This is a genomic window from Bradyrhizobium sp. LMG 9283 (assembly GCF_045571415.1).
Taxonomy (GTDB): Bacteria; Pseudomonadota; Alphaproteobacteria; order Rhizobiales; family Xanthobacteraceae; genus Bradyrhizobium.
In genome coordinates this window covers 8748964-8805423 of record NZ_CP120691.1, presented here as the reverse complement: position 1 = coordinate 8805423, position 56460 = coordinate 8748964, and the positions used below count along the sequence as shown (strand labels likewise).

The window sequence follows — 56460 nt, the reverse complement described above, 5'->3', positions numbered from 1 at the left end:
CGGCACCTTGATGTCGGGCAATAGCTCCATCACGCGCGCATCGCGCTGGGTCAGCATGCCGCGCGCCGCAAGCGCCAGCCCGCTGGCGTTGCGATGGCTCGCCGTCGCGCGCTCGCGTGTCGCCGCTTTCAACACGTCGAGGCCTTCGCGGTCGAGCCGGTCGGCGGTGGCCAGCGCCCGCGCGTTCCAGGCCTCGCGCGCGTCGTCTTTCTTGAAGCCGGGACCGGTGTCGATGATCAGCAGGGCGCGGGCCCGCTCCGGGTGCGCGCGATAAAACGCCAGCGACATGTAGCCGCCGAGCGAGAGCCCGCCGATGATGGCGCGCGTTGCGCCGACCGCATCGAGGATCGCCGCCATGTCGCCGACCGTCAGCGCTTCGCTGTACGCGCCCGCATCGTCGGGATAGTCGGACTGGCCATGGCCGCGCATGTCCCACAAGATCAGCTTGTGATCCCGGGCGAGCGCATCGATCTGGCCGTGCCACATCGACGAGGTCGAGGAATAGCCATGGGTGAGCAGCAATGGCGGCCCCTCGCCATGAACCTCGTAGTAGATGTTGACGCCGTCGCGATCGATCTTCGGCATGTCTCCCACCCTTTGTTGTTTGTTCTAACGGCGCGCCGCTGCACTCTAGCCCGCCAAGTTACTTCGGAGAAACTGCCTGAATGCGATGGCACGCATGCCGGACGCACGCGCTGTTGTGTCCAGTGGCTGCGTCGTCGCCCTTGGCGCGGCGCACAACGAGCGGGTGTGACCATCGTTTTTTCGACTCGTTCCAAATTGCATTTGCCTCCGCGCCTGAACGCGATCATTCTTCCGGCCAAGGCGGGCCGCCAGCCCGGTGGGCGTCCGCCGCACAAGTTGCCGCCGTAAGCGGCTTCATGCACCGGCAGGGGAAGACGCCTATGCCAACACTCACCATCAACGGGCGGAGTCTGTCCGTGGATGCGGCGAACGACACGCCGCTCCTCTGGGCGATCCGCGAGCAATTGCAGATGACGGGTACCAAGTTCGGCTGCGGTGCCGGGCTGTGCGGTGCCTGCACCGTGCACGTCAACGGCGAAGCCGTGCGCTCGTGCCAGACCATGGTCGGCGACGTCGCCGGCAAGAAGATCACCACCATCGAAGGCCTCTCCGCCAAGGGCGATCATCCCTTGCAGAAGGCGTGGATCGCCGAGCAGGTGCCGCAATGCGGCTACTGCCAGTCCGGGCAGATCATGCAGGCGGCTTCGCTGCTCGCGAAGAATCCCAATCCGACCAAGGAAGAAGTGGTCGCGCATATGGACGGCAATCTCTGCCGTTGCATGACCTATTCGCGGATCCAGAAGGCGATCATGCGCGCTGCATCCGAGATGCGCACCGCATCTGCCACCTCCAGCGAGCGGAGGCCCACATGAACAAGCACGTCAAGAACGTCACCGCTGAGGCGACGGATCTCAGCCGCCGCTCCTTCCTCGTCGGCACCGCCGCGACCGGCCTCGTGCTCGGCTATGCCGGCGTGCCCGGCATCGAGTCTGCGGCCGCCGCGGCGCCCGCCACTTTCGAGCCGAGCGTCTGGTATGCGATCTCGCCGGATGGTCTCGTCACCGTGACCTGCGGCAAGGCCGACATGGGCCAGCACATCGCCTCCACCATGGCGCAGATCGTTTGCGAGGAGCTGGGCGCGAAATGGAGCGACATGCGCGTTGCACTCGCCTCCAACGATCCGAAGTTCAACGACCCCGTGCTGGGCGCGCAGATCACCGGCGGCAGCTGGTCGACCATGATGAACTTCGACGCCATGAGCCGCGCGGGCGCCGCTGGCCGCATCGCACTGACGGAAGGCGCGGCCGCCGCGATGGGCGTGCCGGCATCGGAGCTCGTGGTGCGCGATTCCGTGATCGTGCATCCGAAGTCGAAGAAGCAGATGTCGTTCGCCGAAATCGTCAAGAGCGGCAAGGCGACCAAGACCTTCACGCCCGACGAGCTCAAGGCGATCAAGCTGAAGACGCCGGATCAATACACCATGATCGGCGTCTCGGTGCCGCAGCTCGACATCCCCTCCAAGACCAACGGCACGGCGAAGTACGGCATCGACGTGATGCTGCCGGGCATGGTCTATGGCGCGGTGGTCACGCCGCCGGTGCGGTTCGGCGCCACGGTGCAATCGGTCGGCGACAGCGCGGCGAAGAAGGTGCCGGGCTTCATCAAGGCCGTCACCCTGGACGATAAGACCGGCACGACGTCGGGCTGGGTCGTCGCCGTCGCCAGCACCTACGCCAACGCCAAGAAGGCGGCGCAGGCGCTGAAGATCGCCTATGACAACGGCCCGAACGCCAAGCTGTCGAGCCAGTCGCTGCTCGATGAAGCCATGCGGCTTCAGAAGCTGGAGGATTCCGGCCAGTTCTTCGTCAAGGACGGCGATCCCATTGCTGCCTTCGGTTCGGCGGCCAAGGTGCTGGAGGCCGAGTACACCACCAGCATCAACATCCATGCGCCGCTGGAGCCGATGAATGCCACCGCGGAGTTCAAGGGCGACATCCTGCACATCTATTCCGGCAACCAGTTCGCAACGCGCTCCGGCGCGATCGCCGCGGGTGCCGCCGGGATCGATCCAAAATTCGTGGTCATGCACCAGATGTGGCTCGGCGGCGGCTTCGGCCGGCGTCTCGATGCCGACATGATGATCCCCGCGGTGCAGGCAGCGAAGGCGGTCGGTAAGCCGGTGAAGGTGATCTACACGCGCGAGAACGACATGACGATGGATTTCTCGCGTCCGCTCACTTATCAAAAGGTCAAGGCCGGCGTGGACGGCGATGGCAAGCTCATTGCGATCAGCCACGACGTGGTCTCGGCCTGGCCGACCGCGCGCTGGGGAATCCCCGACTTCCTGACGCCCTCGGTCGACAAGAAGGGCCCGCTCGACAGCTTCACGGTGAACGGGGCCGACTTCTTCTACACGGTGCCCAATCATTACGTGCGCGCGATCAAGAACGAGCTCGCGCACAACGCCACGCCGTCCGGCCAGCTCCGCTCGGTGGCGCCGGGCTGGACCTTCTGGGCGGTCGAAAGCATGATCGACGAGATCGCGGCGGCGACCGGCAAGGACCCGGCCCAGTTCCGCATCTCGCTGCTCGACGGCGCCGGCAAGAACGACGGCGGCGCGCAGCGGCTGCGCAACACGCTGCTCGCCGCGATGGGACTTTCCGGCTACGGCACCAAGCAATTGCCGAAAGGCGAGGGCATGGGCGTGGCCTGCGTCTCGTCGCAGGAGCGCGCGACCGCGAGCTGGACGGCGTGCGTGGCTCACGTCGCCGTGGCGCCGTCCGGGGCCGTGACCGTGAAGAAGCTCACGGTGGCAACCGACGTCGGCACCCAGGTGCATCCCGACAACATCCGCGCTCAGGTCGAGGGTGCGGCGCTGTGGGGCCTGTCGCTGGCGATGTACGAGAAGGCGACGCTCAAGGATGGTGGCATCGAGCAGACCAATTTCGACAGCTACACGCCCTTGCGCATGAGCCAGACCCCCGAGGTCGCGGTCGCCGTGATCGCCAATGGCGAGAAGGCCACCGGCGTCGGCGAGCCCGCGGTGACGGTGGTGGCGCCCGCCATCGGCAACGCCATCTTCAATGCCAGCGGCGCCCGTGTCCGCGCCCTGCCGATCACGGCGGAGGCCGTGAAGGCGAGCATGAAGGCGTAGGGGCGAGCGCGATTGCCCAATGAGATGATCCGCCGGAGGCAATCTCCGGCGGATTTGTTTTGGGGGCTGTTTCCACACTCTCACTGTCATGCCCCGGCTTGACCTGGGTACCCAGTACGCCGCGGCTTCTCGATTCCAGCCGCACCGTCTCGGCGTACTGGGTCAACTCGGGCGACGACAATGGAGGGCGAGGCGAAAGCGTTCAAAATTCCCTTTTTTTATCAATGGTCTTTCTACTGTGCATGGGGTTGTTTTCGCGGTTTTGTTTGGAGCGCAGGCGAAATCCGAATTCCGTAAAATTGCGTCCAACTCCCCAAGGTTCCATTGAGCACGCCTCTTAAGGCCCGGAGAACCTGATCCGGCTTAGGCTGACGCCAAATCCAGTCCCGTGCTTTGGGGAAGTCATGAACGCCTCAGCCAAACCCGCCGCCAAACGTCGGCTTCTGCTCGCCTCCGATCGCAGCGACGGGAGCAGCGAGCTCGCCAGCATCTTGAAAGCGGTCGGCGACGTCTCGATGGTGACGACGGAGGAGATCCCCGCCCAGCCGGCGCGCGATCTCTCCGGTCTCGTGGTCGACATCAACCTGCGCTCGCCCGAGAGCGTGCAGCGGGTGCGCAACAAGCTGCGCGGCGACGCCTACCGTTCGATGCCGCGGCTGTTCGTGCTCGCGGACGCCCTGCATCACGGCACCATGCAGGCCTGGGCGCTAGGGGCCACCGACACCATCTCACGGCCGCTCCAGGCGGATGCCATCCTTCAGCGTATTCGCGCCGCTTTCCCGGACACGGCCGCCTACGACGCGACCGATCGCGGCAAGACGCTCAACCGCGGCGTCGAGGCGGCGCACGCGGTGCTGACCCAGATGTTCGAGAAGCTGCCGCTCGGCGTGCCTCTGACCTTCGACGACGTCATCGCGGCCGAGAGCAAGATCCTAAAGGCGATCAAGCATTCCTCGCTGCGCGAATGGCTCACCACGGTCGGCTGCCATCATGTCGGCAGCTATCGCCATTGCCTGTTCGTCACCGGCTTCGCCGTCGCGTTCGCCCAACATCTCGGCATGCGCGAGGGCGACCAGCGCCGCCTGACCCGCGCCGCACTGCTGCACGACGTCGGCAAGGCCTACGTTCCTGCCGCGCTGCTCGACAAGCCGGGCAAGCTCACCGACGAGGAGATGGCGGAGGTTCGCCAGCATCCGCGCCGCGGCTATGACGCGCTCGCCGCCCAAGGCGGCTTCCCGCCGGAGATGCTCGACGTCGTGCTGCATCATCATGAATTCCTCGACGGCTCCGGCTATCCGAACGGTCTGTCGTCGAACCAGATCAGCGATATCGTGCGCCTGACGACGATCGTCGACATCTACGCCGCGCTGGTCGAGAAGCGCGCCTACCGCATGCCCTTCACCCACTCCCGCGCCTTCACGATGATGGAAGGCATGGGCGGCAAGCTCGACCAGCAGCTGTTACAGGCGTTCCGGCCCGTGGCGCTGGGGTCGTTCTAGGCGAGACATTGCAATTGCACAGGCGCGCGGCCTGCTTACCCTCCCCCTCCAGGGTAGGGTGAAGTCACCCCACCATCTTCCTCAGCTCCGCCTTCGCCACCTTCTCCAGAGTCGAGCGCGGCATGTCGTCGACCAATCTGATCTCGCGCGGCACCTTGAAGTCGGCGAGGCCCTTGCGGCAGGCTTCCATCACCCGATCATGCAGGTCGGGCGCGGCACCCGCGACGCCGCCTTGCGGGATGATGAAGACGACCGGCACCTCGTCCAGCATCGGATGCTTCTTCGCCACCACGGCGGCCTCGCGCACGCCCGGCACCACCGCGATCACCTGCTCGATCTCGGAGGCCGCGACGTTCTCGCCGCCGACCTTCAGCATGTCCTTGGCGCGGTCGCCGAACTTGATGTAGCCGTTCTGAAGCCGCTCGACGCGGTCTCCGGTGAGGAAGAAGCCGTGCTCGTCAAAGCTCTCGCGTGTCGCTTTCTCGTTGTGCAGGTACTCGGCGAACAGCGACAGGCCCGGGATGCCCTTGATCGCGAGATTGCCGGTGTCGCCGACCTCGGTCGGCCGTCCATCATCGTTCGTGATGCGGATTTCGTATTCCGGCGCGGCGCGGCCGATCGACATCGGGATGTTGGGCTGGTCGACCTCGCCGACGATGCCGTGGGTGATGGTCTCGGTCATGCCCCACCAGCCGATGATCTTGACGCCGAACGCGGCGAAGGCCGGCGGCTCGTTGATCGCGCTGCCCCACAGGCGGAATTTATGGTCGTTCGGGATCTCCTGCTCGAGCAGCGCTTTCATGCAGAACGGAATCGTCGAGGTCCAGGTCGAGCCGTGCTCGCGCGCGACGCCCCAGAACCGGCTCGCGGAGAAGCGCGGCTGGATCACGCAAGTCGCCCCGACCCACAGCGTCGCCAGCATGGAATAGGCCAGCGCATTGGTGTGGAACAGCGGCAGATAGGTCTGGTGCACGTCGCTCGCATGCAGGTCCTCATGCGCGGCGTTGATCTTGGCACCCCACAGCGCGTTGGCATGGGTCCACAGTACCGCCTTGGGCCGCGATGTCGTGCCCGACGTGTACTGCACGCTGCACGGCGCGAGCGGATCGGTCGCGCGCCGCGGACAGTCGGCGCTGTCGGCGAACAGCAATTCAAAACTGTCGCCGCGCGAGACCGCCTGCGCAGGTGCCGTGCCGGCGTCATGCGAGGTCACCGCCATCCAGCGAATATTGCGGCAATTCCGCGCGACCACTTCCGCATAGGCCGGCTGCGTGATCGCGGCGACCGCGCCGCAATGATCGGCGAAATATTCGATTTCAGCCGGCGCCGAGCGCGTGTTGGTGGTGACCGCGACGGCCCCTAACTCGACACAGGCAAACCAGGCCAGCAGCGCCTCGATGCAATTGTCCAGGTGAATGAGCACATATTCGCCGGGCTTGACGCCGCGCCTGGCGAGCCCCGCTGCGAGCGCGCCGACGCGCTCATGAAATTCGCCGTAGCTCCAGCGCCGCGCCGGCGCGTCGAACGGCGCCCAGATCAGGAACGGATGATCACGCCGGACCTCGGCCCGCATCCGCAGGAGCCAGGGCACGTCAAGCCCGTCGAACGGGCCCACGATTCCGGTGGCGGTTTGTTGAAGTGGCATGTGTCCTCCCGTGCCGCCTGCATCTTGCTGGCGGCCGCTTTTCGATTATTGCGTCTTCCTGCCACCGGCTGAGGCGGGAAGCAATTCGGAGGGGACGCTTGCTCTCTCTTCTCCGTCATTGCTTCGCTTCGCTCGCAATGACGGTATCTGGGGCGAGCAGCGAGCCCCTCGCGGCCTCAATCCTCGTACGACGAAATCTCGATCAAGCTGCCATCGGGATCCCGGCAATAGACCGAGCGCAGCGTGCCGCGGGCGCCCTGCCTCGGGCCCGGGCCTTCCTCGATCGCGACGCCATGTGCCCGCAAATGCGCCACCACCTCGTCCGGTGTGGCCGGGGTGAGAAAGCACAGATCCTCGCTGCCGGCCGTCGGGTGGTCGGCGGTGAACCACTCCACCTTGTCGGCATCGCGCTGCCGGACGTTGATCCTCTGGTTACCGAATTCAAGGAAAGTCCGCGGCGCTTTGCCGCCGCCCGGATCGAACACCTTGACTTCCATGCCGAGAATCCTGCGGTACCACTCCGCAGTCGCCGCGACATCGCTGACATTGATCACGAGATGATCCAGGGCATGAACCTTGACCGGCATGTCTCATCCTTTCGTCGTGATGCGCCCCGCGCACTTTCCGCCCGCGGCAAGCTTTGTTACAACCGCGCCGCCGCGACTTTCAAGCTATCCGACTTTCAAGAACAACACTGGGAGAACCCTTGAGATGATCACTCGCCGTACCGCGCTGGGCCTGCTCGCCGCCAGTCCGCTTGCAGCCACCCCGCTGTCGAAGGCCCTTGCCGCCGATTATCCGGCCCGTCCGGTGAAATGGGTGGTCGGCTATCCGCCGGGCGGGGCTACCGACATCCTGGCTCGGCTGATCGGACAGCGGCTCTCGGAAAAGCTCGGCCAGCAATTCGTGATCGAGAACAAGCCGGGCGCCGGGAACAATATCGCGACCGAATCGGTCATCAATGCCGAGCCCGACGGCTACACGCTGCAGCTGGTCAATCCGGCCAACTACATCAACGCCTCGCTCTACGCCAATCTGAAGTTCAACTTCGTGCGCGATATGGCGCCGGTCGCTTCGTTCCAGCGCGTGCCGAACGTGATGACCGTCAACAAGGACGTGCCGGCCAAGAACGTCGCCGAGTTCATCGAATATGTGAAGGCCAATCCCGGCAAGGTGAACATGGCCTCGTCCGGCAACGGCACCTCGGTGCATCTGTCCGGCGAGATGTTCATGGCCATGACCGGCTGCAAGATGCAGCACGTGCCCTATCGCGGCGCTGCGCCCGCGATCACGGACATGCTCGGCGGCCAGGTGCAGGTGATCTTCGACAACATGCCCTCGATCATCCAGCACATCCGCTCCGGCTCGCTGCGCGCGATCGGCGTCACCACGGCGGAGCGCTCGCCGCAATTGCCGGACGTGCAGGCGATCGCCGAGACCGTCAAGGGCTATGAGGCCAGCGCGCTGTTCGGCATGGGCGCGCCGAAGAACACGCCAAAGGAGATCATCGCCAAGCTCAACAGCGAGATCAACACGCTGATGAAGGAGCCCGACATGGCCAAGCGCCTGGTCGAGCTCGGCGGCGAGCCTCGGGTGCAGACGCCCGAGGCGTTCGGCGAGGAGATCAAGGCCGAGACCGAGAAGTGGAAGAAGGTCGTCGAGTTCGCCGGCCTGAAGGTCGAGTAGCGATCTTGTGATGCCTGGAAAGGAAGCCCTGCCGTTCGGCAGGGCTTTTTTCTTGCGCGCGCGATGCCATTGATCTCCAATAAAAGCGTGCGACGAAACTTGATGGTAGATGGCGCGTATCTCGCGTCGCGAGCAAAGGAGTTGCGGTCATGCGCAAGACGCAATTGGCACTGCTGACGCTGTGCGCGATGGTCCTTGCCGGCTTCGCCACTATCACGCCGGCGGCAGCGCGCGATTATCCCTGGTGCGCGCAGGGCGGCGAGTACGACTATCCCGGCGAATGCGCCTACCGCACCTATGAGCAGTGCCAGGCGAGCGTGTCCGGGCGGCTGCTCTACTGCGATCGCAATCCTCGCTTCGCCTATGGCCAGCAACAAATCCCGCAGCCGCGGCCGCACCGGCGCGCGCGGCCTGTCGCGCCCTACTGATCGCGCTTCGTACTGATCGCAGCCTGATCACGCAGTCGTGCGCACCCGCGCCCGCGGGTTCCGGCTTGACGCTGCCCCGCTCGCTTCTATACTAAACCACATGGTTAAGTATCAGGACGAGACGCTGGACCGAACTTTTGCGGCGCTATCCGATCCGACGCGGCGTGCATTGCTGGCGCGCCTCGGCGAGCAGCACAGCTTGTCGGTGAGCGAGCTAGCCGCGCCGTTTCCGGTCTCGCTTCCGGCGATCATGAAGCATCTCGATGTGCTCACGGATGCAGGCCTGATCGTGCGGGAGAAGACCGGGCGCACGGTGGTCTGCCGGCTCACCGCGCGGCCGATGGAGCAGGCGATGAACTGGCTCAATCGCTATGCGCAGTTCTGGTCCCACAACCTCGATCGCCTCGCCGCCTTCGTGGAGCAAGAGACATGGCCAACGCAGCCGCCACCGCCGCCGAACGCACAGCAGAGCGTCCAAGCCTTACGCTCACGCGCCGACTCCGCGCGCCGCCGGAAAAAGTCTACGCCGCCTGGACCCAAGCCGCGCAGCTAGCGCAATGGTTCGGCCCGCCGAACATGAAGCCGGCGACGCTTCAAGCCGAGCTCGACGTTCGCGTCGGCGGCAGCTTTCGCATCAGCTTCACCCGTGACGACGGTGAATATTTCGAGGCCGGCGGCACCTATCGCGAGGTGGTGCCGAACGAGCGTCTCGTCTTCACCTGGGCCTGGCACTCGACCCCGGAACGTGAATCGCTGGTGACGATCTCGCTGAAGCCGGACGGTGGCGGGACCTTGATGATGTTCCATCACGCCCAGTTCTTCGACGAGACCGCACGCGACAACCACCAGCGCGGCTGGAGCTCGTTCTTCGACAAGCTCGATGCCTTCGTCGCCTGAGCTCGAAAGGAGAGTATCATGCAGCAACATCAGATCGTTTCGCGCGAGCAGTGGATTGCGGCGCGCAAGGCCCTTCTGGTCCACGAGAAGGAGTTGACGCAGGCCCGCGAACGGGTTGCCGAGGAGCGCCGCCAGCTTCCCTGGGTGAAGGTCGACAAGACCTATGTCTTCACCGGGCCGAACGGCAAGGTCACGCTTGCCGATCTCTTCAAGGGCCGTGCGCAACTCATCGTCCAGCACGTGATGTTCGCACCCGACTGGGACGCGGCCTGCAAGAGCTGCTCGTTCTGGGCGGACGGGTTCGAGCGCATGGTGCCGCATCTCGCCGCGCGCGACACGTCCATGGCTGCGGTCTCGCTGGCGCCCAGCACAAAGCTCGAAGCCTTCAAGAAGCGGATGGGCTGGACTTTCGACTGGGTCTCCTCGGGCGACAATGATTTCAACCGGGATTACGGCGTGACGTTCTCGCCGGAAGAGATCGCAACCGGAAAGCCGATGTACAATTTCGGCACCACGCCAATCTACGGCCCCGAGCTGCCCGGCATCAGCGTGTTTTACCGCGGCGAGGCCGGTGAGATCTTCCACACCTATTCCTGCTTCGCCCGCGGCCTCGACATGATGAACGCCGCCTATCAATATCTCGATCTCACCCCGCTCGGCCGTCACGAGGAGGGGCTGCCCTATCCGATGGACTGGGTCCGCCTACGCGACCAGTACGAGCCGCAGGCGACGAAGGCGGAGTGCTGCCACGGGTGAGGGGAGCGCGCACGCCGGATCCCGATCAAAGGTAAAGGTGTCATCGCCCGGCTTGACCGGGCGATCGAGTACGCCGAGACGGCAGCGTTTGAACCGACAAGCCGCGGCGTACTGGATTCCCCGCCTGCCGCTTACGCTAAAGCTTCGGCGCCCCTAGACCTCAACCCCGGCGAAGCCTTGGCGTAGCCAGGTCGCGGGGAATGACAGCGGAGAGTGAAGCGCAGCTCACACTACCGCTTCGCGTCCGCCTGCTCCGTCGCGTTGCACGAGATCAGCATCGTATAGGGCCGGGCGTTGGCCGCGATGTCGGTGGTCTTGAGCTCGCTCTTCGGTTCGGTGGTCTGATAGGGCACCACGGAATTGTCGAGGAAGTCGCGCAGCACGCCGGTCTTGATGGCGAAGTTGATGTTCTCGGGAATGTTGCCGGTCGCCACCGCGATGCGCAAGGCCGGGATCTTTCCGGTGACCACGCCGACGACCTGACCTGTGCTATCGAACAGCGGCCCGCCGCTATTGCCGGGCTGCACGGGTGCGCTGATCTGCAGGAAACGCGAGTCGTTACGCATGCCGCTGAGCGAACTCACGATGCCGGTCGTCACGGTGAAGTCCGAGGTCAGGATCCCGTGATAGGGAAAGCCGATCGCGACCACGGAATCGCCGGAGCGGATCGAGCGGTCGCGGATCCGAGCAAAGTCCTTGAATGTCGTCGTCGATGGTGCCTGCAACAGGGCGAGATCGTTGTTGGCGTCGCTCGACACGACGCGCAGCACCATTGCGGCCTCGCCGGTGAGGTTGCCCTTGATGTCGCCGACGCAGCCGTCGATCACATGGTGGTTGGTGACGATGTGTCCGCCCGTGCTCACCACGAAGCCGGTACCGCTCTTGGCCCGGGCAGGTTTGCCGCCGGCCGGCGAGGCCGCCTGCTTCTCCGTCGTCGCTGCCGGCTTGGCCGCGCCCTTGGTAAAATCGCCCGCCTTGTCGAGTCCGTCGGCTTTCACCTTGCTCACACAATTGGCCAATGCCGAGATGACCGGCCCGGTCGATGTCAGATCGAAGTTCAGAACGGCGCGGCCGGCTGTTGCCACCATAAGGCTCGCCTTCTGAAACGTACGCACGACATTGAGCGGCATGATGGCCGTGAGCATGTTGGACTGATACGCCGTAGCGTACAGCCTGGCTTGTTCCTGCCCGTCAAAGGTCACGTCGATCGCGGCGCTCTCGCCCTTGTTAAAGCGGTAGCTGGGACTCGCAAAGGCGAGCGACCAGGTGCCGGCGGCATTTTGGCTCACGACGAGGATGACGCCGTTCGCGTAGGGCGTCGTCGCCGCACAATGGGAGAAGGCGCCCGTCTGATCATTGCTGAAGGCGCCGCCGATCCAGTTGCCGACATTGACGGTGCCGAACGGCCCCGCCGCGTTCGCCCCGACGACACCCATCTGCAACACGAACGCAACGACAAACGACTTCAACCACATACCTGCCCCCGGGAACGCCTTTTTGGTCATCTTATCCGGGAGGACAGGCGGCGCGCAACCGCCAGTTGTTCGCCTGCGTTCATGCGGCCGTCGCAACAATTCGAACTTGCATTTACTTTGCAGTGCCATATACTTTGCAATACAAAGTAACGGGACCTGTAGTCCCGGAATGCCCGGGTGGAACGAGGTTTTGGCGTTGCCGATACGCGATCTCGACAAGGCGCTGGCCGATATCGTGGCGATCCGCAGTCAGATCGCGGCGGGCACCGCCTTCCGCGGCTACGGCCCGGCGACGATGGCGGCGACCGGCGCCGTCGCGCTCATCACCGCGGTTCTGCAATTCTGGCTGCTTGGTGATCCCACCGGTGAGCCGCTCGGCTTCTTCATCGGCTGGTTCATTGCGGCCGCTCTCTCGGGGCTGATCATCGGCATCGAAATGCGTGCGCGCTCGCGACGCCATCATTCCGGCCTTGCCGATGCCATGATCCACCAGGCGGTCGAGCAGTTCCTGCCGGCGGGCGTTGCCGGCGTTCTGCTCGCGGTGGTGATGTGGAAGTTCGCGAGCGAGACGCTGTGGCTGTTGCCGGGCCTGTGGCAGATCCTTGTGTCGCTCGGCATCTTCGCCTCGGTCCGCTCGCTGCCGCGCACGGTCGCGCTCGCCGGCGCCTGGTATTTCGTGTCGGGCTTCGCGGTCGTGCTGCTCGCGAGCCGAACCCATACGCTATCGCCATGGACCATGGGGCTGCCCTTCGTGATCGGGCAATCGGTGATGGCCGCTATTCTGCATTTCGCGTCCGGAGACAACGATGTCGAAGATTGAAAGCGCGCCCTTCTCTTATGAAGGACTCGACCGCGTGATCCACGAGAAGGCGAGGCTCGGGCTTCTGACCTCGCTGATGGCGCATCCCAAGGGCCTGGCATTCGGTGACCTCAAGCAGCTCTGCGGCCTCACCGACGGCAATCTCAGCCGGCACCTTGCCGTGCTCCAGGAGGCCGGCCTCGTCGAGGTGACCAAGGGCTACGAGGGTAACCGCCCGCACACGACCTGCCGCCTGACCAAGGCCGGCCGCCGCCGTTTCCTCGACTATCTCGCCGTGCTCGAGCGGCTGGTGCGCGACGCGGCGAAAGCCGCCGGCCGCGAGGCGCCGCCGCTCGGCCGCCTCGGTATCGTCTCGACCTGATCTTCCTTCTTTTTTCGACCGGAGACTTTGCAATGCAAAGTGAAATCACGTCCTGCAACGAGAAGCTTCATGTCGGCATCATCATGGACGGCAACGGCAGATGGGCGACGCGGCGCGGCCTGTCGCGCGTGCGCGGTCACGAGGCTGGCGTCGAGACCATCCGCCGGATCGTCGAGGCCGCGCCCAAGCAGGGCGTCGGCACGCTGACGCTTTACGCCTTCTCCACCGACAATTGGCGGAGGCCGAAGGCTGAGGTCGCCGCACTGATGACCTTGCTCCGCTTCTATCTCAACAGCGAGGTACAGAGCCTGGTCAGGAACGGTGTGCGCCTGACCGTGATCGGCCGCCGCGATCGCCTGCCCGACGGCATCGCCACTGCGATCACCCGCGCCGAAGAGGCCACCGCCGATGGCAGCGCGCTGCATCTGCGCATCGCCGTCGATTACTCGGCGCGCGACGCCATCCTCAATGCCGCGGCGAAGGCGGCCGCGCTGACCAGCCTCACCCGCGAAGCCTTCTCGCAACTCGTTACCGGCGAGGCTGGCCTTCGCGACGTCGATCTCATCATCCGCACGTCCGGCGAGAAGCGGCTGTCGGACTTCCTGCTCTGGGAGGGCGCCTATGCCGAGCTGCACTTCACCGAGCGGATGTGGCCTGAATTCGACGCGGGCGATCTTGCCGAGGCGCTGGCTGCCTTCCATGGCCGCGAACGCCGTTTCGGTGGCCTTCAGGCGATCATGCCCGAGGAGGTGCCGTCACTCTCCCGTGTGTGATCTCGCGACAGCCGCGACCGCGTTGATTTGCCGCCGGGCACGGATCATGCTCTAGTCTCCTGCGATGGTGTCCGCAGCGATAGGAGCATTCTACGATGCGCGCGGTCCTGGATTATTGCACCGGCGGAACTGAGCGGCAGCTTGCTGCCGGCACGACCCTCGTCACCGAGGGTGGCACCACCGGCCATCTCTACGTGCTGATGCAAGGCAAGCTCGAGGTGCTCAAGGGCGAGATGGTGGTCGCCACCGTCACCGAGCCCGGCGCAGTGCTGGGTGAAATGTCCGTGCTGCTGGGCCAGCCGCACACCGCAACGGTGCGGGCCTGCTCCGACGCGGTCGTCTACGAATTCGAGGATGCCGCCTCGTTCCTTGAGAAGGAGCCCGGCGTTGCCCTGCTGATCGCAAAAATGCTGGCGCAGCGGCTCAATGTCGCCAACACCTACCTCGCCGATCTCAAACGGCAATATGCCGGCCATGGCACGCATCTGGCCATGGTCGGCGAAGTACTCCAGAGCATGATCAACCTGCCGCCGCTTGAGGTCTCGCCAGGCTCGGATCGGCAATCCGATCCAAGAATGTGAGCCAGTCGGGCGGCGTCTCGATCGGAGCGGCGGGGCGCTTCAGCGGCGCATTCAGCTCGATCCACTGGGCCTCGCCGGCCGCAAGCCAGAACGCCTTGTCCGCGTCGAGATCGAGCACGATGTAGGTCGGAGGACGGCCGGGTTGCAGGCCGGTGTTGAAGACCCAGCTCTGGCCCAGCCGGTCGAACCACGATCCATTGGTGATGAAGGGCGATTGATGCACATGGCCCGAGATCACCATCGATGGCTGGTACTGCGTGATCCACTGCACAAGCTCGACATCGCCGAAGAAGCGCTTGCCGCCCCAGCTCGTCGGTGAATCCGCCGGCGGCGCATGATGCGCCCAGATCCAGCGCTGCGGTCGGCTGGCCGCGGCATCGCGCAACTGGTCGACGAGGCGTTGCTTGACCAGCGGTCCGTCCCACCACGGGCACACCGTGAATAGGGTGTCGCCGAGGCTGAGGCTGTCGCCGTCGCAGGCAATGCCAAGCTCGCGCACTTCCGAGATCCAGCGCGAGATCTTCTCGCCCTCTGCATTGCGCTCGTCGAGATCGTGATTGCCGGAGCAGAGGATCACGCGGGTCGTCGCGGCAAGCAGCGCGAGGTACTTCTTCACCACCACGATCTGGGCACGAAAATCCACCATCGAGCCGATGTCGAGCGCATCGCCGGCGAAGATCACGAGGTCGAATTGCGGCGCGGCGCTGACCAGCCAGTCGAGCTGAGGCAGCGAATAGTGCAGGTCGGCCACGACCAGGCAGCGCATTGGAGAACCGTCCGCGGGAGATCAATAGTGTCCAGGAATTCCAGACGTCATGAAGCAAGAAGCGGACCAGCATGGTCGCTCCTTTGCGTCATCATCGCAGGGCTGGACCGGTTCATCGAATTCTGATGTCGTATCGCACCCTCAATGCGGATGTCCTTATGACGCCCTTCAAGACCATTCGCGTCCGTGCCGAGAAGCGCAAGGGCGGGCCCAAGGCGCTGGAGAAATTGATGCCGGCCAAGCCGGACCTCAAGCGGCTGGCCAAGCTCGGCGACGACCGAATCCTCGCCGAAATGACCAAGCGGGTGTTCTGCGCCGGCTTTGCCTGGAGCGTGATCGATTCGAAATGGGACGGCTTTGAAGATGCCTTCCTGCATTTCCAGCCCGCCAAGCTCACCTTTCAGCCCGAAGACTATTGGGAGGGCCTGCTGCGCGACGCGCGCATCGTGCGTAACGGCGCCAAGATCATGTCGGTGCGGGACAACGCCGCCTTCGTGCAGGAGATCGCGAAGGAGCACGGCAGCTTCGGCAAGTTTCTGGCGAAGTGGCCGTCGTCCGACGAGATCGGCCTGCTCGATCTCCTCAACAAGCGCGGCAGCCGGTTAGGGGGCAACACCGGCCAGATGCTGCTGCGCTTCGTCGGCTGGGACGGTTTCGTGACGTCCAAGGACGTGGTGGCTTGCCTGCGCGGTGCCGGTCTCGACATTGCCGAAGAGGTCAAGTCGAAGGGCGATCTCGCCAAGGTGCAGGCGCAGTTCAATGCCTGGGCCGAGGAGACTGGCCTGCCCTACACCCATCTGTCACGCATCTGCGCGCTCTCGGTCGGCGAGAACCGCGAATAGCGCGTGAGCGCGGCCCGCCGCCAGATCGTGTGCATCCTGTGGCGATCTTGTGCCGCGAGCGCGGCGGACGCCGCGCGTGATCACGAAATACATTCTGCAGGAACCTTTGTCCGCAGCGCCTGTTCGGGACATTGAGCCAGGCGGACAAGGGCGCAGGGAACGTATGCTCCCGCCTGGGTCAAGGAAACCGGATACAGAAACGGAGCAGCTCATGAAGCTCACATCTGAACAGGTGAAGCAGACCGTCAACCAGCTCGGCGCTCAGGTGCTGCCCGACGAACATCCCGCGATGCCGCAGCTCAACAGCATGTTCGGCGACCACACCTTCTTCGTCGACGAGATGGGCCTCAAGGTCCTCGAGCCCACGGGATCGCCTGGTACCGATCGCCAGAGCGGCGAAGTCGTCAGCCTCGCCGATTGGGGCGATTCCGACCTGACGCGCCTGATGGCGCATGAGCCCGAACCGACCGGCGTGATCGTGGTGTTCGAGCATATGAAGCATTGAGCGGCCCCGAGCGGGACGTTTCGAGATACGTGCGCCACGGTCGGCGAAGCGCGGATCGTGGCGCACCGCTTTAGCATGCCTGATCGCTCCGGCGTCTTCCAACGAGCGTCGTGCCAGTCGTGCTATCCGCCGCGGCTGCGAGCGTAGCGCCACATTTCTCCGCGACAGGCCGGAAACAGCGCGACGATCGTGAGCGAGACCGCATATGAAAGGCAGAAGCAGGCCGCCAAATCGGGGATCCCTCCGATCGAACGCGCCAGCAGCCAGCGATGCAGCAGACACACCGTCACGACGGAGGCGAAGGCCCCGGCGAGATGAGGCCCGATCACTTTCATCAGGTCGCGATGACGCACCGGGCCGCGTCGCCCAATCAGCCACCACAGGATGGGCGCGCGCACGCACTCGCTGATCGAATATGCGCTGGCAACGCCGACTGGTCCGAACGGCAGCCCGCATATGAAGGCGAGAATCGATGTCGAGACATTGAACAGGCCCCAGCGCATGTATTCCTTGGTGCGGCCCTGGCTGAGGAAAAGCCAGTTGGCGGGGCTGTTGCTGGTTTGCAGCAGACCGGCGATGCTGAGGGCGACGAAGATCGGCGCAGCCTCGCTCCATTGGCCGCCGAGCAGAGTTTCGACAAGCGTGTCGGCGGGCGCGATCATGAAGGCGACGCCAGGCAGCACGAGGAGGAGCGCCGGCAGCACCGCGCGACGGAACGAATCCCGATAGCGCTCCGGCTCCTTCAGCAGGCCCGACAGCGTCGGCAGCATGATTCGCACCATCGGATTGCTGACTTGCTGAAGCGGAAACAGCAGCAACCGGTAGGCGCGGTTGTACGCGCCAAGCGAGGCAGCCCCCCAGACTTTACCGATCAGCACCCCGTCGGTGTTGCGGGATAGGAATTCGGCAAGATTGTAGCCGGTCACGCCCAGCCCGAAGGTCAGCATGTCGCGCGCAGCCTTGATCGAGCCGGGCCTCGACGGCAACCATCCCGAACTCAGCCACGCGCCGCCCGCGAGCACCAAACCTGATGTCAGGCTGCCGGCGAGGATGGCCCAATAGCTATGATAGACGTACGCGACCACGATCGAGGTCAGTAATCCAGTCAGTGCGGCCGCGGATTCCAGGCCTGCCAGCGTCCAAATCTCATCTGGCGCGTCAGCAGCGACAGATGCTGGACGTCAGCGCCGCTCAGCAGCAACGTGACGCTCATACCGGATGTCAGTGGGGCGAGATTCGGCACGCTGTAGAACCTGGCGACAAGCGGCGATAGCGCCACCTGGGTGACCGCCAGCAGCGCGCCGACCGAGAGGTTCACTCAAAACAGCGCACTCAGTTCGTTGTGCGTCAACTCGTCCTTCTGCACCGTCGCGTGTCCAAGACCGAGGTCCTGGAATAGCACCGCGAAGGCGAGCACCGGCGAAGCCATCGCATAAGTACCAAAGTCGACTGGCGTCAGCAGGCGCGAGAGCAGGATCACAGATCCGGTCTGTGTCGCTACACGCACGACCTGAGTGACGATCGCAGCGAGCGCACGTTGCCGTACGTTCCGGGACTGTTCGTCCTCGGACAAGCGCATGTTGAGTTGAGTCACGATCAGCTCCTCGAGCGGCGAACAACGAAACTTTCAGGCGCAGTTCGAAAGCGAGACGGTGAATCCAATGACAATTGATCTCTTCGATTTCATACGTCGCGCGTGAGCAACGTCGCGAAACGCCGACGACTATCCGTCAGTACGTGTCATTTGAATGGCGCGAGCAAACTGCATGCGCAAAAAACTTTGCGTCGATCGCGCGCGAACGAAGAGCAATGAATCATCTTGCTCAAGACGGTGCGTCGAATTGAAATCGAGGTTGCTCTGTCAGGTTCATGTCAGGCACTGCCTCGAAGATCGACACAAAGAGAAAGGCAACCGGACTCTGACTGTCAAACAGTTAGTTAAGCAGATGCTGATCAGCCTTCGCGTCGGCCTCGACTTCGGATGTGCGCGCGCGTGCCCCAGGGATCTCGTGAGAGGCGACAAGGAGAAGCCGGGCTGGAGTAGCAGAGAGGCGGTCGCATCAAGAAGCCAGCCGGCCCACTCATCGGGAACCGCTCGCGATAGCGTCCAGACCTCAAGAAACTTCGCTGTTCTTTTGCAATATCTCTTCTGTGGGAATCTCGATCGCGATCTGAGTTCCCGGACCCGCTTTGCGCTCAAGTTGCAAGCGCCCGTTGAGCGATGAGGCAACCAGGTTGAACGCGATGTGGAGTCCCAGGCCGGCGTTGCCACGCTCCCGACTGGTCGTCACGAACGGATCGAAGATGTGAGCCTGCAATGGCTCGGGGATTCCGACACCTTCATCGGCGCAGACCAGGCGGACCGATTTCGGGTTCGGTTGGCTCACCGTGATGACAAACCTGCCGCCTCGCTTGTCAGGATAGGCGTGCACGGCAGTGTTGAGGGCGAGATTTCTGATCACCTGAGCAAGCGCTCCGGGGTAGCTGTTGAGCTTGACTCCCGCCGGGCATTGCACCTCGACCGTCAGGCCATGATGCGCCAGCAATGGCCCGAGCTTGGAGATCAACTCCGACAGCCAATCCCTGAGTTCGAAATTGCGCCGGTCCTCATCGGCTTGGTGAACGGCGACCTGCCTGAAGCTGTGCACCATCTCGGATGCGCGGTGCAGATTGTCGAAGGTCAGGCTGAGTCCCTGCTTCAGCCGGTCAATGCCCTTGGTCAGATCGGAGCGCCGGACCGATGCTCCGCCCAATGCGTCACTCATCGTTTGCAGGTTGGCCTGCATGGCCGTCGAGGTCGTCAAGGCGAGGCCGAGCGGGGTGCTGACCTCGTGAGCAACACCTGCCACCAATTGCCCGAGCGAGGCGAGCTTTTCCGCCTGCACGAGGTGCTCCTGGGTCGCGCGCAGATCGCGCAGCGATTTCTCCGAGCGTTCTTTCTCACGCTGCAGCGCCTCGGATGTCCGGAATTGCTTTCGCGCCCGGTACTCGCGCGCAGCCACGGCGTAGAGCGATAGCGCGTAAGCGTTGCCGACGAGCGAATGGTTGATGAAGCTCAAACCCGTCGGCATCGTCGGCGCGAACGACTCCGCGACCAGCAGCGCAACCCATGAGAGCAAACAGAAGATCGCCAGCGAGCCGATCCGCAAGGGCAGCATGGTTGAGACGAACAGGATGATCATCATCATGCCGGGCGCGGCAAACGTGAAGCCCGAGGGAAGCACGAGATAGATACTCGGCAGGATGCAGCCGGGGATAACGCAATAGACGAGGAAGATGGTCTCCGCCCATGGCTTCATCCAGCGCCGTGACAGCAATGCCGTCAGCGGCAGCAGGATGAACACGGCGGTGCCACCACGGATTGCGAGCGTGGTCGGCACGACTTCGGGGTAGAGCACCCAATCCCAGAGCGTGTAGCCGGCATAGGTGGCGGCGCCGAGCAGCATCGCGATCTGCGTCCATCCGAGACTGCCCCGGACATATTGGTCGACAAACCGGCGCTCCTCGATGCGGTCTTCGAAACGCAGTCCGAGGCGTATCAATAAGGCAAGCATTCCAGCATCAATCGCGAAAAACCGTGTCTTGGTGTCTCTACGACAGCTTTGGCGCCGCGTCGCGGATAAAGATTGCCGCGTCCGCCGAAGGGGGCCTCCAACCCCGTTCAAATGCCCAACGTCAGCTGCGGCTCCGCATCGTCTCCGACCTGGAGCGACGACAGCGAGACCCCCAACAGCCTGACGCGCTTGGGCAGCGGCATCTCGGCTTCGAGCAGGCCGCAGACCAGCCGCTCCAGATCGTCCCGGCCCGCAACGGCTGCTGCGACGGACCTGCTGCGCGTGATGATCTCGAAGTCGGCGAACTTGATCTTCAGGGTCACGGTGCGGCCGCGGTTGCCGGTCGCCTCGCAATGGCGCCAGACTTTGTCGACGAGAGGTCTGAGCTCGGCGACCAGCGCGTCGAATGCGTCGAGGTCGGTCGAGAACGTATTCTCCGCGCCGATCGACTTGCGGATCCGGTTGGCCCGCACCGGCCGCTCGTCGACACCGCGTGAGATCCAGTAATAGTACGCGCCCGACCTGCCGAAAGTCGCGTTCATGAACTCCAGCGTCTGGTTACGGATGTCGCGGCCGGTGAACAGGCCGAGCGCGTTCATCTTCGCAGCTGTCGCCGGACCGATGCCATGGAACTTGCCGACGGGCAGCGTCTCGACGAAGGCCGGTCCCATCTCCGGCGAGATCACGAACTGACCATTGGGCTTGCGGTGATCGGAAGCGAGCTTGGCCAGAAACTTGTTATAGGAGATGCCCGCCGAAGCGTTGAGGCCGGTCTCGGCCTTGATCTTCTCGCGGATCTTCAGCGCGATGTCCCGCGCCAGCGGAATGCCTTGCAGGTTCTCCGTCACGTCGAGATAGGCTTCATCCAGCGACAACGGCTCGACGATGGGCGTGTGCTCCGCGAAGATGTCGCGGATCTGCCTGGAGATCGCCTTGTAGACCTCGAAGCGTGGCTTGACGAAGATCAGATCTGGACACTGCCGCTTCGCCGTCACGGACGGCATGGCGGAGCGAACGCCGAACTTGCGGGCCTCGTAGCTCGCGGCCGCGACGACACCGCGTTCCGCGGAGCCTCCGACCGCGACAGGCTTGCCGCGCAGCTCCGGATTGTCGCGCTGTTCCACGGACGCATAGAAGGCATCCATGTCGATATGGATGATCTTGCGCACCGGTGAGGTCTTGCCGGTTACCGTGTCGGATTCGCTCATGGAAAGATGATACAATCGAGCGAAGCGGAGCGCGAGGTGATGGATAGGTCGCAATCTCAGGCTTGTGAGTGGCAAGCCGGAGCATGCGGCCTAATATGAGCCGGCGGAGGACAGCCCATGCAATACAGCTCCGAGCTCATTCAGACGATGCGTCAAGCGCTGGAGAACGTGATGGCGAATGTGCCGGCCGATCAGTCGGTGTTCGGCCTGAAAGCGGCCGTAGCCGAATGCATCCTGAAGGCTGCCGCGCACGGCCAGACGTCATATGACGGATTGGTGGCGTCCGCCTCTGATCAGATTCAGGCGATCATTTCGATGCTGACGTGAATGCGGCTGCAAGCTGGCGCGCCACGGCCGATGAAGACGGGCACTACTCATTCGCCGTGGCACTATGATGCTATAATCGATTACACGCTCCAACCGACTAACCTGCGATGGCCTGCAATCTTGCGCTACGCCTCATGGGCCGCAGTCTTCCAAGTTTCGCAGGTTGGTCCGGTTACCCTTCGATAGCAGCCCTCTCGATCAATCCCGGGATCGACGTGATGGGCCATGAGCTGAAGTGCTGGTCTGACAGGTCCGCCGCTGCGGACGTGCTGCGGAAGCTATTGGATGCTCAGCGAAGTCACTCCGCCGAGCTTGCATGATGGCGCGTGGTTCCTCACCCAAAGCTCTGATAGAGCAACGCCTGATCTTGGAAGCGAAACGATTGCTTGCACACACCGGCCTCACGGTTGAAGCAATTGCCACAGAGGTAGGGTTCAGTGAGCCAACAAACTTCGTGAAGTTTTTCAGACGGCACGGAGGGATGCGACCGCTTGACTTTCGAGCAAAGTTCCCGGGCGCCCGTTCAGGCTGACACCGTCTTTACTGCTCAACGGCTTAGAGAGCCGTTCTGAACCAAAAGCCGCCCTCAGCGCGCTCTGCGACCTCGCACCGAACTGACAATTTCCGCTGCAGCGTCCTGAAGTTCTTCGAGATGCCGGGCGGCGAAGACCTCCACCGAAAAGGCGGTCCTGAGCCAGACAATGTTGATCGAGCCCAGAACGCGCGCGCCATCGCGCAGGGGAACAGCAATTGAGATCAAGCCGTCCGCATGCGGCGGCTTGCCATACCAGCCGCCGACATGGGTAGGGTCGCGCGTTGCGTAGCCGCGTGCTCGCACTTCCGCGAGAATCGTGTTCAGACGCGCGGGCTCTCGCGCCAGACGATCTTCGGCCTTGTTCGAAGTCCGCAGCATCTCGATGATCTTCTGCCGCTCCTTGGCCGGACAATAGGCCAGATAGGCTCGTCCAACACCGGTCAGCAACCAGTTTACCTGCAGACCAACCCTCTCCTCTTGCAGCAGGATCGGGCTGCGCGCACGGCTGGTCTCACGGATTTCCATGTGGTCTCCTGCCGGCACCATGAGATCCGACGGCCACGAAATGCGCCGACACAGCCGTTCGAGCACCGGAGCGGCGGCTTCGGCGATCCGATCGCGATGCTCCCGGCGTGACGGCGCGTGCGAAAGCGTCGCGCCGATGCGGTAGCACCCATCCGCAAGCCGCCGGGTGACCACGCCGGACCGTGCCAGCGTGTGAAGAATGCGGAGCAGGCTTGGCTTGGAGATACCGGTGAAGACGTAAAGCTGCTGCAGCGAGGAATCGGGCTGCATCTGCAGAGCCTGCAGGACACGAAGGCCCCGCTCCAGGCTCTTGATGATTTTCGGACCCGCCACCGCCATTCTCCATTCCACAATGTGGAACATATCATTCCACCATGTGAAACATACGTCGATTTTTCTGGCAAATCCAGCTAGCGCGTCCGAAGGTGGCGTGCCTGCAGGTTGCAACTTTGGAATTGGCATCGAAATTTCAGCGTTTGATGGAGATTCCCATGAGACCCCACCTGTTCTTCCACAGCGCCTCATTGTTCGTCGCGACCGCGGCCCTGCTCGCAGCCTCAGGACCACAAGTATCAGCGCAGACCTCGTTCCCTACGGGGACGGTTCGTTTCGTGGCGCCGTTCTCGGCCAGTACGCCGCCCGACATCATCAGCCGCATCGTCTCCAAGGAGCTGACGGAAGCCGAAGGCTGGCGCGTCATCGTCGAGAACCGGCCCGGCGGCGTGACTACCATCGCTGCGACCGATGTCCTGACCCAGCCGGCGGACGGCAACAGCCTCTATGCGATGTCGGTGCCGTCGGTTGCAGCACCGTCGCTGGTCCCGAACATCTCGTTTGATTTGGACAAGGATTTCGACCCGGTCATCAAGGCGACAGTCTCTTACAACGTGCTGGTGGTGAACCCCTCGGTGCCGGCCAAGACGGTCGCGGACCTGGTGGCGTTGCTGAAGAGTCAGCCCGACAAGCTGACGTTCTCGTCCGGCGGCTTCGGCACGCCCGCCCACCTGATCGGCGAGCAATTCAAGCAGCAGACCGGCACGCGTGCCCAGCACGTTCCCTATGCGCAATTCCCGCAGGCGATCGGCGACCTGCTCAACGGCACCAACGCCTTCATGTTCATCACCATGTTGCCGGTCGTCGACCTGATCAAGACCGGTAAGCTGCGGGCGCTTGCGGTGACCGGACCGAAGCGTGTGCCGCTTCTTCCTGATGTGCCGACCATCGTCGAAGCCGGCTATCCTTCACTGGTCGTCGAGGACTGGACCGGCTTCGCAGTCAAGCATGGCACGCCGAAGGAAACGATCGCGCGGCTCAACGCTGCCATCAACAAGGTGCTGGAGAAGCCGTCAGCGCGCGAGGCGCTTGCAAAGATCGGCGCCGAACCGGCGGGCGGCACGCCCGAGCAATTCGGCCGGCTGGTCGGCGATCAGGTTTCGCACTGGCACAAGGTCGTCGCCGACGCCGGCATCAAGGTCCAGTAACAGTGACATCAGATTTTCGCGTGACGCTCCTCGGGACGGGGACGCCAATCCCCCGTCCTGATCGTTTTGGCCCGAGCACGCTGATCGAAGCGGGCAGTCACACTGTACTGATCGATGCCGGCCGAGGCGCCGCCATGCGATTGTTTCAGCTCGGCGTTCCGATCGGTCGGATCGATGCGCTGTTGCTCACGCATTTTCATTCCGATCACACGGTCGGCATTCCAGATCTCTGGCTGACGGGCTGGCTAAGCTCGCATTTCGGCAACCGTCGGCGACCGTTCAACGTGATCGGCCCGGTCGGCACAGCGAGGCTCATGCATCATCTGGAAGCAGCCTACGCGCACGACATCGAGATTCGTGTCGAGGACGAAAAGCTCGCCCGCGAGCATGTCGCAGTCACAGTAGAAGAATTTGGTGAGGACGGCGTCGTCTATCAAGCCGGCGACCTGCGCGTCATCGCCTTCACCGTCGATCATGGCGACGCGATCAAGCCGGCCTATGGCTTTCGCATTGAGTATCAAGGCCGGGTCGCGGTGATCTCCGGCGACACTCGCTACAACATGAACTTGCTCCGCTACGGCGAGGGCGCCGATCTGCTGGTGCACGAGGTTGCGATGGCTCCGCCGGAACTGCTGGGCCAAGCCGACATCCAGCGCATTATCAATCATCACACCTCGCCGCAGGAAGCCGGACGCGTGTTTGCGCAGACACGGCCGAAGCTCGCCGCCTTCACCCACCTCGTCATGCTCGCCAGTCAGACCGTAATTGCCCCGACCATCGAAGCGCTGATCGCGGCAACCCGTGAAATCTATGAGGGGCCGCTAGAGGTCGGCGAGGATTTGATGAGCTTCGAGATCGGCGAGAGCGTTACGGTTCGAAAACCTGAAATCTAGCCTCTGAAAGTTCAGCTATGGGGGTCATTCACGTCGGTTTGGCAATGTCCGCGACTTGTCCGATTCACCTCCGATCGCGATATAGGCCAGGGAGTGGAGGGCACCGACCCCTCGACAGATTAAGACGGCAAGATAAAAGCCACGGTGTCGCTCCGGGCCGGCGCGCTGGAGCATTCTTTTGAGATCGGATTCACAAATGTGAATCTCAAGGATGATTTGAATCTGCGTTTGCCGACCAGACAGCGGCAGGCCGCTCGGCCCTTCGATCCGAAACCTCAGGCTTGGGCCGATGTGGTCTACGCCGGGCGCAAGCCGTTCCATCAGTACCAGCCCATCTTGAAACAGAGAGCAAGCCAACCAGCGAGCGCGATTAGAGCGGCGATGTTGATGTACTTCTGCGCGTCCTGCATCACTTCGCCGCAGTCAAAGGCTCGGCCACGCCAGTTGGCTAAGCCGACCAACGATCTTGCTCGTCCTGATAGGCCTGCTCGTTAAGCCGATGAGCGATCTCCCCGGCGAGCTCTTCCGTCTCGGCAGAGGCGACCGGCTCGCCTCTTTGGTTCTTGAGCTTTTCTCTGTGCACTTCGATTGGGAAATCGTCCGGTCTGAGTGGGGGATCTTTGTTCATGGCGACCTCAGGGTTTGTTTGGTGCTGTAACCCAGCCGATCATTGATGGTTGCTCGCGAGCGGCCTCGAGCTCTGGAAGGTCAGGCACATAGACCCTTGCGCCCGCATCTCTGGATTTGGCGCTGTCTTAGGAACCATCCTTGCGACGTTCCGTTTCTGCAAACTTCAGCAAGGAGATACCAACATGAAAATCGGAAAGATTGCATTGGCAGCTGCGTTGGTGCTCGGATCGATTGCCGCAGCCTCGGCGCAAGGCGGAGGAGCTGGGGGCGGGACAGGTGCGGGCGGCGCGGGTGCGGGAGCCGGCGCGGGTGCCGGCGCGGGCGCAGGTGGAAGCGGAGACGGCGGAGCAGGCGGCGCCAGTGCCGGAGGTGGTGGCCAGACCGACTCGTCGGCTGCCACTACCGGCCAGGGCGCGTCAAGCAGTCCCAAGTCCGCAAATCCCGGCGCTACGATCAACGATCCTAAAGCAAAAGGGCGGCAATAGTGAAGATGTGCTGACATGCCGCGAGGACGGGCGCGCGTGCGACAGTTTTGGCACTCGCTCTGCGAGCAGTCACGCCAATAGCTTCACGTACGTCCCGCCCTCGTGGATCATCAGCCAGCCGTGCTCAACCGCGTAACGAATGCCGGCGCCAAACTCCTCGCCGCTGGCTTTGAGCGTGCAGAGAAACGGCGCGTTGATCTTCTCGATATGGATGCGTCCGTCCTGGACTGCATCAACGCTTTTTGCGAGCTCGATCAGCTTGCGGCCGGCGGCTCCCGGATCGGCGCAGGGACGAATCGCGACGTGCTTCATGCCGCGGTCTGATCTTCTTTCGCCTCGCCAGGGCTACTATCTTGAGGGCCTCATCGGACACGCGAGCAGGCGGCGCATATCGAGTGGTGCGGCACGAGCCGCACTTGAGCGAAGCTTACAGCGTCCAGAGCGGCGTGTCCCTGCGCCGCCGGATAGCATCTAGAGGTAGGCTCGCGCGAGTCTTGCAGCGGGCGCACTCGATCTCCCCATCACCCGGTTCAAGAGGCCGACTATTCAAGCTGTGGCTTACTCCTCAGGCGTTTTCTCGGGAAACACTAACGCCCTCAATGAGGGAGTATCCAGCGAACCAGTAACGCGCAAATTTCTGTCTGTTTGGAATCGGCGCAGTGCTTGAGCCGTTTCACTGTCAATTTTGCCTGAAGAGCTGTCACTGGGAGGCATGTAGCCAAGGTTTCTCAAGGGCTTCTGGGCCGAGGGGACAAATGAAACATTGTTATCGAAGATGCCTGCGGATTCCAAAATATCAAGCGTGTCGCGCTCTTGACGCTGCGCCCTATGTGCTTGTTCTGCAGCCCGTTGGCGTGCGTCGGGCAAATTCCCGATCTGCCGACGAGTAGCCAATGAAAATATCAGCCATAGGAATTTCGATTTTCGTTAGGTCGGCGCCATCAACGCTTTTGCAGACAAGTCGCAGGGTTACGGCAAAGAAATGGCCTTAGCCATTCGGTGCAGGCTTGGGGCCATAGCAACCGGCCGAAAACCTTGGGGCTGCTGCCCTCGGCAGATCCACGTGCACGAAACACAGCGCGTTGGCCGTAGCAGCAAAGCGGCCGCGATTGGAGCTATCGTTGTACCCCGTCTTGTTGTGGCTTTGCGAACCTGCGGGCGTTTGACGTCGCGAACATAAATATATCCATCGGCGTCGATGGCTTTTGAAAACCGAACGTCAGAATGCCGGGGCCCTCGGCTTGCTCAATAAAAGCAATTCGTGTGCTTACCCGCGCCTTTACCCGCGTGGCGCTATCTTGTGTAAGCGCTTGAACTTATTGGCGCGCCGTTCAGAACAAAACGACGAATTCATACATAATTGAAATTGCATGTGATTTTTCCTGCCCAGGCGTTCGACCGCCGTCGGCGCAGACTTCGGGTCCCACCCGTTGTCGTAGGAAAATTCAACACACCTCACGACAGCGTGCACCTTTCGCTCCTGGGACGTAGTATGTTGCCGGAAGCCGTCGACGCTTCGAGACCGAGGATTTCGCGTGGCACTCGATCGCAGCGCTCGAAGAGATGCACTCCAGAATCAAGCTGATCATCGCGGCAGCGGTCGGACGGCGCGGCAAATGGAGGACACGATGGTGTGGCGTGACGACAAGGCCCGGGCAACCCTGATCCGCGATGCAGCAGGCAGCGTGCCAGCGGGCAAGAGCCCCCGGGCCTTTGCCGAGCCTCTGTTCGGCTACACCAATGCCGAGGACCTCGCCAATTACGATGCAGCCTCGCTTGCCCTCCTGGCGGAGCAAGCCTGGGAACACGTGCAGCGGCGCACAGCCGGCCGCGCCGATATCCGCGTCTTCAATCCGGTGCTGCCCGACGGACGCGAGATTTCCGTGCTCGAAATTCTCAACGACAACATGCCCTTCCTGTTCGACTCCACCATGGCGGAGCTCATCGAGCAGGGCATCGAAGTCACCCTTGTCGCTCATCCGATCATCGCCGTGGAGCGCGATGACCAGGGCAAGCTGCTGCGCTTCTACGGCGAATCACTGCCGGAGGGAGCAAAGGGCACGCGCGAAAGCCTGATTCATCTCCACATCACTCGCCTGGACGCCGATGCGGATCGCAAGAAGCTGATCGAGGGCCTCACCAGCACGTTGAACGACGTCCGCGCCTGCGTCACCGACTGGCGCGCCATGCGCGACCGCGTTGAGGAAGCGATCAAAACTTTCTCTTCCAATCCGCCGCCGCTGCCGATCGACGAGGTTGCCGAAGCAAGCCAGTTCCTGCAATGGCTCTGCGCGGACAATTTCACCTTCCTCGGCGTGCGTGAATATCGCTTCTCGTCCGACAGCGATGCGTCCGACGACATTACAACCGGCGAAGGCCTCGGCATCTTGCGCGATCCCGACGTGAAGGTGCTGCGCCGCGGCACGGAAATGGTGGTGATGACGACGGAAATTCGCGAGTTCATGCGCGAGCCGACGCTGCTGATCGTCATCAAGGCCAATGTCTCCAGCCGCGTCCATCGCCGCATCCGCATGGATTATGTGGGTATCAAGCTCTATACGCCCGACGGCCGGCTCGAGGGCGAACTGCGCGTCGTCGGCCTTTTCACCTCGGGCGCCTATACCCGTTCGGTACGCCAGATCCCCTATGTCCGCCACAAAGTTTCGGGGGTGCTCCAGCGCGCGGGCTTCGACCCGAGTGGCCATTCCGGCAAAGCGCTCATGCATATTCTCGAAGAATATCCCCGTGACGAACTATTCCAGATCGACGTCGACACTCTGAACAATTTCGTCATTGAGGTCCTGATCCTCTACGAGCGTCCCCGCGTCCGGGCGCTGGCGCGGGTCGACAAGTTCGATCGCTTCGTATCCGTCCTCACCTTCATTCCACGCGACAAGTACGACACCAATGTGCGCACGCGTGTCGGCGCCTTCCTGGCGCAGGCCTACAAGGGCACCCTGTCGGCCTCCTACGTATCATTCCCTGAGGGGGCGCTTGCGCGCGTCCACTACATCATCGGGCGCTATGAAGGCAAAACTCCCCTCGTCGAACGCGCCGCGCTCGAAGCCGGAATCAGCGCCATTGCCGCAACCTGGGCCGACAAGCTGAAGGCCGCACTCACTGCGTCGACCGATGGCATGCGGGCACGCATGCTCGCCAATCGCTATGCCCAGGCCTTTAGCGGCGGCTATACCGAGGTATTCACGGCAGAACAGGCGATCGCCGATATCGCGACCATCGAGAAGCTCACGCCGGCGCGCCCGGTAACGATCTCGGTTCACCGCTTCGGAGGCGAGGGCAATCCCAGGCGCTTCGGCCTCAAAGTTTTCTCGGACGCCGCACCGCTGTCGCTGTCCTACCGCGTGCCGGTGATCGAAAATCACGGCCTGCGCGTGGTCAACGAACGCACCTATCAGATCGTTCCCGGTAACAAGCCCGCCCCGATCTGGCTGCACGACATGACGATCGAGACCAGCGACGGCCAGCCGATCGAGATCAGCCCGGACTTCAGCCATCGCCTAGAAGCCTCGATCATGGCAGTGGTCACCGACCGCGCCGAATCCGACGGGTACAATGCCTTGATCCTGCGCACGGCCCTGGGCTGGCGGGAAGTCTCGACCATCCGGGCGCTGTCCCGCTATTTGCACCAGATCCGTGCCCCGTTCACCCAGGACTATATGTGGGAGACCTTGCGCAAGAACGCCGCGATCACGGCCAACCTCGTCGCACTGTTCCAGGTTAGCCGCGATCCGCATCTTATCCTTACCGATCGCGAACGTTCAGCGCGCGAGGCAACCCTCCTTGCCGAGATCGAGGAGCAGCTCAAATCCGTCGCCTCGCTCGACGAAGATCGCATCCTGCGCCGCTTCACCAATCTGATCCAGGCAACCGTTCGTACCAATCTGTGGCAGATCGGCGAGGACGGACATCCACGTCCGGTGATCTCCTTCAAGTTCGAGGCGCGCCGGATCGACGACTTGCCCGCTCCACGACCTCTCTACGAGATCTTCGTCTATTCACCTCGTATCGAAGGTATTCACCTGCGCTTCGGCAAAGTTGCACGCGGTGGCTTGCGCTGGTCCGATCGACCGCAGGATTTCCGCACCGAAATTCTCGGCCTGGTGAAAGCGCAGCAGGTCAAGAACGCCGTGATCGTGCCGGTCGGGGCCAAAGGCGGCTTTGTACCCAAGCGCCTGCCACCGCCCTCCGATCGCGAGGCGTGGCTAGCGGAGGGCACGGAAGCCTATCGCATCTTCGTTCGTTCGCTGCTCGAACTCACCGACAATCTCGGCGGCGACATCGTGGTGCCGCCCGACCTGACCGTGCGGCATGACGGTGACGACCCCTATCTCGTCGTAGCCGCCGACAAGGGCACCGCCACCTTCTCCGACGTCGCCAACGCGATCTCGGCCGAGAAGAACCATTGGCTCGGCGATGCCTTCGCATCCGGCGGCAGCCAGGGTTACGATCACAAGAAGATGGGGATCACGGCACGCGGCGCCTGGGAGGCGGTCAAGCGCCACTTCCGCGAGCTCGGCACCGACATTCAGACCACGCCGTTCACCGTTGCCGGCGTCGGCGACATGTCCGGCGACGTCTTCGGCAACGGCATGCTGCTCTCGCCGACGACGAGGCTCGTCGCTGCTTTCGATCACCGCGACATCTTCATCGATCCCTCGCCCGATCCGGCGATCAGCTTCCATGAGCGCCAGCGTCTGTTCGACCTGCCGCGGTCGAGCTGGCAGGACTACAACAAGTCGCTGATCTCGCAAGGCGGCGGCGTGTTCTCGCGCTCGCTCAAGGCGATCGCGCTCGCTCCGGAAGTGCGCACCCTGCTGGATCTCGATAAGCCGCAGGCGACGCCGTTCGAAGTGATGACGGCAATCCTAAAAGCGCGCGTGGACTTGCTGTGGTTTGGTGGCATCGGCACCTATGTTCGCGCGTCGGCGGAGAGCGACGATCAGGTCGGGGACCGCGCCAACGATCCGATCCGCGTCGCGGGTGGCGACGTGCGCGCGCGGGTGATCGGTGAAGGCGCCAACCTCGGTGTCACCCAGCGTGGCCGCATTGAAGCGGCGCAGAAGGGCGTCAGGCTCAACACCGACGCTATCGATAATTCGGCCGGCGTGAACACGTCCGACGTCGAGGTCAATATCAAGATCGCGCTGGCGCGTCCCGAGCGCGAGGGACACCTCAGCCCCGCTGACCGCAACAGCCTGCTTGCCGCATTGACCGACGAGGTCGGTACGCTGGTGTTGCGCAACAACTATCTGCAGACGCTGGCGCTCTCGCTCGCCGAGCGCAAGGGCGCGGCCGAGGCCGGCTTCCTCGCCCGCCTGATGCAGTCGCTCGAGCAGCGCGGCTTGCTCAGCCGCGCGGTGGAGTACTTGCCCGACGACGCAGCGCTCACCGAGCGTACACGGCGCGGCCAGTCCCTGACGCGGCCCGAGCTTGCGGTGCTGCTCGCCTACGCCAAGCTGACCCTCTACGATGATCTGCTCGTCACCAGCGTGCCCGATGATCCCTATCTTGCCCGCGAGTTGTCCCAGTATTTTCCGCGCGCGATTCAGGACAAGTTCCCGACAGCGGCCGAACTGCATCGTCTGCGGCGGGAGATCATCGCGACCAGCCTCGCCAATGCGGTGATCAACCGCGGCGGCCCGGCCTGTGTCGTACGCCTGATCGACGAGACGGACGCCGATATCCCGACCATCGTCATGGCCTACGTGGCGGTCGATGACTGCTACGGTCTGAAGGGGCTCAATGACGCGATCGATGCACTCGATGCCTGCATCGACGGGCAGGTGCAGCTGTCCCTCTACGCTTCCGTGCAGGACCTCCTGCTCTCCCGCATGGTCTGGTACGTGCGCAATGTCGATTTCAAGGGCGGGCTGGAGGCCGTGGTCGCGCGCTTCGGCCCGGCGATCCGCCAGATTGTCGCCGCGCTCGACACTACCCTGCCGCCGGACTTGCAGGCCGCACGCGCCAAGCGTCGGCAGGACCTGACCGACGCTGGCGTCCCGGCCGGCCTTGCCGGCGAACTCGCCGATCTCGACGCTCTGGTCTCGGCACCCGATATCGTGACGGTCGCCGAGCGCACCACCCGCCCCATTGGCGACGCCGCCGCGACCTTCTTTGCCGCCGAGGCAAATTTCCGTCTCGACCGCATCATCGCCGCCGCGCGCCACGTGCCGGCAAACGACTATTTCGAACGTATGGCCATCGATCGCGCCGTTGAGCAGATCGCTGGCGCCGAAAGAAGACTGGCCGCGGATATGCTGGCGACCGGCCAGTCCGGTCAGCAGGCCGTCGAGACCTGGCTCGCGTCTCACCCCCAAGCGACGCGCATCCGCAGCTCGGTCGAGGAGATTGCTGCCAGCGGCCTGACGCTCGCCAAGCTGACGGTGGCGGCGAACCTGCTGGGGGACTTGGTCAAGGCTTGAGGGCGTTGCGGGGCAGCGATGTGAAAAGTCTAGCCAGGTTGTGAGCCGGCGAATGGAGGCATCCAATGATCCACGCTACTTGCCATACAGCCGATAATGTCCGCTGCATCGAGTTCGATGCCACACCCTGGTTCAACGAGGCTGACGCTCCGAGCATTATCGACTTGGCCCAACGCGGATGGGCCAGTACCGTGATTGCCGATTCCCTCGAGGGCCGACGCGGATACGAGCGGCTGCACGAGCTCGTTGAGTATGCGGCGAAGCGACTGCAATCAGAATCCCTGGAGGACCCGACCTGGGAAACCTTCGAGTGCGTCGTCGACGAACCAGAGGCCGTGGCCTGGCTCGAGAAAAACCGACCCGACCTGGTGACAAGGATCCGGTAAGCCGCGAAAAGCGCTGCAACGGCGGCGCTTGATTTTTGCGATTGCAAACGAAAGAAATGGCGCTCCCTGGGGACGGGCCAGAAGCGAGTGATTTCAGTGGACTAAAGAAAATTTTGGGCAGCAACAGCCTTATTGCTTTCCAAAGCGTTTCAGCATGGCTGCCCAAACGTGCCCTAAAGGCGATGAAAGCCGCGCCTCGCCGCCAATACTGCAGACTCACCGGCGACGACGGCAGTTGAGCACCTCCCGCGCCTCATACCGCCAGGCACGGTCGCTACGACTGCAAATCAATTCAGGCGTTAAGCTTCACTCATCCAATTTCTTGTTCAGTTCAGGATCGAGCTTGGTTCGGTCGACAGACTGATAGAACGTGATAGGTCTGCATTTTCCGTCGAAATCCGCGAGGACGACGGCCGTCCAGGGACTCGTGGTCTCGCCCGAACCCTCGCGGGAGTCCGGCATGACCTTGCGCGCAGCGACCACATACCAAGCGCGACCAGCCGTTGCCGCCTTCGCAGCCGCAGCGAACTCATCCAATATTCCGCGCAGATTTTTGCGCATTTCTTCTTCCGTGTCCCCGCGGAGGTATTTTCGAGACGACTTTCCTGCCTCCCCGTACTCATGCTGAATGTTCAACTGCAGTCGGGCATCGTCCACTTCGATCTTGGTCACCCGTGTCACCGCTCCGCCTTCGCGAAGATAATCCCGCACCCGGACGTCGCAGGCCAAAAATCTGTCCGTGGGCGGCTGAGCGACGCTGGCTGCAGGGGAGACTGCGGCAAGTGTCCGGGTGTGCTTTTTTCGAGGAGCAGCGTCCGCAGGCATCGTGGCGATGGCGGCGCTGAGGAGCGCCACGGCGAGCACGACTGGAAGAGGGGCATTCATGAGTGCGCTGCCAATTCGGTCTTTCTAAAACGCACGGGCCTCGGGGTTGGTTCCGCGGCGCGGCCAGGTCGGAGCAACGATGAAGGACCGGAGAAGCGGGCGGCGGCTCCTCAGGAACTTTTTCCTCAACACAGTCTTGTTTGTTATTGTTCTACGACCTTGCGGAGTCGGCTTTTTCGACCGTCGGCCGTCATGGACTCGATACTCATCAAGATCTTCGCCACGGCGCTTGCCTTCAGCCAGGTCACTACCCGGCCGGATGGGATCAAGACGGAGTTCGATGCGGTGCGCGACCGCTTCGAGGTGGCGGAGCTTTTGAGTGCCGGCTGCGCCCATATGCGCAAGGCTTTCGACATCGAGGACATCAACCTGGACGATCTGATTGCCACTGCCATGGATGACAAGGAGGCGTTGAGCAGCGAGATCAAGGCGCTCAAAGGACTGAATCTGGCTGACCTCCAGGTGGCCTATCGGCAGTTCTGCAAGGTCGAAAACGTGGAAGACTCTCCGGTCGATCTCGGTCAGGTCATCGCCTTCTACAACAGCGCGGTCAAGGATCTGCCCGACGCGGCGCAGCTTAAGCACCTCAGGCTTTCTGGCACCAGCGAAGTCCTCGACAACAAGGGCGAGCGCCTTGCTGAGATTTACGCGCCTAACAACCGCCGCATCTCGGTCAAGCTTGCGGATGTCCCGGAAGCGGTACGCAACGCATTCATCGCCGCCGAGGACAAGCGCTTCTTCCAACACGCCGGCATTGACGAGCGCGGACTGGTCCGCGCCTTCATCGGCAACTTCACGCACCCGGGCCGGCCGCAGGGAGGCTCGACCATTACGCAGCAGCTCGCCAAGAACCTGCTGGTTGGCAACGACATCACTTACGAAAGAAAACTGCGTGAAATGATCGTTGCCTCGCGGATGGAGCGCGCCCTGACCAAGGCGGAAATCCTCGAGCTCTATCTCAACTCGATTTATCTCGGTCGCGGAGCCTGGGGCATCGAGATCGCGGCGCGCAGCTATTTCGGCAAACCGGCCAAGGCGCTCTCCGCCGTCGAGGGCGCCCTCCTCGCCGGGCTCGCCAAGGGACCGAACTACTTCGACCCCGACCACCACCCCGAGCGCGCGCGCGAGCGCCTTGCCTACGTGCTCGGCCGCATGCGGGACGACGCCATGATCGACGCCGACGCGGCGAAAGCAGTATTGCCGCAGCTGGTCGAGTACCGGCCGACGCGACGGGACTTCGGCTTTCACTTCGTCGATCACATCGCCCGCGAGGCAAAGTTGGTCGCGGGCCTTGATACTCTCACCAACGCCTCCTACACGGTGCGCTCGACCATCAACTCGGCCTTGCAGCGCGTGGTCGAAGCGACATTGCAGGAGGGCCTCGCGCGGTACGAGCTGAATACCGGCCGCTACAAATTTGAGCGGCCTGAGGCGAACATTTCCGATGCCGTCCGTCGCATTGCGGCAGACCTGAAGGCCACGGAACCGGCTTGGCTCGCGGCGTTGAAGGCGACGCGGCTACCTCTCTACGACGTTCACTGGGAATCGGCGGTCGTCCTGGAGAATGCGCGTGGCAAGCGTGGCCACGCGATCAACGTCGGCCTGACCGACGGAAGAATCCTGCCGCTGAACACCTGGAGCGCCGCGATCCAGCGCGGCCTCAAGCCGTACGATGTGGTCTACGTGCAACTGCGCGAAGCCAAGGGCAAGGAAGCGGCGCGTGCCGATCTGCGTATTCGACCGAACGTGCAGGGAGCGGCACTCGTGCTCGGGAACGAAACCGGCCGCATTCTCGCGATGGCGGGCGGCTTTTCGTATCCGGCAAGCCAGCTCAACCGCGTCGTCCAGAGCCTGCGCCAACCCGGCTCCACCTTGAAGCCGCTGACCTATCTCGCCGCCCTTCGCAAGGGATTGCAGCCCAACACGCTGGTGATGGACGAACCCATTACGCTGACACCGATCGGCGCGACGGTCCACGCGCGCCGGGGCGATTTCTGGTCGCCGAAGAACTATGACGGCGGCGCTTTGGGTGCCATTACACTGCGGCGTGCGCTAGAAAACTCCCGCAATCTCGCCACCGTGCAACTGCTCGCGTCCGGTGTCGACGACAGTGCCGAGCGAGGCCTCGACCGGGTCTGCGAGCTCGCGATGGAAGCGCAGCTCTACAAGGACTGCATGCGCTACTACCCGTTCGTGCTCGGTGCCCAAACGGTGCGGCTCATCGACCTTGCGGCGTTCTATGCAGCGATCGCCAACGAGGGCGCCCGGCCCCGGCCCCATGCGATCGAAAGGATCGAACAGGACGGCCGACCAATCTACCAGCACGATCCGCGTGCGGTGGACTGGATCGGCTCGGCCGACCGTGCATCGTTTTACCAGCTGAAATCAATGCTGCAGGGCGTGCTCGCGCGCGGAACCGCGCGCGTGGTGAAGCATCTTTCGCCCTTTGTCGGCGGCAAGACTGGTACCACTGATAATGCGGTCGACGCCTGGTTCGTCGGCTTCACAAATGACGTTACCATCGCCGTCTGGGTCGGCTACGACAACAGCGATGGCGGGCGCCGCTCCCTTGGCAGCGGCCAAACCGGATCAAAGGTGGCGCTGCCGATGTTCGAGCCGATCGTGCAGGCGGCCTGGGAGCTGCACGCTCCCAAGATGGCATTGAACGGCCCATCGCGCGAAGCACTGCGTCAGCTCGTTCCTCTGTCGATCGATCCCCATACCGGCGATCCTTCACCGGCCGGCTCCGGCGGCGCTTTCACCGAGTATCTCAAGAGAGATCCGTCGGGCAGAATCGATGATACGCAATTTCGGATCGTCTCGCGTGCAGAAAGCTACGCCCATCGTGGCGGTCGTGACGAAGACGACGGGCCATTCCAGCAGTGGTCCTACGACAACCGCCATTACGGCGACAACCGGTCGCCCTTTCCATTCCCGACCTGGCGTCTTGGTCCGCGCGAATATCCCTCCTGGCGCGGACCTCCCGATGACGAGGACCGCCTCCCGCGACCGCCGCTCCGAGTCGATCCCGATTATTTCTGGCGGCGGCTGAATTGAGCATTGACCTATGAGACTTCACCGTGCCGCAGTCCTCATCGCCGCCTGCGTGGCCGCTTGCACAGGCGCGGTCGCGCAGGAATTCCAGCTGGAGGACGTGCCCGCAGTCGCCAGCATTCCGATCGCACAGATCAAACTGCGCACCGTCATCTTCGCCGACCAACGCAACGACAAACTCGCCGATTCCTCGACCGAGCTCATTCCTTTCGACGATTGGGCCCGCTCACGTCCGGTTCAGCGGCGCTTCCTCTCGCTTTTCCCTAGCTTCGTTGAGCCCACGCTCAACCAGCAAACGAAGCTGAAGCTCTCGGTCTACCAGGCGGAGGCCCGGTTTCGACTTCCAAGACCGGCAGCGGCATTGGAGTTGTCGCGGTATGCGAATGTCGCGTTCCTTGAGCAGATTGATCCGGCAGTCAAGCACTGGCCGATCACGGCGGCCGATGTTCCCGGCAAAGACGCGGGCGCCGCGCACAACCGTCCGCCGGATCGCCGCTGGTGCGAGGACGCGAACGCGATCTGCGTGCGGTCCCGCTACATGTTCGAAGGGAAAATTCCGGCGGGCATTCAGCTTGCCAACAAGCTGCGCGAGGAGAGCAAAAAGCCGATTCCGGATTTCATCGAGTTCCTGAGTGAGATCATGTTGGTCACGCAGCCGCGCCTTGCCGAACTGCCGACCCTGACAGGGCTCGACTCCATGGTCACCAGCGCGCTCGAGCAGAACATCTTTTGGGTGAACCAGGTCATCCAGTTCGGCAAGCTGCTTGCGGTTTTGCAACAGCATCCGACCCAGCGGGAAGCCGCCATCGCAACGGTCTACATCCTGATTGCAGTCAGGAACGACGTGCTAAACAAGCAAAGGGAATACAGCAGTACACCCGTTCTGCGAAACCTCGTGCCCGCGCAACTGCTCATGGGCAAGAGCTCCTTCAACAGCGGCGATTCGCTGAGCGCCGGCCTGCCGAAATACGCCAGAAGCCGCATCAAGGCGATCGCCAACATGATGGAGCGGGAATGAGTAGATCGTGTGCGGCAACGACGCGTTTGCAGTCGACAGGTGTCTGAGAAACCCCGAAGAACTGGCAAACAGTCTCCGAGTCAGAGCAAGGCTCTGATGCCCTATCCGGCTGAGCTACGGGCGCGTTTTCGCGAACAGCGACGGCAGACGTGGCCCGCGACGCCTCGGTTCGGACCCTGGTTTCAGGCGGGGTCGTTTGCGGAGCCCAGGTCGGGACGAATGCCGTAGCGGCGCAGCTTGGCATAGACGGTGCTCTTGGCGAGTCCGAGCGCGGACGCGGCGGCTGCCACATGACCATTGCATGAGCGCAGCGTGCGCGCGATGAGATCGCGTTCGGAAGACTCAGCGAGCGACAGGCCCTGGTCACCTCCGGCACGCAATTCCATCTGGGGGATGACATCGGGCAGGTTCGAAACTTCGATCACGTCCCCGTCCCCGGTCAACATCAGGCTTTCGACCAGGTTACGCAGCTCGCGCACGTTACCAGGCCAGTCATAACCTTGCAGGCGCGCAAGCGCCTGCGGCGTGAAACTGCGATCGCCGAGGCCATAGCGCACCCTTGCCTGAGCAACGAAGTGTTCGACCAGCATCGGAATGTCATCCGGCCGCTCCTTCAAGGGAGGCACGACGACCGGGACCACCGCCAGCCTGTAGTAGAGATCCTTGCGGAAGCGCCGTTCATTGACCTCGATTTGCAGCTCGCGGTTCGTTGCAGCGACGAGCCGGAAGTCCACCCTGCGCGTCGTGGTCTCGCCGATGCGGTTGATCTCGCCGCTTTCCAGCGCCCGCAGCAACATGGGCTGGAGGTCGAGCGGCAATTCGCCGATCTCGTCGAGGAAAAGAGTTCCGCCTGAAGCGGCTTCGATCTTTCCGGCGGAGCCGCCGCGACGCGCGCCGGTGAAAGCACCCTCCATATAGCCGAACAGCTCGCTGGCGAGCAGCTCGCGCGAGACGCTACCGCAATTGACGACGACAAAGGGACGCTCGCGCCGAGGCGATGCCGCATGGATGCCCTGGGCAAATATCTCCTTGCCGACACCGGTCTCACCAAGCAGCAGGACGGGCGCGGAGGTCGCGGCAACGCGACGGCATGTCTCGACCACCGCATGCATCCTCGCATTGCCGTGGACGACGCTTGCGAATGCATGCGTCCCTTCGCGCGAAAGCGGCAGGCACGTCCTGCTCGCCACCGGCTTTGGCGCGACCATGACCGTGCCGAGATGTTCGCCCTGGTAGACCACGGGCCGCAGCCACTCCTCCTTGATCCAGGCCGGGCGTGACGTACCCCAGGGACGGTCATCGCTGGTCCCGATCTGAGGAAAGTCAGGCTGGCCCCGTGGCGCGCCGAGGTCGCGCATGATCTGCGCCATCTCGCCGTTGGCCTTGAACGGGCGCCCGGCACTATCGAACAGCACCGTATGGTGGCGGTCCGCGGCAGGCACCATCCAGAAGCACTGATCAAGAAGCCGGTAGCGGGCATCCATCTCCATCTGGAGCAGATGTGCCTCGATGCGCGCGGCCGCCGAGATCGCCAGTGCGAGGGCCTGCCGTCCGTAGGAGTCGGACAGCCCCGAAATGTCGATGGCCCCGATGACTGCGCCGTCGATGGGATCGCTGATGACGGAGGCCGAGCAGGTCCAGCGCTGGATCCCGGAGCAGAAATGTTCGGTGGCATGGACCTGGATAGCCTGGCAGGTCTGCAGCGCCGTGCCAATCGCGTTGGTGCCGCACGTCGCCTCACTCCAATTGCTGCCGGGCAACAGATGCGTCTTCTCCACGGCATTGCGCAGCGCGAGCCTGGTATCGCCTTCCAGGCGCAACACGATGCCATCGGCATCGGTCAGCACCATCACCGTGCCGGTTTCGAGCATGTAGTCGCGCGCCAGCGCCATGGTCGAAGCGCCGGCATGGACCAGGCGGGTGCGCTTGTCGAGCAGGCGGTGCAGCCGGTCGTTGTTCATCGGCAGAGGCGCCTGGCTGCGCCGATAGTCCACGGCCGATTGCTGGCTCCGGCGCCAGGACTCGTTGATCGCGGGCCGAACGACCTGCCCGCCGGCGCCGCTTCCGGACATGAAGCGCTCCCAGCTCGTCAGGACGGCGCGTTCAATGCCTGGATTGGCAAAGGCTTCCTCTGGCGTCTGCCCCAACACGCTTCCTCCTTTGACGCGCTGAGCGGTCCAAGATCTTCTTGTTGTTGGGGGACCCCACGCTTTATCGCTTGATTTTGAAACCATTCCATGCCGAGGCGCAACTGACAACCGGATCAGGGCGCAACTTAGGCGCCCCTTCGACCGCACTGCGAAAGCCGTGAAGCCGAAAGGCGCGCCGAATGCCCTAGCCTGACAACGCGCTTACGCGGCCTTGCGCCGGTGCAGGGCGTCGTAGAAGGCCGTCTCGAAACGCATGTATCCGGTGAACGAAGCCGGATCGCCGAACGGCAGGATCTGGGTTGCCCAGTAGCCGCCGAAGCCATTCTGCCGGTCGATCCAGTAGAACAGGTTCGCCAGACCCGCCCAGCCGAGCGCACCCGCGGGGCGGCCAGTCGGTGCTTCCTCGTCATTGACCATGAACGTGAACGCCCACGATTTCGATTGTCCCGGGAAGAACTCCGCATCATTGGAGAGCGACTTGATCACGCCCGGCAGCGCCGTCACCTTGAGATCGCCGAGGTGATTCTTTTCCGCCATCTTCACGGTCTCCGCTTTCAGCACGCGGCCGTGCGGGCCATTGCCGTCGTTCAACCACATCCGGATGAACCGCATGTAGTCCCCGACCGTGCCGTAGAGGCCGTGCCCGCCCATATGGACCTCGGGGCTCGCCGGCAACTCGAAGTCCATCGGCGTGAGCGAGCCGTCGGCGTTGCGGGCATGCACGCCGGCGAGCTTGCTGCGGACGGCATCGTTGATCTCGAACGTCGTGTTTGCCATTCCGAGCGGCTTGAAGATGCGCTCGGCGAAGACCTCGCCCAGCCGTTTGCCGGTAATGCCCTCGACGACCTGCCCCACCCAATCGATGTTCGTTCCGTACTCCCACTTCGAGCCGGGATCGAACAGCAGCGGCGTCATGAGCGAGGCTTTGGACGAGGTGATCACGCTCGGCTGTCCGTGCTCGGTCGCCAGGCGCAAATAGTTTTCGTTGAAGAAATCGTAACCGAAGCCGCCGATGTGCAGCAGCAGCATGCGCGTGGTCACCTCGCGCTTCGGCGCACGCAGCCTGGGCTGGCCCTTGGCGTCGAAGCCGTCGATCACCTGCAGCTTGCCGAGATCGGGCGCATATTTCCTGGCGGGAGCATCGAGATCGAGCCGGCCTTCCTCGATCAGTTGAAGGGCGGCGGTACCGGTGATTGCCTTGGTGGTCGAGAAGATGGCGAAGCTCGAATCGGTCGTCATCGCCTCCGGCCTGTCGGTCCGGCGCTTGCCTGCGGCGCCTTCGTAGATGTTGCCGTTGCGATCCGTCACCATGGCGACGACGCCCGGCACACCCTTCCCGTTCGTGACGGTCTCATTGAGGATTGCGTCGGCGTCGACAGCGAATTCCTTGCGCATATGTTTCTCCGTTCTGTGTTGGCGAGGTGCAAAAGACGAGGCCGCGCTCACGCGACGGATCGCGCGGGCCTGTTCGCGGTGCTTATTGCTTGGCGAAGCCCTGGTAGCCGGCGGCGGCGACTTCATCGCACTTCTTGCGATAGGTCCCGACGCCGCCGATGTAGGACAGCAGTCGGCGCGGCTTGCCCTCGACGTTGGAGCCCATGTACCAGGAGTGAGTCTTGGTCACGAGAGTCGCGCTCGCGATCTCGTCGTGATGGGCGACCCAGGCATCCTGCGCTTCCCGCGTCGGCTCAATGACGCTCAGCTCGTTCTTGCGCAGATAGCCAATGCAGTCGCTGATCCACTCGACCTGTTGTTGAAGACAGGTCGTCATGTTGCACAGGGCGGTGGAGGGCGCCAACGGCGCGCCGGTCGTGAACATGTTGGGATAGCCATGGACCTGCAACCCCATGGTGGTACGGATATCGCGGCTCCATTCATCCTTCAGCGAACGGCCGTCGCGGCCGCGTATGTCGATGCGGGTAAGCGCGCCCGAGCCGGCGTCAAAGCCGGTCGCGAGGATGATGACATCGAGATGGTACGTCGTCCCATCGGCAAGCTTGAGGCCCTCCGGCGTGATCCGCTCGATCGGGTTGTTCTTGACGCTCACCAGCTCGACATTCGGCTGGTGATACGCCTCGAGATAGTTGGTCTCGAGCGGAACGCGATGCGTCCCGAAGCCGTAGTCGGTCGGAATCAGCGTCTCGCACAGTTTCGGATCCTTAAGTCGCGCGCGCATCTTCTTGCGGACGAATTCGGAGATTTCCTCGCTGACGTCCTCCTCGAAGAACATCTCTGCGAAGGAGGCGAGCCACAGCCGCAGCGAGCCCTCGTCCCAGATCTTCTCCAGCACCGCATGGCGTTGCTCGCTGGTCAGGTCCTTCCAGTTGCCGTTGGTGAAGTCGTACTCGAAGCCGGTGAAGCTGTGGGGGAGCGTCTCGCAGAACTCCTTGAAGCGCGCCTTGTAGGCCTCGACCTCCTTCGGACCGTATTTCGGATTCTTCATCGGGATGATGTATTGCGGCGTGCGCACGAGCACCTTGAGGCTGCCGACCTCGCTTGCGATGGTCTGGATCGCCCCGTTGCCGACGACGCCGACACGCTTGCCGGCAAGATCGAGATCGCCCTTCGGCCAGCGGCCGGTGTGAACGAGCCTGCCCTTGAACGTCTCCTGTCCGGGAAACACGGACGTCAGTGGCGCCGACAGCATGCCGGTGCACGCGATCAGGAATTGCGTGTCGATGACCTCGCCCTTGTCGGTCGTGATGGTCCAGCGCTGCGTCGCTTCATTGTAGACCGCGGAGGCGATCGTCGTGCTGAAGCGGATGTCCTTGCGCAGGTCGAGCTTGTCGGCAACATAATTGAGCCAGCGTTCGATCTCGGGTTGGCCGGGGAAACGTTCGCTCCAGCTCCAGCCTTTGTAGAGCTCTTCGGAGAACAGATACTGGTAGATGTAGGCCTCGGAGTCGAAGCGGGCGCCAGGATAGCGATTCCAGTACCACGTTCCGCCGACACCGGTTGCCGTGTCGAAGGCTTTGACCTTGAGACCCAGCTCGTCGCGCAGCTTGTAGAGCTGATAAAGGCCAGCAACGCCCGTACCAATGACCACCGCGTCGAGACTCTCGTGTCGGCGCGCGGAGTTGGTCTTGTTCTCACTCATGCATTCCTCCCAATCTCGCTTGTTGTCCTCCCCCCGCCGCAAGGCGTGAGATGCGAGTGGGAAACGCAGATTGTGTGCCACCCCCGGCGCGCGGCTCTAAGCACTTGCGATGATTGAGTTTATGGTTTGCCGGCTGCGGCGCGGCGCGTTCGAAATTCGAACTGGAGGAGAGGCGCGAGACCGAAATCCGATCGCGCATGCGCCTTCACGGCTCCCGGGGACCCATGCAACTCATTCGGCGCAGACGAGGCGGCCAACGTAGGATTCCGCGGGCCTGAAGCAAATTCCTATCAAGAGAGCCGCAGCGCGTTCACGAGTGCAGCCAGCGCAGCAGGCTGATGCTGACGACTGGGGTAATACATGAAGAAACCGGGAATTGGCGGCGTCCAATCCTCCGTTCAGGCGATTGGCGAGCTTGCCGACGGTCCCAATGTAGCGGGCTCCAGGGCCCGGGATGAGATCATGGCAGGCCTTCGCACCCTCCACATTGCGCGGCGCGGTCGTCGGGGAAGTCATTTCCTGATGTGCCGGGTCGCGCCGAAGAGCACGATCGAAATCGTGCGCATCCTCCACGACAGAATGGACCGTCGCCACGTTCCACCTCCTGACGAGCGCAGCGAATAGAGCATGGCCGGCCGTACATGTGGATACGCCAGCGTGCTCTGGCGTAGAATTGTAACTGGCGCGCCACTACGGACGAAGATGGGCACTATTGCTTCGCTCCTCTCAGGCCCGGCTCCCCTACCGCCCCCGCCACGGAACGGCATGTACGCGGGTCGCGGGAAGGCGTATGATTGTCGGGTCCTTCTCGCACGATGAACAACATGACGTGGAGGTGGCCATGAAATATGTGCTGCTTGGTAATCTGAGCCCGGAGTGGGCGAGCAAGCAATCGGAGCGGATCGGCAAGGCCAAGGCAAAGCTCGACAATCTGGGTATCAAGATCGAGTCGATCCACTACACGCAGGGCTACTACGATTTCGTCGACATCATTGATGCCCCGAATCCGGAAGCGGTGCTCGCGTTCTCCGTCTGGTACTCGACCCAGGGTCTGGGGCGGATCCAAAGTATGCCAGCCTTCGACGCAAAGAGCTTCGAAGCCGCGATCAAGAACGCAGCGGGCTAAGCGCTGCCGGCTCACGGATCGCAGATCGAGCGACGCCAAGATGAAAGCGACGGTGTCGCTCCGGTCCCTTGTGCGCGGAGTTGATGAGAGATCATCGCGCTTCACGCTCCATCCACGAGATGATCTATCGCGACTCCACGCTCGAAAACGAGGTGATCGATGTGGTCGCCATCGGCGATGGCGTGGCCGTCGCGCATTTCTGGAGCCGTCTCACGCTTGGCGCCGGGCATCCAGCCGGACCACATTCCGTGGACACCTTGATCCAAGCGGTGCTGCCCCGCTGGGACGGCAAATGGCTGATCAAGGCACTCGAAAACGTGACCTTGACGAACCCACGCACCGGCGAGCCGGTCCTGCGAAAGTGACGTCGGCGGAGAGATTTCCGGACCCGACACGCGTTGGAGGCGACGATGGAGACGAACGTCAGGAAGCTGTTCGAGCGATATGAGAATATCTCCAAGGCTTCTCTGCGCGGCGACGTCGACATGGATGACGTCGCCGCGCTCCACGCCTCCGAGTTCGTCGCGGCCACGCAGGCCGGCGTGATGACTGGGAAGAACGACGAGCATCTCAAGCAAGTCATCGCTGAGGGCTATGCCCACTACCGGGCTATCGGAACAAAGGAGATGCACATGCGGGGACTCCGCATCTCGCCGATAGACGAACACCATTGCGTCGCCCATGTCGCATGGAGAGCGACGTATGTCCGCAAGAACCAATCCGACGTCGTTATTGATTTCGACGTCCACTACCTCGTCTAGCAGTTGGGCGCAGAGCCCAAGGTCTTCGGATGGGTGTCGGGGGACGAGCAGGCGCTCCTGAGGGAGCACGGCGTCATTTGACGCCGGCGAGGTCCCTCACGCACATCTTGATACCGAAATGGCGCACCCGACACGATTCGAACGTGTGACCTTTGCCTTCGGAGGGCAACGCTCTATCCAGCTGAGCTACGGGTGCTAGTCGAGGTTCATTTAGCCGATTGGCGCGGGGCGGGCAACCGCTTCTCGCCGTATCGCGCTTAAGCTGATTTGCGCCCGACTGCGGCCGGAACCGCTTCCCGGCCGAGGGCGGCGAGCTCGGCGAGCACGCGCTCGGCACAGATGACACGGTTACGGCCGAGCCGTTTGGCGACATAGAGCGCCTCGTCGGCCGCGCCCAGCAGCCGGTCGGGGCTGCCATCGGCGCCACTGGGAATCTGGCTTGCCACGCCGACGCTGAGGGTGACGTGGTCGCCGGCACCGGCGGCGCCATGGGCGATCTGCAAGGCCATGACGGCGCTGCGGATCTCCTCGGCCACGGTGCAGGCGCTGTCGCAATCCATATCCGGCAGGATCAGCGCGAACTCCTCGCCGCCATAGCGGCTGGCGAGGTCGAGGGAGCGCAAGGCGTGCCGGTTGACGACAGTGGCGACCGCGCGCAGGCACTCGTCGCCGCTCTGGTGGCCGTGGCGGTCGTTGAACAGCTTGAAATGATCGACGTCGACGAACAGCAGCGATAGCGGCTTCTGCGTGCGCTGGGCGCGGGCCCACTCGCTCATCAGCATCTGGTCGAAGGCGCGGCGGTTCGACAGGCCGGTCAGCCCGTCCTTGGTGGCGAGCTCCTTCAGCGCCATCTCGGCGCGCTTCTGATCGGTGAGGTCGCGCAGCGTCTCCACCACCGCAATGAGGTTGCCAGCCTCGTCGTGGATCGGGCCGGCGTCGATGGCGAGATAGAGCTGGCTGCCGAGCTTCGGCATCACGCACCAGTTCTCTGCGCTGAAGCCGAGCCCGTTATGGCCGCGCGCGGCATATTCCGAATAGTACTCCGGCAGTTGTTCCGGCTGGTCGAGCGCGACCAGGTCGGCAAGACATGGGCGCCTGGTCTCGTAGAAGGCCTGCCAGTGCTTATTGGTGCCGATCACCTCGGAGGCGGCGACGCCGGTCAGCCGCTCGCAGGCCCTGTTCCAGATCACGACGCGGCGCTTCGGGTCGATCACGAAGGTCGGCACCACCAGGTGCTGCATCAGCCGCACCGCGTAGGAATCCGCGACATCGACGGTCTTGCGCGACTTCGCCATCAGGCCACCGCCGCCACGGGTGCGACATCGCCGGGACCGAACAGCTTTCGCACTTCGCTGGCCGGCTTCGGCGCGCTGAACAGATAGCCCTGCATCTGCGTGCAGCCGAGCGCGCGCAGCATCTCGCGCTGCGCCTCGGTCTCGACGCCCTCGGCGACCGTGGTCATGTTGCTGGCGGCCGCGATGTTCACCACCGCCTGCACGATAACCGGCGCGCCGCTGGTCTCCGCGATGTCGGCGACGAAGCAGCGGTCGATCTTGATCTTGTCGAACGGGAAGCGCTTCAGATAGCTCAGCGAGGAATAGCCGGTGCCGAAATCGTCGAGCGCGATGCGCACGCCGATCGAGCGAAGCTGATGCAGGATCGAGAGCGCCGCCTCGTCGTCGCGGATCAGCACGGCCTCGGTGATCTCGAGCTCGAGCCGGCGCGGGTCCAGCCCGGAGGCGGCGAGCGCGCCCGCAATCCGCAGCGCCAGCGTGTCGCATTTGAGCTGCACCGGCGACACGTTGACCGCGACACGCACATGCGCCGGCCAGGTCGCGGCCTCATTGCAGGCCATGCGCAGCACCCAGTCACCAAGTTCGGTGATCAGGCCGGTGTCCTCGGCGACCGGAATGAACTCCGCCGGCGATACCATGCCGCGCTCGGAATGCCGCCAGCGCAGCAGCGCCTCGCAGCCCGACACTTCGTTGGTGCGCAGGTCGACCAGCGGCTGATAGTGAATCTCGAACCCGCCATTCACCAGGGCCTGCCGCAGATCCAGCTCCATGCTCAGGCGTGCCTTGGCGCTCGCATCCATTTCCGGCTCGAAGAAACGGTGGGTGCGGCGTCCCTCGGCCTTGGCGCCGTACATCGCGAGATCGGCATTCTTGATCAGTTGGTCGAGATCGGCGCCGTCCTGCGGCGCCAGCGCGATCCCGATGCTGGCGTCGGTCGAGAGCTGATGGCCGAGGCAATGATAGGGCTGCCGAATCGCCTGGTAGATCCGCGTCACGAAGGACAGCACGTCGGCGGACGATCCGATCCCGGTCTGGATCACCGCGAACTCGTCGCCGCCGAGCCGCGCGATCAGATCGCCCTGCTTGAGGCAGCCGCGGAGACGGCCCGCGATCGCCTTCAACAGCTCGTCGCCGACGTGGTGGCCGAGCGAATCGTTGATGCCCTTGAATTCGTCGACGTCGATGTAGAGCAGCGCGAACTGGCAGCCATCGGCGACCTTCGCCAGCTCGCGCTCGATCTGCTCGCGGAACAGGGTCCGGTTCGGCAGGTCGGTCAGCGCATCGTAATGCGCCATATGCGCGATCTTCTCATGGTCGCGACGCCGCTCGGTGACGTCCTCGATCACGTTGATGATGTAACGCGGCTCGCCCGTCTTGTCGCGAATGCCGATGCGCTTCGAGATGGTATGTCGCTGGCCACCCGTCCGTCTCGGCCAGCTTTGTTCCTTGACCAATAGCTGATCGGGCGATTGCAGCAAGGCGTCGTCATCGCGCTTGACGATGGCGGCGTCCGGGTCCGGGAGGATATCGGTGGCGGTCTTGCCGACGATCGTCTCGCCCGTTTCGTTGAAGATTTCCTCGGCGATGCGATTGACCAGCAGATATTGCCGCGTTTGAGCGTCCTTTACCGTGATCTGCGATGGAATGTGATCGATGATCTCGCGCAGGAAGGTGTAGTTGCGGTCGCGCTCCTGCTCCAGGTTGCGGCGCTCGGTGATGTCTTCGATCGTGGCGACCCAGCCGCCCTGCGCCAGCGGGGTGTTGATGACATGGAAGGCGCGGCCGTTGGCCAGCTGATGGGTTCTCGTGGAGACCGTGCCTTCAGCGGCGATCCGCATGACGTCCGCGCAAAACGCCTCGACATCGCCGTCGAACGCGTCACGCGCCTTGCGATGGTACATCGCCTCGCGAATGTGACAGCCGGACTTGATGATGTCGTGGGACAGACCGAACATGTCGGCGTAGCGGCGATTGCAGGTGACGATATATCCGGCGGCATCGTACAGGATCAGCCCCTGCGACATGTTGTTGAGGGCGGTGTCGAGCCGCTGCCGCTCCAGTTCGATTCGCTCCTGGGCCTCGCGGTTCTGCCGGTTGATCTGTCGGATGATGAGATAGAGGATCAGCGCGATCACGGCTGCCGAGAAGCCTGCCGTAGCGACCAGGAAGCCGGTCTGCTGCCGCCAGTCCGCGAGCGCAGCCGACATCGTATTTGTCGCGACGATGATCAGGGGAAAATGATTCAGGGACGCGGCCGAGCCCAGCCGGTCCTCGCCGTCGACCGGGCTCTTGACACGAAGCGTCTGCTGACCACCCTTGGTCAGCACCTTTTGCATCAGCGGGGCGTGCTTGAAGCTCCGTCCGATCAATTCTTCGACATGCGGATAGCGGGCCAGCATCTTGCCCTCGCGATCGAACAGCGAGATCGCCGTACCCTCGGCGAGCGCGACGGATGCGAAGTACTGCCGGTAGCTGTCCGGGTCGATGCGCCGGACCATCGCACCGAGAAAGGTGCCGTCGGCGCCGGTCAGTCGGCGTGCGACGATCGTGGTCCATTTGTCGATGATGAAGCTGCGGACAGATTCCAGGATGACCGGCTCGGCCGTTGGATTCGATTTGAACGTCTGGAAATAAGCGCGCGAGGAGACGCTGATCTTGGGCAGGGGTTGGGCCCGCGACCAGTTGATCAGTTCGCCGTCGGCATCATAGATCGCAATGTCACCGAGATAGGACACGGAGCCGATCCTGCTGCGCAGCATCTGGTTCATCGCAGATCCGGACATGCGTGCGCGGAACATTGCGGGCGAGGTGATGTCAGGCAGGTTCATCTGCCCGATCACATCGGCCGCGACGATGTCGGAATCCTGGAATTGCTGATCGAAGTGCCGCGCGATCAGCTGCACCGTGTTTTCCAGCTCGCGTTCGCGGTTGACGAGGGTCCGCTCGCGAAACTCGCCGACGGCCACGGCGGTGACGATGAAGATTCCCGCAACCAGCAACACGCCACACAGGGTCAGCCACAGGACAGGACCACGCCGCGCCAGGACCTCCCAGCCGTTCCTTGCGGCTAGAGATGTTCCGGCTGCAACCGTGGAAAAAACCTGGCGCATTCCCCCTCCCTGGTGGAACAGGAATACATCGCACAAATGGCGCAAACCTTAGGAAAACCAGTTACCTAAGCATTAATCCGGCCGCGCGATCGCGTCCGTAGGCCGCGCAGCGGGAATCTCGGTGCGGTTGTGCAGCGCACGGCAATCGCCGCGCTGCATCATTAATAGCGGCTTAATGCGAGCTGCCCGCACTCTTGCCGCCGCCGGCCTTGCGCAGTCGTCCGACCACGCCGGTCGGAAAGAAGTAGACGCTGGCGATGAACAGCAGCCCGAGCCACAGCAGCCAACGGTCGGGATGCAACAGCCCCGGCAGCAGCGGCAGGCCGGCTTCGCCCGCCGCCTTGGAGGCGACACCCATCAGCGACTGCAAATAGTTCTGGGCAAGGATGAAGATGGTGGCGCCGATGATCGCGCCGTAGATCGTGCCCATGCCGCCGATCACCACCATCAGCAGGATGTCCAGCATGATGGAGAAGCTGAGCGAGGTGTCGGGACCGGCATAGCGCAGCCACAGCGCGTTCAAGATGCCGGCGCTGGCGGCGACGAGCGCCGCGAGGCAGTTGGCGTAGGTCAGGTGGAAAACGGTGCGGAAGCCGAGCGCCTCGGCGCGAAACCGGTTCTCGCGGATCGCCTGCAGCACGCGCCCGAATGGCGAGTTCACGACGCGCAGCAAAGCGAGGATCATCAGGGCCGAGATGGCGAACACCAGGTAGTAGGTCAGGATGCGGCCGTTGATCTCGAAGCCGAACAGGTTCTTGGAGATCAGCACGGTGCCGGGGCGCAGCAGCTCGGGCAGCTGAAAACTGCGTCCGTCCTCGCCGCCCGTCAGCCAGGACAGCTGAGAGGCCAGCACTTGGAACGCTGACGCCACGGCCAGCGTGATCATGGCAAAGAAGATCGCGGCAACGCGCAGCGAGAACAGGCCGATGGCGAGCGCAAGCAGCGCTGCGAGCGGCAGGCCGGTGACGATGCCGGTTGCGACCGCGGCCCAGTTCGGGCCCATCCCGTACAGCGCGATCGCGACCGCGTAGCTGCCGATGCCGTAGAACATGGTGTGGGCGAACGACACCGAGCCGGTATAGCCGAGCAGCAGGTCGTAGGAGGCGACTAGCGCGGCGAAGACGCAGATCTTGGCCGCGACGTTCAGCGCCTTGGCACCCGGAAACAGGAACGGCGTCGCCGCCAGCGCCAGGATGATGACGACGAGAAGGAGCGTCAGGACGCGGCTACGCGGCGGATCGCCTGAGAGGATCATCATCGGCTGGTCACCGCATAGAGGCCGCGCGGCCGCCACATCAGAATGGCGACCATCAGCAGGATGTTGGAGACGAGGGCGAGTTTCGGCACCAGGAAGCCGCCGTAATTGGCAACCATGGCGACCAGGATCGCGCCGATGAAGCAGCCGCCGATCGACCCCAGGCCGCCGATGATGACGACGATGAAGATCAGTACGGTGAGATCGTCGCTCATCGAGGCATGCACCTGCTCGCGATAGAGCGCCCACATCACGCCGCCGAGGCCGGCCAGCGCCGAGCCCGTCATGAACACGCCGAGGAACAGGCGGCGGATGCGATAGCCGAGCGCCTCGACCATCTCGCGGTTCTCGACGCCGGCGCGGATCAGAAGGCCGAGCTTGGTGCGGTTGAGCACGAGCTGGATCGCAATGAAGACGGCGAGCCCGATCAGCATCGCCAGCACGCGGTACTTGGCGATCGCGACGTCACCGAGGATGAAGGAGCCGCGCAGCGAGGCCGGCAGCGGCATCGGGATGATCTGCGGCCCCCACAGCGCATAGAGCGTCTGCTCGGCGACGATCAGACCGCCGGTCGTCATCAGGATCTGCTTCAGATGCTGGCCATAGACCGGAAGGATCAGCACGCGCTCGACGACCAGGCCAAGCGCGCCCGAGACCGCCATCGACAGCAGCGCGGCCGGGGCCAGCACCGCAAGGTTCATCCAGAGCGAATCGGCCTGGATGGAGGCCGCAAACGGCGCCAGCACCAGGGTGGCGACATAGGCGCCGACGGCGATGAAGGCGCCGTGGCCGAAATTGAGCACGTCCATCAGGCCGAACACGAGGGTGAGTCCGGACGCCATGATGAAGATCATCATGCCCATGGCAAGGCTCGCGGCGGTCAAGGTCAGCCAGGAGCTGGTCGATCCGATCAGCGGGATCATCAGCAGCGCGAGGGCGATCGGCAGCAGGACCGGCGCGATGTCGCGCTTCGGCTTCGGCAGTGGATCGGTTGCGGCAAGGTCAGTCACTGATGTGCCTCCAGGCTCAGGCCGAGCAGCCGCTCTTGCAGCGGCACGTCGGCGGCGAGCGCCGCCATCTCGCCGCGATGAACGATGGTGCCGTTGTCCATGACCAGCACGCTGTCACCGAGCTCGCGGGCGGCAAAGAAATTCTGCTCGACGAGAAGGATCGTCGCGCCCTTGCGCTTGATCTCCTTCAGGCACTCGATCAGCGCCATCACGATGGCGGGTGCCAGGCCCTTGGTCGGCTCGTCGATCAAGAGCAGCTTGCGCGGCTCGATGATGGCGCGGGCGATGGACAGCATCTGCTTCTGTCCGCCCGAGAGGCTTCCAGCGCGCGACAGCCAGAACCGGCGCAGCGCGGGGAAGAAGCCGAAGATCCAGTCGAGCTGGGCATCATCGAGCGGCCCGTCGCGCGCCGCGAGCACCAGGTTCTCCTTCACCGTCAGATCGGAGAACACCGCCATGCTCTCCGGCACGTAACCGACGCCGAGCCGGGCGATGTCGGGCGTCGCAAGGCTCTCGATGCGCTCGCCGGCAAGGGTGATCTCGCCCTTCGAGGCCTGCCACAGGCCCATGATGGTGCGCAGCGTCGTGGTCTTGCCCGCGCCGTTGCGGCCGAGCAGCATCGTAACCTGCCCTTGAGGGACGGCGAGATCGATGCCTTGGAGGATGTGATAACGCCCGATATGGGTGTGCACGCTGGAGAGTTTTAAGAGATCGGTCATGCGGCACTCTTTGGCGCAACGCCGAGATAGGCCTCCTGCACGATCGGCGAGGCGATCACCTCGGCCGGCGGGCCATCGGCAACGAGTTGTCCGTTGTGCAGCACGATGATGCGGTCGGCGAGCGAGCGCACCACGTCCATCTTGTGCTCGACCAGCAGGATGATCTTGCTCTTGTCCTGCTTGAGCTGCGCGATCAGGTTGAGGACGACAGGCACCTCGTCGATGCTCATGCCGGCGGTCGGCTCGTCGAACATGAACACTTTTGGCTCCAGCGCGATCATCAGGGCGACCTCGAGCTTGCGCTGGTCGCCATGCGACAGTGCGGTCGCGGCGACGCCGCGGCGATTGCCGAGGGCAACCTGGTCGAGGATGGCGTCGGCGCGCGCGATCAGGTCGCGGCGCACCATCCAGGGCCGCAGCATGTCGTAATGGGTGCCGTTCGCCGCCTGCACCGCGAGGCGGACGTTCTCTTCCACGGTGAGGTTCGGGAACAGGTTGGTGAGCTGGAAGGCACGCCCGAGGCCTGCGCGCGTGCGCATCGGCGCGGAATGCTGGGTGATGTCGGCGCCGTCGAACAGGATGCTGCCGTGTGAAGCGCGCAGCTGGCCCGAGATCAGATTGAAATAGGTGGTCTTGCCGGCGCCGTTCGGCCCGACGATGGCGGTGAGCTCGCCCGGGCGAAACGTGCAGGAGACATTGTTGACCGCGACATGGCCGCCGAAGCGAATGGTGAGTTCGCGGGTTTCGAGGGTGAGCGTCATTCTTGCAAACCGGGTTCGTCTATCGGTTCACCTCTCCCCGGAGGGGAGAGGTCGATTTGCGCAGCAAATCGGGTGAGGGGGCACAGGTCCCATGAGAGAGCAGGATCCCTCACCCGCGCCTTCGGCGCGACCTCTCCCTACGGGAGAGGTGAAGCCCTCACCGCTTGTTGCGGATAGGCACGTTCATGTCCTCGATCTTCAGCTCGCGCACCGGCTCGAGCACGGCCCAGGCGACGTTCGGATCGACCTTGACCTTGAAGTGATACATGCTCTGCAGCGCCTGATGATCTTCCTTCCGGAACACCATCTTGCCCTTCGGCGTGTCGAACTCCAGGCCCTCCATCGCCGTGATCAGCTTCTCGGTGTCGGTCGACTTCGCCTTGGTGACGGCGGCGACGACGGACATCGCGGCGGCGAAACCGCCCGCCGTGAAGAAGTCCGGCGGCGCGTTGAAACGCTTCTGATGCTCGGCGACCAGCCAGTCGTTCACCGGGTTCTTCGGGATCTCATAGAAGTAGTAGGTCGCGCCTTCCATGCCGGGCAGGCCCTTATAGGCGGCGAGCGCCGGCAGGATGTTGCCGCCGGTGGAGAGCTCGATGCCGTAGCGCTTCGGGTCCATGTCCTGGAGTTTTGCCAGCGGATTGCCGGCGCCGGCCCAGATCACCCAGATCACCTTGCGGCCGGGCTTGTCCTTCAGCGCATCGAACAGGCGTTGGCCGACCGCGGTGAAGTCGGTGGTCGAAGTCGGGGCATATTCTTCGGCGGCGAGCGTCGCGCCGGTCTTGGCCAGCGCCTCCTTGAAGGCGGCGACGCCGTCGCGGCCGAAGGCATAGTCCTGAGCCAGCGTCGCGACGGTGACGCCCTGCTTACCGATCGCGACCGCGTTGGAGATCGCGTCCTGTGACGAATTGCGCGCGGTGCGGAAGATGTAGCGATTCCACTTCTCGCCGGTAATCTGGTCCGCGACCGCAGGCTCGACGATCAGGATCTTCTTGTTCTCCTCGGCGACGGGGAGAATGGCGAGTGCCGCAGCCGACGAGGTCGTGCCGATCGCGATGTCGGCCTTGTCGTCCTGATAGGCCTCCGCGAGCGCGGCCTTGGCGAGGTCCGGCTTGCCCTGGTCGTCCTTGGTGATGACGACGATCTTGCGGCCGTCGAGCGTCATGGTGCCTTTGGTGGCGTATTCAAAGCCCATCTTCAGGCCGGTCTCGGTCTGCTTGGCGTAAGCCTCGAGCGGGCCAGTCTTGCCGTAGATCAATGCGATCTTGAGATCATCGGCCTGTGCGGAGGTGCCCGCGGCGAGCGCAAGAATGGTTGTTGTTATGATAAGTGATCGACGCACGATGGTCCCTCCTGATTCAAAGTTTCTCGGCAACAGCGATTTGCATAACGCTACGAACATTGCAATTGAACCTTCCGCCTGAGCATGTCGGCCTTTCGACCATGCATCATTTTTCAGCTGGCCGCGCATCGCCGGCTCCCTCGGCCTGACGTCGATCAGACTGCGCCTCCTCCGCGCTCTCGAAGATATGCGGCGCGACGCCGCGCTTCTCCAGGGCTTCGCCAAGCTTGATGCGCAGGAAGCCTGACGTGGTGTAGCGCGACACGCCGGAATAGAAACGGTCGACGAGGCTGCGGACCATGGCCGAATAATCGTCCATCAGCTCCGGCAGAATCGAGAAGTTGTCATAATTGACGATGGCGTAGACCCGACGTCCGAGCGGGGCGAGCCTCGCCTCGACGATGGCGGCGATGGTGTCGATCTCGGCCTTGCTGCGTAGCGGATAGCGTTCCAGGTTGACGAAGAACAGGTTCTGCTGCTCGTCCAGCGTGAAGCGCTGGTCGAGCGGGATGGTGAGCAGGCGCTCGCGCAGATCCATGAGACCTTCGCCGAAGATACGCGCGTCCATCAGCGCCGGGTCGCGTGGGATCAGCGGCTTGAAATCCATCAGGCGCAGGATGTCGCGCTCGATCTCGATGCCGGGCGCGACTTCCGTCAGCTCGAGCCCGTCCGCCCTAAGCTCGAACACACAGCGCTCAGTGACGTACAGCGTGCGTTGCTTGCGCGCGGCGGCAAACGGGCCGCTGAAGGTGACGTGCTCGACGCTATCCACGAACTTGCGCGACTTGGCTTCGTCGAGGATGACGAGCTTGCCGTCGTTCACTGCAATGCGCTGCTTGCCCGCACCGAACGTGCCAACGAACACGACTTCCTTGGCATTCTGGCTGATGTTGATGAAGCCGCCGGCGCCGGCGAGCTTCGGTCCAAACTTGCTGACATTGAGATTGCCGGCGCGGTCGACCTGGGCAAGCCCAAGGAAGGCGGCATCGAGACCGCCGCCGTCGTAGAAGTCGAACTGGTAGGGCTGGTCGATCACCGCCTGCGTGTTAATCGCCGCACCGAAATCGATGCCGCTCGCCGGGATGCCGCCGATCACGCCCGGCTCCGCCGTCAGCGTGATGAGATCGATGATCCGCTCCTCATTGGCGACCGAGGCGATCCCCTCCGGCATGCCGATGCCGAGATTGACGACGCTGTTGGCCTTCAGCTCCAGAGCCGCGCGCCGCGCGATGATCTTGCGCTCGCTGACCGGCATCACTGGCAGCGAGGCCGCGCGGACGCGGATCTCGCTTGAGAAGGCCGGGTTGTATTGCGTGCCAAACGTCTGCCAGTGGTTCTCCGGCTTTGCCACGACGACGCAGTCGACGAGGATGCCGGGAATCTTGACCTGGCGCGGATTGAGGCTGCCGGCCTCAGCGACGCGCTCGACCTGGGCGATGACGATGCCGCCGGAATTATGCGCCGCCATGGCGATGGCCAGCGCCTCCAACGTCAGCGCCTCCTTCTCCATGGTGAGATTGCCGTCGGGATCGCCCGTGGTGGCGCGGATGATCCCGACCTGAATCGGGAACGTCTTGTAGAGCAGGCAGTCCTCGCCGCGCAGCGTGATCAGCTCCACCATGTCCTCGGTGGTGCGTGCGTTCAGCTTGCCGCCACCATTGCGGGGATCGACGAAGGTGCCCATGCCGACACGGGTG

General features: G+C 63.3%; 49 protein-coding genes, 1 tRNA gene and 2 pseudogenes (2 of these 52 cut by a window edge). 26 read left to right on the top strand and 26 right to left on the bottom strand.

The window, feature by feature from the left end:
• Positions 1–585, bottom strand: partial view of an alpha/beta fold hydrolase gene (locus P6U29_RS40995; protein WP_407115759.1) — the 5' portion only. The gene continues 180 nt to the left of window position 1, outside the view; only the first 585 of its 765 coding nucleotides appear in the window; its start codon is at positions 583–585; its stop codon lies beyond the left edge, outside the window.
• Between the two features lie 320 nt (positions 586–905).
• Between P6U29_RS40995 and P6U29_RS40990 the strand changes: the two genes are divergently transcribed.
• From P6U29_RS40990 to P6U29_RS40980, 3 genes are all read left to right on the top strand, one after another.
• Positions 906–1397, top strand: a complete 492-nt coding sequence (locus P6U29_RS40990; RefSeq protein WP_036002624.1) for a (2Fe-2S)-binding protein — start codon at positions 906–908, stop codon at positions 1395–1397.
• Complete coding sequence (locus P6U29_RS40985; protein ID WP_407115758.1) at positions 1394–3679, top strand: molybdopterin cofactor-binding domain-containing protein; 2286 nt, start codon at positions 1394–1396, stop codon at positions 3677–3679. The genes P6U29_RS40990 and P6U29_RS40985 overlap by 4 nt, the downstream gene beginning before the upstream one ends.
• A 404-nt stretch (positions 3680–4083) precedes the next feature.
• Positions 4084–5178, top strand: coding sequence for an HD-GYP domain-containing protein (locus P6U29_RS40980; RefSeq protein ID WP_407115757.1), 1095 nt, complete (start codon positions 4084–4086; stop codon positions 5176–5178).
• Positions 5179–5242: 64 nt separating this feature from the next.
• On the opposite strand, the gene P6U29_RS40975 is transcribed toward P6U29_RS40980, so the two are convergent.
• Both P6U29_RS40975 and P6U29_RS40970 read right to left on the bottom strand, forming a co-directional pair.
• Positions 5243–6823 (bottom strand): ATP-dependent acyl-CoA ligase, encoded by a 1581-nt coding sequence (locus tag P6U29_RS40975; protein ID WP_407115756.1) that lies wholly within the window; start codon positions 6821–6823, stop codon positions 5243–5245.
• Between the two features lie 176 nt (positions 6824–6999).
• Positions 7000–7410: a VOC family protein gene (locus P6U29_RS40970; protein ID WP_407115755.1), complete on the bottom strand. Its 411-nt coding sequence runs from the start codon at positions 7408–7410 to the stop codon at positions 7000–7002.
• A gap of 124 nt (positions 7411–7534) precedes the next feature.
• On the opposite strand from P6U29_RS40970, the gene P6U29_RS40965 reads away from it, so the two are divergent.
• The 5 genes and pseudogenes from P6U29_RS40965 (at position 7535) to P6U29_RS40945 (ending at position 10590) form a co-directional block, all read left to right on the top strand.
• The gene (locus tag P6U29_RS40965) at positions 7535–8509 is read left to right on the top strand and encodes a Bug family tripartite tricarboxylate transporter substrate binding protein (RefSeq protein WP_407115754.1); all 975 of its coding nucleotides are present in this window, start codon (positions 7535–7537) and stop codon (positions 8507–8509) included.
• Between the two features lie 149 nt (positions 8510–8658).
• Positions 8659–8937 carry a DUF3551 domain-containing protein gene (locus tag P6U29_RS40960; RefSeq protein WP_407115753.1) on the top strand — a complete coding sequence of 93 codons (279 nt, stop codon included), beginning with the start codon at positions 8659–8661 and terminating at the stop codon, positions 8935–8937.
• A 100-nt stretch (positions 8938–9037) separates the two neighbouring features.
• Positions 9038–9490, top strand: coding sequence for an ArsR/SmtB family transcription factor (locus P6U29_RS40955; RefSeq protein WP_407115752.1), 453 nt, complete (start codon positions 9038–9040; stop codon positions 9488–9490).
• Positions 9491–9498: 8 nt separating this feature from the next.
• Positions 9499–9834 (top strand): annotated as a pseudogene (locus P6U29_RS40950) (SRPBCC domain-containing protein); the annotation flags it as partial.
• Between the two features lie 18 nt (positions 9835–9852).
• Complete coding sequence (locus P6U29_RS40945) at positions 9853–10590, top strand: DUF899 domain-containing protein (RefSeq protein WP_407115751.1); 738 nt, start codon at positions 9853–9855, stop codon at positions 10588–10590.
• 230 nt (positions 10591–10820) lie between these two features.
• Here the strand turns inward: P6U29_RS40945 and P6U29_RS40940 are convergent, their stop codons facing one another.
• Positions 10821–12065: a S1C family serine protease gene (locus tag P6U29_RS40940; RefSeq protein ID WP_407115750.1), complete on the bottom strand. Its 1245-nt coding sequence runs from the start codon at positions 12063–12065 to the stop codon at positions 10821–10823.
• Between the two features lie 202 nt (positions 12066–12267).
• On the opposite strand from P6U29_RS40940, the gene P6U29_RS40935 reads away from it, so the two are divergent.
• From P6U29_RS40935 to P6U29_RS40920, 4 genes are all read left to right on the top strand, one after another.
• Positions 12268–12885 carry a hypothetical protein gene (locus P6U29_RS40935; protein WP_407119568.1) on the top strand — a complete coding sequence of 206 codons (618 nt, stop codon included), beginning with the start codon at positions 12268–12270 and terminating at the stop codon, positions 12883–12885.
• The gene (locus tag P6U29_RS40930) at positions 12872–13246 is read left to right on the top strand and encodes a transcriptional regulator (RefSeq protein WP_407115749.1); all 375 of its coding nucleotides are present in this window, start codon (positions 12872–12874) and stop codon (positions 13244–13246) included. Before P6U29_RS40935 ends, P6U29_RS40930 begins: the two co-directional genes overlap by 14 nt.
• Before the next feature lie 32 nt (positions 13247–13278).
• Positions 13279–14019: a di-trans,poly-cis-decaprenylcistransferase gene (locus tag P6U29_RS40925; RefSeq protein ID WP_407115748.1), complete on the top strand. Its 741-nt coding sequence runs from the start codon at positions 13279–13281 to the stop codon at positions 14017–14019.
• 95 nt (positions 14020–14114) lie between these two features.
• The gene (locus P6U29_RS40920; RefSeq protein ID WP_407115747.1) at positions 14115–14600 is read left to right on the top strand and encodes a Crp/Fnr family transcriptional regulator; all 486 of its coding nucleotides are present in this window, start codon (positions 14115–14117) and stop codon (positions 14598–14600) included.
• Here P6U29_RS40920 and P6U29_RS40915 read toward each other — a convergent pair.
• A complete protein-coding gene (locus tag P6U29_RS40915; RefSeq protein ID WP_407115746.1) occupies positions 14539–15366 on the bottom strand; it encodes a metallophosphoesterase in 828 nt (275 codons plus the stop codon). The genes P6U29_RS40920 and P6U29_RS40915 overlap by 62 nt on opposite strands.
• A gap of 158 nt (positions 15367–15524) precedes the next feature.
• On the opposite strand from P6U29_RS40915, the gene P6U29_RS40910 reads away from it, so the two are divergent.
• Positions 15525–16208: a DNA-3-methyladenine glycosylase I gene (locus P6U29_RS40910; RefSeq protein WP_407119567.1), complete on the top strand. Its 684-nt coding sequence runs from the start codon at positions 15525–15527 to the stop codon at positions 16206–16208.
• Between the two features lie 211 nt (positions 16209–16419).
• Entirely contained in the window at positions 16420–16713 is a 294-nt protein-coding gene (locus P6U29_RS40905; protein WP_407115745.1) for a hypothetical protein, read from the top strand.
• A gap of 122 nt (positions 16714–16835) precedes the next feature.
• On the opposite strand, the gene P6U29_RS40900 is transcribed toward P6U29_RS40905, so the two are convergent.
• From P6U29_RS40900 to dinB, 4 genes and pseudogenes are all read right to left on the bottom strand, one after another.
• Entirely contained in the window at positions 16836–17798 is a 963-nt protein-coding gene (locus P6U29_RS40900) for an oligosaccharide flippase family protein (RefSeq protein WP_407115744.1), read from the bottom strand.
• Between the two features lie 20 nt (positions 17799–17818).
• A pseudogene (locus tag P6U29_RS40895) lies at positions 17819–18292 on the bottom strand (oligosaccharide flippase family protein).
• A gap of 535 nt (positions 18293–18827) precedes the next feature.
• Entirely contained in the window at positions 18828–20267 is a 1440-nt protein-coding gene (locus tag P6U29_RS40890; protein WP_407115743.1) for a sensor histidine kinase, read from the bottom strand.
• Between the two features lie 107 nt (positions 20268–20374).
• On the bottom strand, positions 20375–21475 hold the full coding sequence (dinB, locus tag P6U29_RS40885; RefSeq protein WP_407115742.1) for a DNA polymerase IV: 1101 nt from the start codon (positions 21473–21475) through the stop codon (positions 20375–20377).
• A 117-nt stretch (positions 21476–21592) separates the two neighbouring features.
• Here dinB and P6U29_RS40880 point away from each other — a divergent pair, with 117 nt between their 5' ends.
• Together P6U29_RS40880 and P6U29_RS40875 are read left to right on the top strand one after the other, a co-directional pair.
• On the top strand, positions 21593–21802 hold the full coding sequence (locus P6U29_RS40880; protein ID WP_407115741.1) for a hypothetical protein: 210 nt from the start codon (positions 21593–21595) through the stop codon (positions 21800–21802).
• 316 nt (positions 21803–22118) lie between these two features.
• Positions 22119–22334, top strand: coding sequence for a helix-turn-helix domain-containing protein (locus tag P6U29_RS40875; RefSeq protein WP_407115740.1), 216 nt, complete (start codon positions 22119–22121; stop codon positions 22332–22334).
• Between the two features lie 54 nt (positions 22335–22388).
• Here the strand turns inward: P6U29_RS40875 and P6U29_RS40870 are convergent, their stop codons facing one another.
• A complete protein-coding gene (locus P6U29_RS40870; protein WP_407115739.1) occupies positions 22389–23201 on the bottom strand; it encodes an IclR family transcriptional regulator C-terminal domain-containing protein in 813 nt (270 codons plus the stop codon).
• Between the two features lie 152 nt (positions 23202–23353).
• Between P6U29_RS40870 and P6U29_RS40865 the strand changes: the two genes are divergently transcribed.
• The gene (locus P6U29_RS40865; protein WP_407115738.1) at positions 23354–24343 is read left to right on the top strand and encodes a Bug family tripartite tricarboxylate transporter substrate binding protein; all 990 of its coding nucleotides are present in this window, start codon (positions 23354–23356) and stop codon (positions 24341–24343) included.
• Positions 24344–24345: 2 nt separating this feature from the next.
• The gene (locus P6U29_RS40860) at positions 24346–25236 is read left to right on the top strand and encodes an MBL fold metallo-hydrolase (RefSeq protein WP_407115737.1); all 891 of its coding nucleotides are present in this window, start codon (positions 24346–24348) and stop codon (positions 25234–25236) included.
• A 448-nt stretch (positions 25237–25684) separates the two neighbouring features.
• Here P6U29_RS40860 and P6U29_RS40855 read toward each other — a convergent pair whose 3' ends face one another.
• From P6U29_RS40855 to P6U29_RS40845, 3 genes are all read right to left on the bottom strand, one after another.
• Positions 25685–25864: a hypothetical protein gene (locus P6U29_RS40855; RefSeq protein ID WP_407115736.1), complete on the bottom strand. Its 180-nt coding sequence runs from the start codon at positions 25862–25864 to the stop codon at positions 25685–25687.
• A gap of 556 nt (positions 25865–26420) precedes the next feature.
• The gene (locus P6U29_RS40850) at positions 26421–26663 is read right to left on the bottom strand and encodes a hypothetical protein (protein WP_407115735.1); all 243 of its coding nucleotides are present in this window, start codon (positions 26661–26663) and stop codon (positions 26421–26423) included.
• A gap of 246 nt (positions 26664–26909) precedes the next feature.
• Positions 26910–27065, bottom strand: a complete 156-nt coding sequence (locus P6U29_RS40845; protein WP_407119566.1) for a peptidoglycan-binding domain-containing protein — start codon at positions 27063–27065, stop codon at positions 26910–26912.
• 902 nt (positions 27066–27967) lie between these two features.
• Between P6U29_RS40845 and P6U29_RS40840 the strand changes: the two genes are divergently transcribed.
• Together P6U29_RS40840 and P6U29_RS40835 are read left to right on the top strand one after the other, a co-directional pair.
• Entirely contained in the window at positions 27968–32794 is a 4827-nt protein-coding gene (locus P6U29_RS40840; RefSeq protein ID WP_407115734.1) for an NAD-glutamate dehydrogenase, read from the top strand.
• Positions 32795–32859: 65 nt separating this feature from the next.
• Positions 32860–33180, top strand: a complete 321-nt coding sequence (locus P6U29_RS40835; RefSeq protein ID WP_407115733.1) for a hypothetical protein — start codon at positions 32860–32862, stop codon at positions 33178–33180.
• Positions 33181–33486: 306 nt separating this feature from the next.
• Here the strand turns inward: P6U29_RS40835 and P6U29_RS40830 are convergent, their stop codons facing one another.
• Positions 33487–34065, bottom strand: coding sequence for a hypothetical protein (locus P6U29_RS40830; RefSeq protein WP_407115732.1), 579 nt, complete (start codon positions 34063–34065; stop codon positions 33487–33489).
• Between the two features lie 192 nt (positions 34066–34257).
• Between P6U29_RS40830 and P6U29_RS40825 the strand changes: the two genes are divergently transcribed.
• Together P6U29_RS40825 and P6U29_RS40820 are read left to right on the top strand one after the other, a co-directional pair.
• A complete protein-coding gene (locus P6U29_RS40825; RefSeq protein WP_407115731.1) occupies positions 34258–37122 on the top strand; it encodes a penicillin-binding protein 1A in 2865 nt (954 codons plus the stop codon).
• 10 nt (positions 37123–37132) lie between these two features.
• Positions 37133–38137 (top strand): hypothetical protein, encoded by a 1005-nt coding sequence (locus P6U29_RS40820; RefSeq protein ID WP_407115730.1) that lies wholly within the window; start codon positions 37133–37135, stop codon positions 38135–38137.
• Positions 38138–38319: 182 nt separating this feature from the next.
• Here the strand turns inward: P6U29_RS40820 and P6U29_RS40815 are convergent, their stop codons facing one another.
• From P6U29_RS40815 to P6U29_RS40805, 3 genes are all read right to left on the bottom strand, one after another.
• Positions 38320–40287, bottom strand: coding sequence for a sigma-54-dependent Fis family transcriptional regulator (locus tag P6U29_RS40815; RefSeq protein ID WP_407115729.1), 1968 nt, complete (start codon positions 40285–40287; stop codon positions 38320–38322).
• Between the two features lie 201 nt (positions 40288–40488).
• Positions 40489–41682, bottom strand: a complete 1194-nt coding sequence (locus P6U29_RS40810) for a serine hydrolase domain-containing protein (RefSeq protein ID WP_407115728.1) — start codon at positions 41680–41682, stop codon at positions 40489–40491.
• Positions 41683–41764: 82 nt separating this feature from the next.
• Entirely contained in the window at positions 41765–43384 is a 1620-nt protein-coding gene (locus tag P6U29_RS40805; protein WP_407115727.1) for a flavin-containing monooxygenase, read from the bottom strand.
• Positions 43385–43744: 360 nt separating this feature from the next.
• On the opposite strand from P6U29_RS40805, the gene P6U29_RS40800 reads away from it, so the two are divergent.
• The 4 genes from P6U29_RS40800 (at position 43745) to P6U29_RS40785 (ending at position 45271) form a co-directional block, all read left to right on the top strand.
• The gene (locus tag P6U29_RS40800; RefSeq protein ID WP_407115726.1) at positions 43745–44008 is read left to right on the top strand and encodes a hypothetical protein; all 264 of its coding nucleotides are present in this window, start codon (positions 43745–43747) and stop codon (positions 44006–44008) included.
• Between the two features lie 166 nt (positions 44009–44174).
• Positions 44175–44510, top strand: a complete 336-nt coding sequence (locus P6U29_RS40795) for a GYD domain-containing protein (RefSeq protein WP_407115725.1) — start codon at positions 44175–44177, stop codon at positions 44508–44510.
• Positions 44511–44629: 119 nt separating this feature from the next.
• Positions 44630–44875, top strand: coding sequence for a hypothetical protein (locus tag P6U29_RS40790; RefSeq protein WP_407115724.1), 246 nt, complete (start codon positions 44630–44632; stop codon positions 44873–44875).
• A gap of 45 nt (positions 44876–44920) precedes the next feature.
• Complete coding sequence (locus P6U29_RS40785; RefSeq protein ID WP_407115723.1) at positions 44921–45271, top strand: nuclear transport factor 2 family protein; 351 nt, start codon at positions 44921–44923, stop codon at positions 45269–45271.
• A gap of 119 nt (positions 45272–45390) precedes the next feature.
• Here the strand turns inward: P6U29_RS40785 and P6U29_RS40780 are convergent.
• The 9 genes from P6U29_RS40780 to P6U29_RS40740 all read right to left on the bottom strand — a co-directional run.
• A tRNA-Arg gene (locus P6U29_RS40780) sits at positions 45391–45467 on the bottom strand.
• A 61-nt stretch (positions 45468–45528) separates the two neighbouring features.
• The gene (locus tag P6U29_RS40775) at positions 45529–46566 is read right to left on the bottom strand and encodes a diguanylate cyclase (RefSeq protein ID WP_407115722.1); all 1038 of its coding nucleotides are present in this window, start codon (positions 46564–46566) and stop codon (positions 45529–45531) included.
• Positions 46566–49676 (bottom strand): EAL domain-containing protein, encoded by a 3111-nt coding sequence (locus P6U29_RS40770; protein WP_407115721.1) that lies wholly within the window; start codon positions 49674–49676, stop codon positions 46566–46568. The genes P6U29_RS40775 and P6U29_RS40770 overlap by 1 nt, the downstream gene beginning before the upstream one ends.
• Positions 49677–49848: 172 nt before the next feature.
• Positions 49849–50934 (bottom strand): branched-chain amino acid ABC transporter permease, encoded by a 1086-nt coding sequence (locus P6U29_RS40765; RefSeq protein ID WP_407115720.1) that lies wholly within the window; start codon positions 50932–50934, stop codon positions 49849–49851.
• A complete protein-coding gene (locus tag P6U29_RS40760; protein WP_407115719.1) occupies positions 50931–51941 on the bottom strand; it encodes a branched-chain amino acid ABC transporter permease in 1011 nt (336 codons plus the stop codon). The genes P6U29_RS40765 and P6U29_RS40760 overlap by 4 nt, the downstream gene beginning before the upstream one ends.
• Positions 51938–52660, bottom strand: coding sequence for an ABC transporter ATP-binding protein (locus P6U29_RS40755; RefSeq protein WP_407115718.1), 723 nt, complete (start codon positions 52658–52660; stop codon positions 51938–51940). The genes P6U29_RS40760 and P6U29_RS40755 overlap by 4 nt, the downstream gene beginning before the upstream one ends.
• Positions 52657–53421, bottom strand: a complete 765-nt coding sequence (locus P6U29_RS40750; protein WP_407115717.1) for an ABC transporter ATP-binding protein — start codon at positions 53419–53421, stop codon at positions 52657–52659. The genes P6U29_RS40755 and P6U29_RS40750 overlap by 4 nt, the downstream gene beginning before the upstream one ends.
• 157 nt (positions 53422–53578) lie before the next feature.
• Positions 53579–54763 (bottom strand): substrate-binding domain-containing protein, encoded by a 1185-nt coding sequence (locus P6U29_RS40745; protein ID WP_407115716.1) that lies wholly within the window; start codon positions 54761–54763, stop codon positions 53579–53581.
• A 106-nt stretch (positions 54764–54869) separates the two neighbouring features.
• Positions 54870–56460: the 3' portion of an acyl CoA:acetate/3-ketoacid CoA transferase gene (locus tag P6U29_RS40740; protein WP_407115715.1), read on the bottom strand. It continues 437 nt past the right edge of the window; 1591 of the gene's 2028 nt are visible here — the last part of the coding sequence; its start codon lies beyond the right edge, outside the window — the gene reads right to left on this strand; its stop codon occupies positions 54870–54872.

What these genes read in the sequence shown, in the direction of transcription:
- P6U29_RS40790 (WP_407115724.1), top strand. Translation starts at nt 44,630, where the DNA reads ATGATCTATCGCGACTCCACGCTCGAAAACGAGGTGATCGATGTGGTC.
- P6U29_RS40975 (WP_407115756.1), bottom strand. Translation starts at nt 6,823, where the DNA reads ATGCCACTTCAACAAACCGCCACCGGAATCGTGGGCCCGTTCGACGGG.
- P6U29_RS40980 (WP_407115757.1), top strand. Translation starts at nt 4,084, where the DNA reads ATGAACGCCTCAGCCAAACCCGCCGCCAAACGTCGGCTTCTGCTCGCC.
- P6U29_RS40965 (WP_407115754.1), top strand. Translation starts at nt 7,535, where the DNA reads ATGATCACTCGCCGTACCGCGCTGGGCCTGCTCGCCGCCAGTCCGCTT.
- P6U29_RS40805 (WP_407115727.1), bottom strand. Translation starts at nt 43,384, where the DNA reads ATGAGTGAGAACAAGACCAACTCCGCGCGCCGACACGAGAGTCTCGAC.
- P6U29_RS40905 (WP_407115745.1), top strand. Translation starts at nt 16,420, where the DNA reads ATGAAGCTCACATCTGAACAGGTGAAGCAGACCGTCAACCAGCTCGGC.
- P6U29_RS40910 (WP_407119567.1), top strand. Translation starts at nt 15,525, where the DNA reads ATGACGCCCTTCAAGACCATTCGCGTCCGTGCCGAGAAGCGCAAGGGC.
- P6U29_RS40925 (WP_407115748.1), top strand. Translation starts at nt 13,279, where the DNA reads ATGCAAAGTGAAATCACGTCCTGCAACGAGAAGCTTCATGTCGGCATC.
- P6U29_RS40775 (WP_407115722.1), bottom strand. Translation starts at nt 46,566, where the DNA reads ATGGCGAAGTCGCGCAAGACCGTCGATGTCGCGGATTCCTACGCGGTG.
- P6U29_RS40750 (WP_407115717.1), bottom strand. Translation starts at nt 53,421, where the DNA reads ATGACGCTCACCCTCGAAACCCGCGAACTCACCATTCGCTTCGGCGGC.
- P6U29_RS40825 (WP_407115731.1), top strand. Translation starts at nt 34,258, where the DNA reads ATGGACTCGATACTCATCAAGATCTTCGCCACGGCGCTTGCCTTCAGC.
- P6U29_RS40795 (WP_407115725.1), top strand. Translation starts at nt 44,175, where the DNA reads ATGATTGTCGGGTCCTTCTCGCACGATGAACAACATGACGTGGAGGTG.
- P6U29_RS40990 (WP_036002624.1), top strand. Translation starts at nt 906, where the DNA reads ATGCCAACACTCACCATCAACGGGCGGAGTCTGTCCGTGGATGCGGCG.
- P6U29_RS40920 (WP_407115747.1), top strand. Translation starts at nt 14,115, where the DNA reads ATGCGCGCGGTCCTGGATTATTGCACCGGCGGAACTGAGCGGCAGCTT.
- P6U29_RS40785 (WP_407115723.1), top strand. Translation starts at nt 44,921, where the DNA reads ATGGAGACGAACGTCAGGAAGCTGTTCGAGCGATATGAGAATATCTCC.
- P6U29_RS40845 (WP_407119566.1), bottom strand. Translation starts at nt 27,065, where the DNA reads ATGCCTCCCAGTGACAGCTCTTCAGGCAAAATTGACAGTGAAACGGCT.
- P6U29_RS40955 (WP_407115752.1), top strand. Translation starts at nt 9,038, where the DNA reads ATGGTTAAGTATCAGGACGAGACGCTGGACCGAACTTTTGCGGCGCTA.
- P6U29_RS40800 (WP_407115726.1), top strand. Translation starts at nt 43,745, where the DNA reads ATGAAGAAACCGGGAATTGGCGGCGTCCAATCCTCCGTTCAGGCGATT.
- P6U29_RS40970 (WP_407115755.1), bottom strand. Translation starts at nt 7,410, where the DNA reads ATGCCGGTCAAGGTTCATGCCCTGGATCATCTCGTGATCAATGTCAGC.
- P6U29_RS40915 (WP_407115746.1), bottom strand. Translation starts at nt 15,366, where the DNA reads ATGCGCTGCCTGGTCGTGGCCGACCTGCACTATTCGCTGCCTCAGCTC.
- P6U29_RS40755 (WP_407115718.1), bottom strand. Translation starts at nt 52,660, where the DNA reads ATGACCGATCTCTTAAAACTCTCCAGCGTGCACACCCATATCGGGCGT.
- P6U29_RS40765 (WP_407115720.1), bottom strand. Translation starts at nt 50,934, where the DNA reads ATGATGATCCTCTCAGGCGATCCGCCGCGTAGCCGCGTCCTGACGCTC.
- P6U29_RS40960 (WP_407115753.1), top strand. Translation starts at nt 8,659, where the DNA reads ATGCGCAAGACGCAATTGGCACTGCTGACGCTGTGCGCGATGGTCCTT.
- P6U29_RS40870 (WP_407115739.1), bottom strand. Translation starts at nt 23,201, where the DNA reads ATGGCGGTGGCGGGTCCGAAAATCATCAAGAGCCTGGAGCGGGGCCTT.
- P6U29_RS40875 (WP_407115740.1), top strand. Translation starts at nt 22,119, where the DNA reads ATGATGGCGCGTGGTTCCTCACCCAAAGCTCTGATAGAGCAACGCCTG.
- P6U29_RS40855 (WP_407115736.1), bottom strand. Translation starts at nt 25,864, where the DNA reads ATGAACAAAGATCCCCCACTCAGACCGGACGATTTCCCAATCGAAGTG.
- P6U29_RS40865 (WP_407115738.1), top strand. Translation starts at nt 23,354, where the DNA reads ATGAGACCCCACCTGTTCTTCCACAGCGCCTCATTGTTCGTCGCGACC.
- P6U29_RS40820 (WP_407115730.1), top strand. Translation starts at nt 37,133, where the DNA reads ATGAGACTTCACCGTGCCGCAGTCCTCATCGCCGCCTGCGTGGCCGCT.
- P6U29_RS40880 (WP_407115741.1), top strand. Translation starts at nt 21,593, where the DNA reads ATGCAATACAGCTCCGAGCTCATTCAGACGATGCGTCAAGCGCTGGAG.
- P6U29_RS40850 (WP_407115735.1), bottom strand. Translation starts at nt 26,663, where the DNA reads ATGAAGCACGTCGCGATTCGTCCCTGCGCCGATCCGGGAGCCGCCGGC.
- P6U29_RS40830 (WP_407115732.1), bottom strand. Translation starts at nt 34,065, where the DNA reads ATGAATGCCCCTCTTCCAGTCGTGCTCGCCGTGGCGCTCCTCAGCGCC.
- P6U29_RS40890 (WP_407115743.1), bottom strand. Translation starts at nt 20,267, where the DNA reads ATGCTTGCCTTATTGATACGCCTCGGACTGCGTTTCGAAGACCGCATC.
- P6U29_RS40985 (WP_407115758.1), top strand. Translation starts at nt 1,394, where the DNA reads ATGAACAAGCACGTCAAGAACGTCACCGCTGAGGCGACGGATCTCAGC.
- P6U29_RS40945 (WP_407115751.1), top strand. Translation starts at nt 9,853, where the DNA reads ATGCAGCAACATCAGATCGTTTCGCGCGAGCAGTGGATTGCGGCGCGC.
- P6U29_RS40810 (WP_407115728.1), bottom strand. Translation starts at nt 41,682, where the DNA reads ATGCGCAAGGAATTCGCTGTCGACGCCGACGCAATCCTCAATGAGACC.
- P6U29_RS40840 (WP_407115734.1), top strand. Translation starts at nt 27,968, where the DNA reads ATGGAGGACACGATGGTGTGGCGTGACGACAAGGCCCGGGCAACCCTG.
- P6U29_RS40940 (WP_407115750.1), bottom strand. Translation starts at nt 12,065, where the DNA reads ATGTGGTTGAAGTCGTTTGTCGTTGCGTTCGTGTTGCAGATGGGTGTC.
- P6U29_RS40770 (WP_407115721.1), bottom strand. Translation starts at nt 49,676, where the DNA reads ATGCGCCAGGTTTTTTCCACGGTTGCAGCCGGAACATCTCTAGCCGCA.
- P6U29_RS40835 (WP_407115733.1), top strand. Translation starts at nt 32,860, where the DNA reads ATGATCCACGCTACTTGCCATACAGCCGATAATGTCCGCTGCATCGAG.
- dinB (WP_407115742.1), bottom strand. Translation starts at nt 21,475, where the DNA reads ATGAGCGAATCCGACACGGTAACCGGCAAGACCTCACCGGTGCGCAAG.
- P6U29_RS40930 (WP_407115749.1), top strand. Translation starts at nt 12,872, where the DNA reads ATGTCGAAGATTGAAAGCGCGCCCTTCTCTTATGAAGGACTCGACCGC.